This is a genomic window from Sphingobium jiangsuense (assembly GCF_014196495.1).
Lineage (GTDB): Bacteria > Pseudomonadota > Alphaproteobacteria > Sphingomonadales > Sphingomonadaceae > Sphingobium > Sphingobium jiangsuense.
This window is the reverse complement of sequence record NZ_JACIDT010000007.1, coordinates 169,731-224,878: the sequence shown is the minus strand read 5'-3', so window position 1 is coordinate 224,878 and position 55,148 is coordinate 169,731. Positions and strand designations below refer to the sequence as shown.

Genomic DNA, 55,148 nt, shown 5'->3' with positions numbered 1-55,148 from the left:
CCTCAGAAAAGCTGGCCATGGATCATCGCGAGATGATCGGCGACGGGACCAAGGGCGAGGCCGGGCAGGAAGGTGAGGCCGCCCAAAATCAGGATGATGCCGACGAGCAGGCCGGTCCACAGCGGCCCGGTGGTCGGGAAGCTGCCCGCCGTTTCCGGCGTATATTTCTTCGCGGCGAGGCTGCCCGCTATCGCCAGCATCGGCACGATGATGAAGAAGCGGCCGATCCACATCGCGACGCCCAGCAGCCCGTTGTAGAAGGGCGTGTTGGCGCTGAGGCCCGCAAAGGCCGAGCCGTTGTTCGCCACCGCGGAGGTGAAGGCGTAGAGGATTTCGGAAAATCCGTGCGGCCCCTTGTTGAGCGGCCCGGCAAGGCCAGCGGGCAGCACCGAGGCGAGCGCGGTGAAGCCGAGGATGACGAGCGGCAGCACCGCGATCGCCAGCACGGCGAGCTTCACCTCGCGGCTCTCGATCTTCTTGCCGACATATTCGGGCGTGCGCCCCACCATCAGCCCGGCGACGAACACGGCGAGGATCGCGAACAGCAGGAAGCCGTATATCCCCGCGCCGACCCCGCCGATCACCACCTCGCCAAGCTGCATGTTGAACAGCGGGACAAGCCCGCCGATCGCCGTGAAGCTGTCGTGCATCGCATTGACCCCGCCGCAGCTCGCCGCCGTGGTGACGACCGAGAACAGCGCGGAGGCGGCGATGCCGAAGCGCACCTCCTTGCCCTCCATATTGCCGCCCGCGACGCCCAGATCATGCAGCACGGGGTTGCCCGCCGCTTCCTGCCAATAGGTGATGGTGGCGCCCGCGAGGAAGAGGATCATCATCGCGGCCAGGATCGCCCAGCCCTGCCGGGAATTGCCGACCGCCTTGCCGAAGGTGAAGGTCAGGCCCGCGCCGATCAGGAGGATCGAGAGCATCTGCACGAAATTGGTCAGCGCCGTCGGATTTTCGAACGGATGGGCGCTGTTGGCGTTGAAGAAGCCGCCGCCATTGGTGCCCAGCATCTTGATCGCTTCCTGACCGGCGACCGGACCGAGCGCGAGCGTCTGCTTCACGCCTTCCAGCGTTGTCACGTCGACCGAGCCGGCCAGCGTCTGCGGCACGCCGCTCGCGATGTAGAACAGCGCGACGACGACGCAGAGCGGCAGCAGCAGATAGAGGGTGACGCGCGTGCAGTCCGCCCAGAAATTGCCGATGGTCGCCGCGCTCCGCCGCGCGAAGCCCCGGAACAGCGCGAAGGCGAGTGCGATGCCGGTCGCCGCCGACAGGAAATTGTGGATGGCAAGGCCCAGCATCTGGCTGAGGTTCGACAGGGTCGATTCCCCAGCATAGCTCTGCCAGTTGGTGTTGGTGGTGAAGCTGATCGCGGTGTTGAACGCCAGATGCGCGCTCGTCCCCTCATGGCCGGACGGATTGAGCGGCAAAACGCCCTGAAGCCGCAGCAGCGCATAGGTGAAGAGCATCAGCACCGCGTTGAAGATCAGCATATGCACCGCATAGCGGCGCCAGCCCTGTTCCTCCTCCGGATCGATGCCGGAAAGGCGGTAGAAACCCCGCTCTACCGGGCCGAGCAGCCGGTGCAACGGGGTGGATCGTCCTTCGTACAGCGCGAAGAGCCAGAGTCCCACCGGCTTTGCCAGCGCGATCAGAAGGCCGGTGAAGGCGAGAATGAGAAGCCATCCTTCCATCGTCATGACGGCCTCCCCCTAAAAGCGTTCGGGCCGCGCGAGCACGGCGACGAGATAGACGAGAAGGCCGATCGCGGTGACGCCCGCGAGCCATAGGTCGATTGTCATGGGCGCCGCTCTCCTCATGCCTCTTCGCACAGGCGGACATAGGCAAGGCCCGCCGCCAGCAGGGCGAGGGCGACGCCGATCCAGATAAGATCCTGCATGGTTCTGCTCCCGCAGGACGCCCGCCGCCACACCTGCGGCGCGAAACGTCTGCGGTTGTTCAATTAGGCGATATGGGCATTTGAATTCGAGACGCGGGAAAGGCGCCTCGCATAGTATTTGCATATGAATTTTACAGGACCGCCGAATTTAGCGGAAGCGCCTCTACGACATGACATTGCCGCAGGCGCCTTCTTCACGGCTGGCGCGCGCCTGGGTAGAGGCCTGTTTGGCAGACGGGCGCCGGCTATACCGGCGCGCTGAAGCCGCCGATCTTGTGCACCATCAGGGGGTCGAAAATGGCCGCGATGGTGCGCGCATAGGGCAGGGCGTCGGGGTCAAGGCGGATCCGCCCCGCGTCGATGCGTATCAGCCCGCGCTGCTCGAATTCCTCGAGCCTCTCGGTCTGGGCCGGGGAAAGGTCGTCCGGCAGGGCGCCGTCGCCGTGGCAGAGTATGTCGCTGATGAGCGCGCCGCAGCGACGGCTGGCCGCGCTGCGCACGATGCCGCGCTCGACCGGGAAGCGCCCGGCGGCGACGGCGGTGCGATAGACGCCCGCATTCTTCGCATTCTGCGCGTAAAGCCCAGGAAACTGGCTGATCGCCGAGGCGCCGAGGCCGATCAGATGCCCCGCGCTGTCATCGGTGAAGCCCTGGAAATTGCGGTGCAGCCGATGCTCCTGCGCGGCGATGGCGAGCGGATCGCCGGGCCGGGCGAAATGGTCGAAACCCACCGGCTGATAGCCATGGGCGACGAGGTAATCATGGCCCATCTCCGCCATTTCGAACCGTTCCTTCTCGTCCGGCAGGGCGGAGGCGTCGATCCGCCGCTGGCGCGCGATCAGATGGGGCACATGGGCATAGCCGAACAGCGCGACGCGATCGGGCGACAGGTCGATCGTGCGCTCCAGCGTTTCCATCAGGACGGCGCGGTCCTGGTGCGGCAGGCCGTACATCAGGTCGAAATTGAGCGACTGCACCCCCGCCTCGCGCAGCGAGCCGGTCAGGCTCTCGATATGGTGCCAGGGCTGCACCCGGCCGATCGCCGCCTGCACCTTCGGGTCGAAGGACTGCACGCCCATGCTGGCATAGCGCACCCTGGCGGCGCGCAGCACGTTCAGCCAGCCGGCGGAGACGTGGCGCGGGTCGATCTCTATCGACAGCAGGGGGTTTTCGGCGTGGAAGGCGACCATGATGTCGCCGAGCAGGCGGACGAAATCCAGCGGCTCTATCGCATTCGGGCTGCCCCCGCCGAAGGCGATGCGCGCCACCTGCCCCCGGCCGCCCAGATGCTCGGCGACCATCGCGATTTCCTCGTGCAGCGCGTCGAGATAGGCTTCGAGGCGCGAGCGCCGGTTGGACCGCGCGGTGTTGCAGCCGCAATACCAGCATATCTCCTCGCAAAAGGGGATGTGCACATAGAGGGAAACCGGCGTGCCGGGCGCCACCTCATCCAGCGCGGCGCGGAACTGGTCCTCCCCGACGCTTTCATCGAAATCCGCCGCCGTGGGATAGCTGGTGTAGCGCGGCACCGGCCGTCGCAGAAGCTCTGGATAATGGGTCCACATGCCCCCCGATGTGCCGCTTCTTCCCGCCCCCGTCCTTGAGGAAGATCAAAATCCGCGTTGCCGCCGGTCAAGGAAGCGCCGGCCGCCATTCCCTAGCTGGCGATCAGCGGCTCACGAGCCGCGAAGACGCCATAACGATAGGGAGATTTGGCATGGACAGAAAATTTGGATGGGCGGCCGGCGCCATGATGCTGGCGCTGGCAGGGGTGCCCGTCGGGGTCCGGGCGCAGGAAGGACAGGGGAAATGGCAGGTGAAGCTGCTCGGCACGGCGGTCCTGCCCGACGGCAAGATCAAGAGCGTCGAGAACAACGCGGCCGGGATTCCCGCCGCCACGCAGAGCAAGGCCAATGACAATGTGGTGCCGACGCTGGCGGTCGAATATTTCCTCACGCCCAATGTGTCGGTGGAGACCATCTGCTGCCTGACGCAGCATGATGTCGACGGCCGGGGCGCGCTGCCGGGCACGGAACTGGTCGCGGACGCGAAGATATTGCCCGCGACCGTCACGCTCAAATATCATCTGCCGCTCGGCGCGATCAAACCCTATGTCGGCGCGGGGCCGACCTATTTCATCTTCATCGACGAGAAATCCGGCGCGACAACGAAGGCGCTGGGCCTGCCGCGCGCGCGGCTGAACGACAAGGTCGGCGCGGTGGTGCAGGCGGGCGTCGATGTGGCGCTGGGCACCGGCGGCTTCGGCCTGTCGCTCGACGCCAAGCGCTATTTCGTGCGGCCGACCGCCCACTGGTTCACCGCCGCCGGAACGGAGGTGCTGGAAACGCGGCACAAGCTCGATCCGTGGGTGTTGAGCGCCGGGGTCAGCTATCGCTTTTAGGACGGCCGACATTGACCTACGGTCGCCTACGGCTTCAGCGCTGACGGGCTGCAAATAGCGGCTTTCTGCGTTTCCGGTGCTCACGACCCTTTAGGTCGCTGCGCGCCGGGTCGCAAAAACCCGCTATGTTGGCCTACGGCCGTCTGCGACTCCGCCACGTCATCATCTGAATGACGATCCGCCCCAGAGTCCGGACAGCGAGAAAAGGCCGCCTTGCCGTGGGGGAAGGCGGCCTTTTCCGTGCGCGCGGGGTCAGAGCCAGCCGGCGGTCTGCGCCAGCAGCCACAGGCCGATGAAGAGGAACAGCAGCGCGGCGACGATCCGCACGACCTTGAGCGGCACGCGCTTTATCAACTCGTTGCCGAGGAACACCGCCGGGACATTGGCGATCATCATGCCGATGGTCGTGCCCGCCATCACCGCCAGCACGTCGCGGAACTGGGCGCCCAGCGCGACGGTCGCGATCTGGGTCTTGTCGCCCATCTCCACCAGGAAGAAGGCGATCAGCGTGGTGAGGAACGCGCCGAAGCGCGGGGGCTTGCGGTCCTCATCCTCCTCGAACGTGTCGGGGATCAGCGTCCAGCCCGCCATCAGGATGAAGGAGAGGGCGATCAGATAGCGGAACCATTGCCCGTCGAGAATGGCGGCGGCCTGCTCGCCCACCAAGGCAGCGAGGAAATGATTGGCCAGCGTCGCGAAGAAGATGCCCGCGACGATGGGCAGCGGGCGCCTGAACCGGGTTGCGAGCAGGATCGCCAGCAATTGCGTCTTGTCGCCGATTTCGGCGAAGGCGACGATGGCGGTGGAGGTGAAGAGGGCTTCCAAAATCCAGTCTCCGGGCCGGGCGATCGACAAGACAACGGCACTGCATTTCCCGCCCGGCAAGGCGGAAATGCGGTGCCATTGGTCTCGCCCGAACGGTTGCCCGTCCCCTGTGCGCCATGGCCTCTCGACCAAGTATGTTGACGCGCAGGCCCGCGCTTTCCCGCGCGGCTGGCTACTCCCCAGATGACGGGGCTTTACCTAAGGGCGAGGAAGCGGAAAGGCAAGGGATTATGTCTGCCGACCGAGGTGGGTGGATAGCAGACCTCTCCCCTCCGTTCGCCCTGAGCTTGTCGAAGGGCTGCTTTTCTCTTGGGGCAAGAACAAGGACAGGGCTTCGACAGGCTCAGCCCGAACGGTTTCTTTATCACGCCGAAAGCGGCTATTCAGCCCCTGCGCCAAGGCGCAGGCGACGGCGCGCCCGCGCCCGTTCAGAGCGTGGCGTTCGCGGCGATGTCGCTGAGCGCGGTGCGGTCGAGGATTTCGATCCGGCGGCGGCTGGGGACGGCGATGATCTTCTGCGCCTTGAAATCGTTGAGGCGGCGGCTCACCGTCTCGATGGTGAGGCCTAGGATATCGGCGATCTGCTGGCGGCCGAAGGGCAGGTCGAAGCCGTCGGCCGGGCTGTTGCCGCAACTGCCGCCCGGCGTCAGCCGCTCCGACATGTCGAGCAGGAAATTGGCGAGCTTTTCCGACGCGGTCATGCGGCCGAGCAGCAGCAGCCAGCGGCGGGTGCGGTCCAGCTCGCCCAGCGTGCGCTCCAGCAGCTTGTGCTCCAGCTCCGGGTGCTCGCGCGCGAACCGCTCGAAATCGCTGCTGGAGAAGGTGCAGACATGCGCGTCGGTCAGTGCGGTCACATTATGCTGGACGCGCGTGCCGAACGGGCGTCCGATGAAGTCGGAAGGGTAGACCACGCCGACGATCTGCTCGCGCCCGTCGCTCAGCGAGGTGGAAAGCTTCAGCACGCCGTCGATCACATTGGCGACGAGCATCGAATCCTCGCCCTCCCAGATCAGCGTCTGTCCGGGGACGAGGCGATGGTGCCGTCCGATCCTGCCCAGCGCGGTGACCTCATCGACTTCCAGCGCGGAGCAGATGGCCCGGTTTCTTACATAGCATGTGGCGCAATGGTCCATGTGCGGCCTGTAGCAGCGCGACCTTTCCCTGACAATCGCCCACTAACGATTCGGTCCCGCGCGCGGCCGGCGAGGAAGGGCTTGCTTCCGGCCGGGGCGGCGGGGCATAGCGCGGACCCTGTTCGACAGTTTTTGAGCGGAGGACATGCGCATGGCGGACCGGCCCACCCTGTATGGAATACCCAATTGCGATACGATCAAGAAAGCGCGCAAATGGCTGGAGGACAAAGGAATCGTCTATGAGTTCCACGATTACAAGAAGGCCGGGATAGACGCGGACCGGCTGCGTGGATGGGTCGCGGAGTTGGGGTGGGAGACGGTGCTGAACCGCGCCGGGACGACGTTCCGCAAGCTGCCGGACGCGGACCGGGAAAATATCGACGCCGACAAGGCGGTCGCCCTGATGCTGGCCAATCCGTCGATGATCAAGCGGCCGGTGCTCGATCTGGGCGACCGGCGAATCGCCGGTTTCAAGGCGGAAAACTATGAGTCCGCCTTTTCCTGAGCGGAAAGGTTGAAATTTAGGATTTTTGCCGCGATGGTCGTTTCATGCTGTCGCAAAAAACCCGCTATGCCATCCGTGCCCTGCAACATCTGGCCGATCATTATGGCAAAGGCCCCATTCCGCTCGCGGATATCGCCGAGACGCAGAACATCCCCGCCAAATTCCTGACGGTGATCCTGTCCGAAATGTCGCGGGAAGGGCTAGTCGCCACGCAGCGGGGACGCGACGGCGGCTATTGGCTGGCGTTGGCGCCGGTGGACATCAGCTATGGCGACATCGTGCGCCTGACGCGCGGGTCGCTGGCGCTGGTGCCGTGCGCCAGCCGCTTCGCGCATGAAACCTGCAAGAACTGCCTGCCGGAAAGCGAATGTCGCCTGCACCGCGTGATGCTGCGCGTGCGGGACGAAACCGCCAAGGTGCTCGACGGCATCAGCCTCGCCGAAAGCTTCCCCTTCCATCAGGAAGACGAAGAGAAGATCGCCTGAAACGGCCGGTTTCCCCTCGTCCCTGCCGCTGCGGCGTCTCTCCGCTGGCCCTTTGCGGGCAAGGGCGCTAGAGAGAGGGCATGTCCACGACCTATACGCTCGATACATCGACCAGCCGCGCCAACCCGACCCCGGCGCCGCTCAAGCGCCTCACCATCCCTGCGATCCAGCAGCGCAAGAAGGGCGGAACGACGGCCGAGCCGCTGGTGATGCTCACCGCCTATACCGCGCGGCAGGCGCAACTGCTCGATCCGCATTGCGACATGCTGCTGGTGGGCGATTCGCTGGGGCAGGTGATCTACGGCCTGCCCTCGACGGTGCCGGTCAGCCTCGACATGATGTGCGCCCATGGCGCGGCGGTGGTGCGGGGCAGCTATCACAGCGCGGTGATCGTCGACATGCCGTTCGGCAGCTATGAAGCCTCGCCGCAGCAGGCGTTCGAGAGCGCGGCGCGCATCCTCAAGGAAACGGGCTGCGCGGCGGTGAAGCTGGAAGGCGGCGAGGCGATGGCGGAAACCATCTCCTTCCTGTCGCGGCGCGGCATTCCGGTGATGGCCCATGTCGGCCTGACGCCGCAGGCGGTCAACGCGCTGGGCGGCTATGGCGCGCGGGGCCGCAGCCAGGAGGAGCATGACAAGATCATCGCCGATGGCCGCGCCATCGCCGACGCGGGCGCCTTCTCCGTCGTGGTCGAGGGGGTGGTGGAGCCGATCGCCGTCGCGCTGACCGAGGCGCTGCCCATCCCGGTGATCGGCATCGGCGCGTCGGCGCGTTGCGACGGCCAGGTGCTGGTCGCCGAGGACATGCTCGGCCTGTTCGAGCGGGTGCCGCGCTTCGTCAAGCGCTATGCCAACATGGCGGAGCTGATTTCCGATGCGGCGGCGCGCTATGCGGTCGAGGTGAAGGACCGCGTCTTTCCCGGCGAGGAACAGCTCTATCCCCCGAAAAAGTGACTTGCGCGGGCCGGTGCCGCCGCTAAGGTCCGCGCCGATGTGGCCCGCTCAGGCGCCGGTTTTCGCGTCCTGTTTATTGGAGATATCCCTTGGCTGAAACGCCATCCCCCAGTGAAGCCTTTTTCCGCGAGGTGGACGATGCCGTCCGGCAGGACAGGCTGGCCGTTTTCGGCAAGCGCTACGGATTGTGGCTGGCCGGCATCATAGCGGCCGGTCTGCTGGCTTTCGGCGGCTGGCTCTATTGGGAGCATCACAGCCGCCAGTCCTCCGGCGAGGTGGCGGAACAGGCGCAGGACGTGCTGGAGGCGGCCGCCACGGGCGGCGAGCCGGACGCCAAGAAGCTCGCCGAACTGGCCGGGGCGGGCCAGCCCGGCTATCGCGCCATCGCGCTGCTGACGCAGGCCGCCGCAGCGGCGAAGAAAGGCGAAGTGAAGGGCGCGGCGAAGCTTTACGGCGACATCGCCGCCAACGACAAGCTCGACCAGCCCTATCGCGACCTCGGCACCGTGCGGCAGGTGGCGCTGACCTTCGACGAGCTTCAGCCACAGCAGGTCGTTGACCGGCTGAAGCCGCTGGCGGTCGAGGGCAATCCCTGGTTCGGCAGCGCGGGCGAGATGACCGCGATCGCCTATATGAAGATGGGCAAGAAGGAACTGGCGGGACCGCTGTTCGCCGCGATCGCGCGGGACGAGCAGGCGCCCGCTTCGCTGCGGTCGCGCGCGCGGCAGATGGCGGGCCTGATGGGCGTCGATGCGGTCGATACGGAAAAGGAAGGGGCCGCGCAGGCTCCCAATGCACGGAATGAGGGTGATGATGCTGGCGAATGACAGGATGGCCGCGCGGGGCGGCATGGCGCGCGGGGCACGGGCCGCGCTGCTCACGATTGCGCTGGTGTCGCTTTCCGCCTGCGGCGTGTTCGGCGGCGGCAAGGACAAGCGGCCCAAGACGCCGGTGCTGGGCGACCGCGTTTCGATCCTGTCGAACGAGCGGGACGCCGAGGCCGATCCGACGCTGGCCGTGGTGCCGGTTTCGCTGCCCGCGCCCGTCGCCAATGCCGACTGGGCGCAGCCGGGCGGCAACGCGGCCAAGCTGATGGGCCATGTCGCGCTGGGCGAGGCGCCCCGGCAGGTCTGGTCGGCCTCCATCGCGGGCAGCACCGCGCGCGCGCGTCTGGCCGCCGCGCCTGTCGTTTCCGGCGGGAAGCTCTATGTGATCGACGCCGACGCGCGGGTGATCGCGATGGACGCGCAGACCGGATCGCGCCTGTGGCAGACGGCGATGCCCGCCGAGGGCAATGGCCGCGCGCTGTTCGGCGGCGGCGTGTCGGTCGAGGGCGGGCGCGTGTTCGTGACCACGGGCGTGGGCGATGTCGCCGCCATCGATGCGGCGACCGGCGCCATCCAGTGGAAGGTCCGCCCCGGCGGCCCGCTGCGCGGCTCCCCGACGCTGGCGAACGGCCATGTCTATGTGATGAGCCAGGACAACCAGATCTACGCGCTCGACATGGCGGACGGCTCCACCGAATGGAGCGAATCGGGCACGGTCGAGGCGACCGGCGTGTTCGGCGTCGCGGCCCCGGCCGCCGCGCAGGGCACGGTGATCGCGGGCTTCAGCTCCGGCGAGCTCAACGCCTATCGCTATGAGAACGGGCGCAATCTCTGGGGTGACGCGCTGTCGCGCACCAGCATCTCCACCTCGGTGGCGTCGCTGGCCGATATCGACGCCGATCCGGTGGTCGACCGGGGCCGGGTGTTCGCCATCGGGCAGGGCGGGCGCATGGCCTCCTACGAACTGGTGTCGGGCCAGCGGCTGTGGGAGATCAACATCGCGGGCATCTCCACCCCGGCGGTGGTCGGCGAATGGGTGTTCGTCGTGACCGACGACGCGAAGCTGCTCTGCGTCGCGCGCGCTTCCGGCAAGATCCGCTGGATCAGCCAGCTCAAGCGCTGGCGCGACCCGAAGGACCGCAAGGGCGCGGTGCGCTGGACCGGGCCGATCGTCGCGGGCGGGCGCCTGATCCTGGTGTCGACCGACAAGGACCTGCTCTATGTCGACCCCGCCGACGGTTCGGTGAAGACCAGCGTCGATACCGGCCGGTCCATGTCGCTGGGCCCGGTCGTGGCGAACAACACGCTCTATATCCTCAGCGATGACGGGCGACTGACCGCCTATCGCTGAGGCGGGCGGGAACAAGGAAGGAAAAGGGCGACATGCTGCCCATAGTTGCGATTGTCGGGCGGCCCAATGTCGGCAAATCCACGCTGTTCAACCGGCTGGTGGGCAAGAAGCTGGCGCTGGTCGACGACCAGCCCGGCGTGACCCGCGACCGGCGGGAAGGGGACGCGCATCTGCTCGGCCTCGATTTCCGCATCGTCGACACCGCCGGTTATGAGGATGAGGACCCGCAGAGCCTGCCCGGCCGCATGCGCAAGCAGACCGAGGCGGCGGTGGCCAGCGCCGATGTCGCGCTGTTCCTGTTCGACGCGCGCGCGGGCGTGAATCCGCTGGACGAGGAAATCGCCCGCTGGTTGCGCGGCAGCGACACGCCGGTGGTGCTTGCGGGCAACAAGGCGGAGGGCAGGGCGGCCGAGGATGGGCTGATGGAAGCCTATGCGCTCGGCCTTGGCGAGCCCATCGCCCTTTCCGCGGAACATGGTCAAGGGCTGGCCGACCTGTTCCAGGCGCTGCTGCCGCATATCGAGCGCGCGCAGGCGGAGCTGGAAGAGGCGGGCCTCGCCGGGGGCGAGGAAGCGATCAACCCCGACGACGAAGATGCGCTCGACGCCGCGCCATTGAAGCTCGCCATTGTCGGGCGGCCCAATGCGGGCAAATCGACGCTGATCAACCGGATCATCGGCGAGGACCGGCTGATCACCGGGCCGGAGGCGGGGATCACCCGCGACAGCATCGCCATCGATCACAGGTGGACCGACAAGGACGGGCGCGAGCGGATCGTGCGCCTGATCGACACGGCGGGCATGCGCAAGCGCGCCAAGGTGCAGGACAAGCTGGAGAAGCTGGCCGTCGCCGATGGCCTGCACGCGGTCGATTTCGCCGAGGTCGTGGTGCTGCTGCTCGACGCGACCAAGGGGCTGGAGGCGCAGGATCTGCGCATCGCCGACAAGGTGTTGCAGGAAGGGCGCGCTCTCATCATCGGCCTCAACAAATGGGACGTGTCGGAAAACGGCTCGGCGCTCTATCAGGGCGTGCGCAAGGCGCTGGACGAAGGGCTGGCGCAGGTGAAGGGCGTGCCGCTGATCACCGTTTCCGGCGCGACCGGCAAGGGGCTGGACGACCTGATCGCCGCCGCCTTCGAGGTGCGCCGCGTCTGGTCGCATCGCGTCTCGACCGGCCTGCTCAACCGTTGGTTCGAGGCGGCGCTGGAAGCCAATCCGCCGCCCGCGCCGGGGGGCAAGCGCATCAAGCTGCGCTATCTGACGCAGGCCAAGACCCGCCCGCCGGGCTTCGTGCTGTTCGGCACCCGGCTCGACCTGCTGCCCGAAAGCTATCAGCGCTATCTGGTGAACGGCATCCGCCGCGAGCTGGGCTTCGGCGCGGTGCCGGTGCGGCTGATGCTGCGCTCGCCCAAAAACCCGTTCGGTAAATGAGCGCGGCGCCCGGCGCGGACGTGCAGCCGGTCGAAGTGGACGCGCGCGGCATGCGCTGCCCCTGGCCGGTGCTGCGCGCGGCGCGGGCGATGCGCGATCATGTGGCGGTGCTGATCCGCGCCGACGACCCGATCGCCGGAGGGGAATTGCAGGCGCTGGCCGGGGAACGCGGCTGGACCTTCGCGGCGGTCGGCGAACATGCGTTTTTGTTGCGCGCGGGTGGGGGTGGGCCTCTTCCCTAGGCCGTCACCCGGCGCAGGCTGGGGTCGCAGGTGATGGTGCGCGCCGCCTCCTGAGATGCCCGCCTGCGCTGGCATGACGTTCAGTTTTTCCGCATCATCGGCTGCGGCGCGAGCAGCGTCAGGCTGCGCCACAGCCATTCGAGCGGACCATAGCGGAAGCGCCCAAGCCACGGTTTCGACCAGAGCAGCATCGCGATCCAGACCAGCGGCACCACCCCGTAGACCTGCGCGCGCGAAAGCCAGCCGAACAGGCCCAGCCCCCAACCATAGAACAGCGCCGTCATCACCACGCTGGTGGCGAGATAGTTGGAGAGCGCCATGCGCCCGACCGCCTCCACGCGGGTGAGCAGCGCGCCGGGCGTCCGGTCGGCCAGCAGTGCGAAGATCAGCGCGGCGACCCCCACGGTCAGCGGGATGCGGAACGGGAAGGACCAGGCGAACACGATGCCGAAGGTCGTCACCGGCGCGAAGCCGCCCGCCCATGCCCAGACGCCCAGCGCGATCATCGGCGGCAGGCCGATCAGGAAGCAGTGGCGGGCGGTCGCGACATAGAGGTCGCGCGGCCAGTTGCCGGTGAGGAAGCCGCCCTTCAGCATCGCCATGCCCAGCAGCATGAAGCCCAGCACCTCCAGCGCCATATAGTGCAGCCCGCTCATCGCCCAGACCGGCAGGTTCGCGGCCTTGTCCGCCACCGTGCCGCCCCAGCCGCCGCGATAGAGCGCAAGTTCGCGTGCGACCTCGGCGCTGCCCGGTTCGCCGAGCTGGTCGAGCAGACGGGCCGCGCCCGCCGTGCCCGCAACCTGATAAAGGCTCGCCATCAGCAGGGCCAGCAGCAGGAATTGCAGCGCGAAGGCGAGGAAGGAGAGCTTGACGAGCTGCATCGGCTGCTTGCCCGCAAAGGCCAGCGCGACGAGGCCAACCAGCGCATAGAGCGCCAATATGTCCCCCCACCACAGCAGCAGATAATGGGCCAGCCCGATCAGCGCCAGCCAGAAGCAGCGGATGATGTGGCGCTGCCGCCCGTCGCCGCCCGCCATTTCGGTGCGGTCCATCAGCATCAGCATGCTCGCGCCGAACAGCAGCGCGAACAGGCCGCGCATCTTGCCGTCGACCAGCACGAAGGCGAGGAACCAGGCGATCCGGTCGGCTAGGCCGCTGCCGCCCCAGGCATCGGGGTTGATATAGGCGGCGTCCGGCATCGAGAAGGCGACGATGTTCATCAGCATGATGCCCATCACGGCGAAGCCGCGCGCGATGTCGATGGCGCGGTTGCGCTCCTGCCCGCTGGCGTCGGGAAAAGGGGTGGGGGCCGGCATGATCAGTGCTTCACCTTGGATGGAAATGGGAATAGGGGCCTTAGAATGATTTCGGATCGGAGAAAATCCCGTTGCGGGCCGAAAATGCCGGAAAGGCCGCGATGAGCGAGCCGCGCAGCCATCGCATCGGCCGGGCATTCGGAACCGCAGCCGTGCATTATGACGAGCATGCCGAGGTGCAGCGCCTTGTCGCCGCGACGCTGGCGGATCTGATCGCGCGGCAACCCCGGCCACCTCTGCCGCCCGGCGAAAGGCCACGCATATTGGAGATTGGCTGCGGCACCGGCGCGCTGACCCGCGCCACCCGCGCGCTGTTCCCCGATGCCGAGATCATCGCCACCGACCTCGCGCCGGAGATGGTGGCGCTGGCCGGGCGGGGCGGGGATACCGGCGCGCGCTTTCTGGTGATGGATGGCGAAGCGCCAGCTTTCGACGGGCCGTGGTTCGATCTCGTCATATCGAGCCTCGCCTTCCAGTGGTTCACCGACCTGCCGCGCGCGCTCGACCGGCTCCATGGCCTGCTGCGTCCGGGCGGCAGCCTGATGTTCGCGACGATGGCGCGCCGCAGCTTCGCCGAATGGCGCGCCGCGCATGAGGCGCAGGGGCTGGTCGCCGGGACGCCGCTCTACCCCGCCGTGGAGGATCTGCGCGCGATGCTGTCGCGCCATGACGACGCCTTTCTGTTCGAAGAGGACTATGTGCAGGATTTCGGCGGCGCGCGCGGCCTGCTCGCGCATCTGAAGGGCATCGGCGCGACCGTGCCGGTGGAAGGGCGCGCGCCGCTCACCGCCGGGCAGCTGCGCAAGGTGATGCGCGCCTATGACGAGGGCGGGGGGCGCTGCACCTATCATGTCGCCTATTGCCGGATCACCCGTTCGCGGTGAACCGAGGGAGCGAGGGGTTGACAGCCCGTCCGGTTGGGCGGCAGCGTGCGGCCCCGCACTATCCGCTGGAAAGGTTTCGATAGCATGATTGGTCGCGTCGGTGGGGCTGGTCCCTTCATCCGGGATGCTTCGCCGGACGATGCGTGGCAGCTGGCGGCGCTGAAACGGCGCACCTTCCGCGAAACCTTCGTCGAAGGCGCGATGGCCGTCAGCTATGCGGAGGAAGATCTCGCCATTTTCGAGGAGGAGAGCTACAGCCCCGAAGCCGTCCGGGCGGAACTGGCCGACCCGGCGCGCCATCAATGGGTCGCGGAGGACGAGGCGGGGGAACTGGTCGCCTATGCCCATGTCGGCCCGTGCAAATTGCCGCATGAAGAGGCGCGGCCGGATCATGGCGAGGTCTACCAGCTCTATATCGTCGCCGAATGGCAGGGCGCGGGGCTGGGGCGGCAGCTGCTGGACCGGGCGATCGGCTGGCTGGAGGAGCGCAGGCCGGGGCCGATCTGGATCGGCGTCTTTTCCGGCAACCTGCGTGCGCAGGCGATCTATGTGTCGCGCGGCTTCGTCAAGGTCGGCGACTATGAGTTCCGCGTCGGCGCTCATCGCGACCGGGAGTTCATCATGCGCCGCGACCCGCGCTGAGCGGGGCGGGCGGGCTCAGGCCCGATCCGGCCGGACCGGGCCTGACGCGGAAAGCGGGGTTTAGACCTCGCCGTCCATCAGCGCCGGGAAAAACCCCTCATGCGCGGCGCGCAGCGTGTCGAGCGGGATCGCATAGTCGCTGTCGGCCAGCTCGAAGATCAGGCGGTTGGCGCAGGTGCGGCCGATGGGCTGGACCTGCACGCCCGCCTTGTCCGCCTCGGCGAGGAACATCGAAAGCGAGGCGTCGCTGACGGTAACGACATAGACGCCCTGATCCTCGGCGAAGAAGGCGCGGGCGTCGGCGAAGGGCTCGTCCGGCTCATGCGCCTGGATCATCGCGCCGATATTCCCGGCGAGCGCCATTTCCGCGACCGTCACCGCGATGCCGCCGTCCGACACGTCGTGGCAGGCGGTGATCGCGCCGTTTTCGATATGCGCGCGGATGAAATCGCCGGTGCGGCGCTCGGCGGCGAGGTCGACCGGCGGCGGCGGGCCGTCCTCGCGGCCATGGACCTCGCGCAGCCAGATCGACTGGCCCAGATGCCCCCTCCATTCGCCGACGGCGAGGATGATGTCGCCCGTGCCCTTGAAGGCGATGGTTGCGTTCTTCGTCCAGTCCTTCAGCAGGCCGATGCCGCCGATCGCCGGGGTCGGCAGGATCGCCGAGCCGCCGCCGGTGGCCTTGGACTCGTTATAGAGCGAGACATTGCCCGACACGATCGGGAAATCGAGCGCGCGGCAGGCGTCGCCCATGCCTTCGAGGCAGCCCACGAATTGCCCCATGATTTCCGGGCGCTGCGGGTTGGCGAAGTTGAGGCAGTTGGTGATGGCGAGCGGTGTCGCGCCGACCGAAGTGATGTTGCGCCAGCATTCGGCGACCGCCTGCTTGCCGCCCTCGACCGGGTCGGCGAAGCAATAGCGGGGCGTGCAGTCGGTGCTGATGGCCAGCGCCTTCTGCGTGCCGTGGACGCGGACGATCGCCGCATCGCCACCCGGCGCCTGCACCGTGTCGGCGCCGACCTTGTGGTCGTACTGTTCCCAGATCCAGCGGCGCGACGCGATGTCCGGGCTGCCCATCAGCTTCACGAGGTCGGCGCCGAGGTCCGCGCATTCGGGCACGTTCGCCAGCGGCGCGGGTTTTGGCGTCGGCACATGGGGCCGGTCGTAGAGCGGCGCATCGTCGGCCAGCGGGGCGAGGGGGATATCGCACACCGTCTCGCCATGATGGACGAGCACCATGCGGCCGGTATCGGTCACTTCGCCGATCACCGCGAAATCCAGCTCCCACTTGCGGAAGATCGCCTCGGCAAAGGCTTCCTTGCCGGGCTTCAGCACCATCAGCATGCGCTCCTGGCTTTCGGAGAGCATCATCTCATAGGCGGTCATGCCGGTTTCGCGCTGCGGCACCTTGTCCATGTCGAGCCGGATGCCGACGCCGCCCTTCGACGCCATCTCGACGCTGGAGGAGGTGAGGCCCGCCGCGCCCATATCCTGGATGGCGACAATGGCGTCCGACGCCATCAGCTCAAGGCACGCCTCGATCAGCAGCTTTTCGGTGAACGGGTCCCCGACCTGCACGGTCGGGCGCTTTTCCTCGCTGTCCTCACCGAAATCGGCGCTCGCCATGGTCGCGCCATGGATGCCGTCGCGGCCGGTCTTGGAACCGACATAGACGATCGGGTTGCCGATGCCGCTGGCGGCGCTGTAGAAAATCTTGTCCGTGTCGGCGACGCCCACGGTCATCGCGTTGACGAGGATATTGCCGTCATAGGCGGGGTGGAAATTCACCTCGCCGCCCACGGTCGGCACGCCGACGCAATTGCCATAGCCGCCGATGCCGCGCACCACGCCGCTGATCAGATGCTTCATCTTCGGGTGGTCCGGCCGGCCGAAGCGCAGCGCGTTCATGTTCGCCACCGGGCGCGCGCCCATGGTGAAGACGTCGCGCAAGATGCCGCCCACGCCGGTCGCCGCGCCCTGATAGGGCTCGATATAGCTGGGATGGTTGTGGCTCTCCATCTTGAAGATCGCCGCCTGCGGCTTTCCGTCGGGGCCGGGGCCGATATCGACGACGCCCGCATTCTCGCCCGGCCCGCAAATGACCTGCGGTCCCTCGGTCGGCAGCTTCTTCAGGTGGATGCGGCTGGATTTATAGGAGCAATGCTCCGACCACATGACGGAGAAGATGCCCAGTTCCGTCAGATTCGGCTCGCGGCCCAGCGCATTCAATGCGCGCTCATATTCCTCAGGGGAAAGGCCGTGTTCGGCGACGATTTCCGGGGTGATGGCGGGGGTGATGGCTGTGTCGGTCATGCGACCGCCCATAGGAAATTTGCGCGCGGGTTGAAACAGCTTTTCATGCGCCGGTTCCAATTAATGGAACGCGGACATGAAATGGGCCGGATGATCGCTCATCCGGCCCGGCAGGAGATAAAAGGGTTGAAAGGGGATAGGAGGTCAGGCCTTGCAGCTCTGCGAGCCCTTGCCGGGCATTTCGACCGTCACTTCGGCTTCCGGGCCGGTCAGCGACCAGCCGCCGTCGGCCTTGAAGGTGGTGCCGGTTTCGTCCGCGGTCAGCTTGGTGGCGACGCCTTCCTTCTCGGTGCGCAGCATCACGGTCTTGTCGTCGGACATATAGTCGACATAGACCAGTGAACTGTCCTTGCAGCGATAGGTCTTGCTCTTCTTCACCATCGGCGGGAGTTCCACCGGCGCGGCGTTGTTGAGCTGGTCCGCCATCGGGTCGGCAGGGCCGCCGCCGACGACTTCGGGTTCATTGTTGCCGCAAGCCGCAAGGGCGAGCAGCGTGGGGAGGGCGATCAACGATAGGTAAGGTTTCATAGCGGTCCCCCTTATGTGCAGTCGCAGCATCGGCCGTCAATGCTTAAACTGCCCCTTGCCAACGAATTTTTACAATATTCGGACGGGCCGGCGCCGGGGTGGGCGAGAGCGGTTTTTTGCGCCCCGCCGGGCCGGGGCACTTGACCCACGGGCGGTCGGAGGCCAAAGCTGCATCCATGATCGAGCAACAAAATCCTTCCACGGCCCCGGCGCTGGACAGCCTTTCTTTCGAGGATGCGCTGCGCGAGCTGGAGATGATCGTGCAGAAGCTGGAACGCGGGGACGTGCCGCTCGATGATTCCATCGCCCTTTATACGCGCGGCGAGCAGTTGCGCGCCCAGTGCCAGAAAAGGCTGGCCGATGCCGAGGCGCGGATCGAGAAGCTGACCGTCGATGCGTCGGGCGCGCCGTCCGGCGTGCAGCCTTTCAGGGCCGATTGAACCCGCGATGACCGTGCGGGACGCCGCCATGACCGGCAACGCGATGCTTCGCGACGCGATGCAGGCGATCGCCGAGGATATCGACGCGGCGTTCGACATATTGCTCACCGTGCCCGACGACCCGCGCAGGCGCCTGTTCGAGGCGATGCGCCATGCGGCGATGGGCGGCGGCAAGCGGCTGCGCCCGCTGCTGGTCCGGGCGACCGGCAAGCTCTTCTCGCTCGACCGGGAACAGATGATCCGCGTCGGGCTGGCGGTCGAATGCATCCATGTCTATTCGCTGGTGCATGACGACCTGCCCGCGATGGACGACGACGACCTGCGCCACGGCAAGCCCACCGTGCACCTCGCCTTCGACGAGGCGACGGCGATCCTGGCGGGCGACGGGCTGCACGATCTGGCGTTCGAGATACTGGCGGACGAGCGCACCCACCCGGACCCGTTCGTGCGCTGCGAACTGCTGCGCCTGATGGCGCGGGCGAGCGGGCCGCACGGCATGGCGGGCGGGCAGATGATGGACATCGCCGCCGAAACCGCCGCCTTCGATCTTTCCACCGTCACCCGGCTGCAACAGCTCAAGACCGGCGCGATCATCGGCTTCTGCGTGGAGGCCGCCGCCGTCATGGGGCGCCTGCCGCCGGAGGGGCGCACGGGCCTGCACGGCTATGCGCGCGACATCGGCCTTGCCTTCCAGATCGCCGACGACCTGCTCGACGTGGAAGGCGATGCCGGGCTCGCGGGCAAGGCGCTGGGCAAGGATGCGGCGGCGGGCAAGCAGACCTTCGTGTCGCTGCTCGGCGTCGAACAGGCGCGGCGGCAGGCGCGCATGCTGGTCGATCAGGCGAAGGCGCATCTGCGCGGCTATGACGCGCGGGCCGACCTGCTGCGCGCGATCGCCGATTATGTCATCGAAAGGGATCGCTGAAATCATGAGCGGACCACGCATAGGCGTTTACCCCGGCACCTTCGACCCGATCACGCTGGGCCATATGGATATCATCCGGCGCGGCGCGAAGCTGGTCGATCGCCTCATCATCGGGGTGACGACCAACCCCAGCAAATCGCCGATGTTCTCGCTGGAGGAGCGGCTTGCCAGCGTGCGGCGCGAATGCGAGGATCTGGGCGATGCGATCGGCGTGGTCGCATTCGATTCCCTGCTGATGGATTTCGCCGCCGCGCAGGGGGCCAGCGTCATCGTCCGGGGCCTGCGGGCCGTCGCGGACTTCGAATATGAATATCAGATGGCGGGGATGAACCAGCAGATCAACGACAAGGTGGAGACGGTTTTCCTGATGGCCGACGTGTCGCTGCAACCGATCGCGTCGCGGCTGGTCAAGGAAATCGCGCTCTATGGCGGGCCGATCCACCGCTTCGTCAGCCCCCGCGTGCGCGAGGAAGTGGAGCATCGCGTGAACAGCATCGGCCGCAAGGGAACGCGCACCGGAACGGGGGCATAAGCGATGATGCTCATTTTCGGTTCAGCCGCGGGCTTTTATCGCGCATAAGCGCGCAAGATTCGTTTCGGAGAACGCCAGACCATGAAGCTCAGCCTGTTATTCCGTTCCCTGATGGCCTTGCTGCTGTTGGCGGCGGCATCGGTCGTGAATGTCGCCCATGCGCAGGGGCAGGGGCAGGCCGACGAGATGGCGAAGGCGGAACGCTCCGCCCGCGCCCGCGAGCAGGCGAAGGAGCTGGAAAAGGCCGGGCCGACCAAGACCCCGCCCGCGATGGTTCCGCGCGATCCCGCCAATGTCTGGGTGCTGCAACTGAGCAACGGCGGCACGGTGAAGATCCAGCTGCGCCCGGATGTCGCGCCCAACCATGTCGCGCGCATCAAGGAGCTGACGGCGCGAGGTTTCTATAACGGCCTCCTCTTCCACCGCGTGATCGACGGCTTCATGGCGCAGGGCGGCGACCCGCAGGGCGACGGCACCGGCGGATCCGACCTGCCGGACCTGAAGGCCGAGTTCAACGACCTGCCGCATGTGCGCGGCGCGGTTTCCATGGCCCGCGCCGCCAGCGAGGACAGCGCCAACAGCCAGTTCTTCATCATGCTGATGCCGCGCCTGCAGCTCGACCGCAAATATACGGTGTTCGGCCGGGTGATCGAGGGCATGAACTATGTCGACCTGATCGACAAGGGCGAGCCGCCGGCCAACCCCACCCGCATCGTGAGCGCGACGATGGAGGCGGTCGGGGGCGGCTGAGTGCGCCCGCGCGGTTGACCGGCCTTTCCTGGCTATGGACGTAGATCTTTTCGATTTCGATCTTCCGCCGGAGCGGATCGCGCTGCGCCCTGCCGTGCCGCGCGATGCCGCGCGCCTGCTGGTGCTGGAAGGCGCGGGGCCGAAAGAGGGGCAGGGGGTGATGCGCGACCTCCATGTCGCCGACCTGCCCGGCGTGCTGCGGCCGGGCGATTGCCTCGTCTTCAACGACACGCGCGTGATCCCGGCGCAGCTCGAAGGGCGGCGGGGCGAGGCGCGGGTCGGCGCGACGCTGCACAAGCGGATCGACCTGCGGCGCTGGCAGGCGTTCGTCCGCAACGCCAAGCGGGTGCGGCCCGGCGACCGCATCGATTTCGGCGCGGGCGTGATCGCGCTGGCCGAGGCGCGCGACGAGGAAGGCGGCTACACCCTGTTCTTCGAAGGCGAGGAGCCGGTCGAACTGCTGCTCGACCGGGCGGGCACCATGCCGCTGCCCCCCTATATCGCGGGCAAGCGCGCGGTCGATGCGCGCGACCGCGAGGATTATCAGACGATGTTCGCGCAGAAGGACGGCGCCGTCGCCGCGCCGACCGCCGCGCTGCATTTCACGCCGGACCTGATCGCCCGGCTGGAGGCGGCGGGCGTGGCGGTGGAGAAGGTGACGCTGCATGTCGGCGCCGGGACCTTCCTGCCGGTCAAGGCCAGCGACACGAAGGACCATCGCATGCATGCCGAATGGGGCAGCATCGACGCGGCGGTCGCGGACCGGCTGAACGCGGTGCGCGAATCCGGCGGCCGGGTGATCGCGGTCGGCACCACCTCGCTGCGGGTGCTGGAAAGCGCGGCCGATGCGGAGAGCGCGCGGGTGCGCGGCTGGACCGGCGAGACGCGCATCTTCATCACGCCCGGCTATGCGTTCCGCGTGGTCGACGGGCTGATGACCAATTTCCACCTGCCGCGCTCCACCCTGTTCATGCTGGTCAGCGCGATGATGGGGCTGGAGCGGATGCAGGCGGCCTATGCCCATGCGATCGCGCAGGGCTATCGCTTCTACAGCTATGGCGACGCGAGCTTGCTGCTGCCGGGCGGCTGAACCTCGCGCCTCCGGCCTTCCTGTATGGCGGATTGCCGGAATGTTTCATTATGTTGAAGCGGATATAATTCCCTGTTTTCAGCCTGTTGCATGCCCCGTCCCGCAGGTGACAGAAAGGCGGCCTTCCTCTATGGATATTGGCTCGCTTTAAAGAGAAAACCAACTTGGGGGAAAGCGGTTGGGGGCGGAACCGGGGCGGACGGCCCGATATGATCCGGCGCAACCTGTTGCCGACACGGCCTCGCAGGCGCATCGGGAATTCGAGGCGCTGGCGCGCAAGGCGGGCATGGAGCCGTCCGATCTGTGGGTGGGCGGCTATGCCGATTATGAATGGCGGCATTTGCGGCTGCTGCTCCAGGCCTATGATCTCCACCCCGGCGGGCGGGACATATTGGAGTTCGGGTGCAATGTCGGCGCGTCCTCGGTGGTGCTCGCGGCGCTCGGCGGGCGGGTGACGGCGGTGGATATCAGCGCGGACGCCGCCGCCATCGCCCGCGCCAACCTGCGCAGGCACGGGCTGGATGCCGCCGCCACCGTGCTGCACGTCGCCGATACGCGCGGCCTGCCTTTCCCGTCCGCGTCCTTCGACATGGTGCTGGCCAACAGCGTGCTGGAATATGTCGAGCCGGAACAGCTCGATGCCGTGCTGGCGGAGCTGCACCGTCTTTTGCGCCCCGGCGGCAGAATGCTGATCTGCGGCACGGCGAGCCGCACCGCGATACGGGAGGTTCATTCGCGGCGCTGGCTGGTCAACTATCTGCCGCGCGGGGTGGACAGGCTGCTGGGCCGGTCGCTCCAGCGCGGCATCTGCCCTTTCCAGCTGGCACACGGCCTGTCCGGCCGGTTCGAGGCCATCGGGCGCGACCGCTGGCTGGAGGCGCGGGCAGCCGTGCATGGGCGGCCCTCCTTCGCAATGCGTGCGGTAAGCCGGGTGGCGGCGCTGCTCGGCATCAGCCCCGGCTGGTTCGCGCCCAATATCGAATTGCTGCTGGAAAAACGGGTGGAAGCCGGCCCGGATTCGGGGAGGCGATCGGGCTGAAGCCCCTATTGCGGTGACGCCCGTGCCGTGCGGATATCCTCCGGCTTTCGTTCGAAAAACAATCTTAAGGAAATTTAAAGGCAATTGCGCCAGTTTCGCAGCCGAATGGGGAGGACCGTTTGCGCAAGCTGGGCAGAAAAGTGCTGGAGGCCATAGTCGGCGAAGAGGTGCGTCAAGCCGACCTCCGCCGCGCGCTGGTCGAAAGCCTTTATGCGTCGCCCACCTCGCTTGCCATCGGCGCGCTCGCCGGGCTGCTGCTGAGCCTCGCCATCGCGCATATTTCCCGCGATCCGGTGATGATCCTCTTCACCGTCGTCATCTCGCTGATCGCGGTCGCGCGCACCACCTCCGCCATCTTCTATTATCGCAAGCTCAAAAGCGGACGCGGCGGCACCTATCGGCTGTGGGAAATGGCCTATGAGCTGGGCGCCTGGGCCTATGCGGGCATGCTGGGCGCGCTGGCGTTCATCACGCTGGTGCGGTTCGACGATCCGGCGATCCACATCCTGTCGGTCGCGCTGGCGACGGGCTATGCCGCCGGCATATCCGGCCGCAATGCGGGGCGGATCAAGATCGCGGTGGGGCAGACCTGCCTCGCGCTGCTGCCCACTGCGCTGGGATTGTGGCTGGACGGCAATTTCGGCTATCGCATCCTCGCCATCGTGCTGGCGACCATGGTGATCGCCATGGCGGAGATCACCCGCACCACCCACCATATCGTTGTCGAGGCGTTGCGGGGCAAGAAGGAGAAATCCCTGCTCGCCGCCAAATATGAGCGGCTGGCCCGCTATGACAGCCTGACCGGGGTGGAGAACCGCATGGCGATGCAGATGCGCCTGCGCGAGCTGTTCGACGACAACCGCGAGGGGCGGGACGGGCAGGACGCGCTGGCGATCCTGTGGATGGACCTCGACCGCTTCAAGGAGATCAACGATTCGCTCGGCCATATGGTCGGCGACGCGTTGCTGGTGACGGTGGTGGAGCGGCTCTCGGCGCTGCTGGAAGGGCGGGGGCATATCGCCCGCTTCGGCGGCGACGAGTTCGTCATCCTGTGCCCCGGCGCGGGCCGGGACGAGGCGCAGGCGATGGCGGAGGAAGTCCGCATCTGTTTCGAGCAGGGCGTCGACGTGGGCGCGCATCATCTCGCCATTTCCGCGTCGATCGGCTTTGCCGTCGGCCCGCAGGACGGCCGCGACGCCGACGAGCTGATGCAGCATGCCGACCTCGCCCTCTACGAGGCCAAGGCGCAGGGCCGCAACCGCGTCATGGGGTTCGCCTGGTCGATGAAGGAGCGGTTCCACCGCATCCACGAGATAGAGCGCGGCCTGCGCAGCGCCATCGCCGAAGGGCAGATGGAGCTGCATTTCCAGCCGATCTTCGACGTGAAGTCGGGGCGCATCCATATTTGCGAGGGGCTGTTGCGCTGGAACCATCCGGCGCTGGGCGCGGTGTCCCCGGCCGAGTTCATCCCGATCGCGGAGAGCATCGGGATGATCGAGCCGCTGACCCAATGGGTGCTGCGGCAGGCCTGTTTCGCGGCGGTGCAATGGCCGGAGGAGATACGGGTGGCGATCAACATCTCGCCCGCCTCGCTGCGCTTCGGGGAGCTGCCGCGCGCCGTCATCGAGACGCTGATGGAAAGCGGCCTGTCCGCCCGGCGGCTGGAGCTGGAGGTGACCGAATCGATCTTCCTCCACGACGACGGCCAGACCCACCAGATGCTGCGCGCGCTCCAGCAGATCGGCCTGCGGCTGGTGCTCGACGATTTCGGCACCGGCTATTCCTCACTCAGCTATCTGCGCTCCTACCGCTTCGACGGGATCAAGATCGACCGCAGCTTCATGCGCTGCATCACCGAGAGCAAGGAGGATCAGGCGATCGTCAGCGCGGTCGGCCATCTGGCCGAGGCGCTGGGCATGGAGATCGTCGCCGAGGGCATCGAAACCGCCGAGCAGCTGCAATATGCGCGCGATGCGCATATCCATAATGTGCAGGGCTTCCTGATGTCGATGGCCCAGCCCCGGCCGGTCATCGACGCGATGATCGCGCGCAGGATGACGATCGGCGATGCGATGGCGTCGGAGTTGCGGCAAGCCCGCGCGCGCCGCGCCTAGGATCGTCCGAAATGCGGCCCATGCGGGCCTGCGAACCGCGCTATTCTGCGCTTCGGTGCTCACGACCCTTTAGGTCGCTGCGCTCCGATGCTCGAATATCACGCTTCTCGGCTCCACCTGAACCACATTTCGGGCGATCCTGCGGTGGAATCTGCGCTTCCCGCGCCCGTTTCAGCGCTGATGCAGGCGGGTTTGGGCGGTGGCGAGGCGGCGCATCATGCGCAGGTCCTTGTCGGTCAGCTTCATCGCGGCATCGACCCAGCCGTCGACAATGTCCTTCAATTCGTCGAGCTGCATCGGCGCGACCCGGCGGCCCGCGCGGTAAATGCCCACATGGCCGCTGTGCCGCCCGCTATTGGCGCGGATATAGTCGCGCGCGACCTCCTCGCCGCAGCCCGGATCGGCGAGCACGGTGATGAGGCCCATGTCGTACATCTCCTCGGCGGTATAGATCTTGCCGGAGAGCAGCATGCGCTCGGCCACCGCATGGCCCAGCTTGCGCGCGAGGATCGAATAGGCGCCCATGCCGGGAAACAGGCCGAACAGCACCTCCGGCAGGCCGAAGCGCGCCTGCCGTTCCGCGATGATGACGTCGAAGCACATCATCGCCTCGAACCCGCCGCCCAGCGCGTCGCCCTGCGCCAGCGCGATGTTGATGACGGGCATGTCGTTGCAATGCCAGACGCGGTCGACGATCTCCACGCACAGATGGCTGTACTGCCGCAGCGTCTCATGATCCTGATTTTCGATGCAGCGGGCGAACATCTCCAGATCGCCGCCCAGATTGAACACGCCGGGGAAGCGGGAGCCGAGCACCATATATTTCAGCTCGCTGTCGCCGGTGCCGAACACCTTGCGCGTTTCCATCTGCCACGCCATCGTGTCGCGCAGCAGGCCGAGATTGTAGTTGGGGCGGTCGAGCGGGGTGATGAACGCCCACAGCGTTCCGAGGTCGGCATCCCATTGCACGTCGATCTGGCCGAGGTCGAACAGCTTGGAGCGGCCCAGCCGGCTTTCCACCTCGTCTTCGGGGGAGAGGTCCTCGACCTGGGCTATGCGGCCGGAATCGCGGGAAAGATCGGTGATGCCGCGGGCCACGGCCCGGCCGGCCGGAGCCGCTTCGTCCGCCATGGTGCGAGCTTCAAGGTCTACCTTGTTCATTTCACCCCCGATTTTCGAAATCCGACCCGGCGCCGAAGGGAGCATGGGAGCCCGCCGCAGCGCAATGGTAGACAAGCCTTAACCAGTTTCCTTAACTATTTTCACCGCGCGATGTGGCTCTTTTGTTACGGAAAAGAGCCGATTTTTCAAATCCTATGGTAAATGGGCAACAGATGCGGCCGGCGATCGGGGCGGCGAACTGTCCCGAAAGGGGGCAAACCATTTGCTAACCCTTGGCCGCTAGAAACGAAGTCCATGATTCGGCGGCGTAAAGACAAGGTGGTCGTAACCCTCGTGTTGCAGACGGACAGCGGCGAGAGCTGGCCGCTGCGGCTGTCGGAAGATTGCATCTGCTTCATCGGCCGCTATCGCCGGGTCGAGAATTTCGGTCCCCGGTCGGGGCTGTTGCATTTCCTGCCCGGCCACATCGCTTAGGGCATGCGGCTATTCCGCCCATGACGGGCTGCAAATGGCGGTTTTCCGCGCTTCCGGTGCTCACGACCCTTTAGGTCGCTGCGCGCCGGTTCTCGATCCAGCATGTTGGCCTGTGGCCGTCTGCGACTCCCCCTCGCCCTGAACGGAATAGCCGCACGCCCTAAAACGGATCGCCGTTGACCTGCGGTCGTCTGCGACTGCCGCCGAAGGCGCGGGGCTGACAGGCGGGGCGGGACGCCGTAAAGGCGGGGCATGACTCGACCCCGTTTCTCCTTCTCCATCGCCGCCACCGACGGCAAGGCGCGCACCGGCACCATCGCGATGCGGCGCGGCGACATCCGCACCCCCGCCTTCATGCCGGTGGGCACCGCCGCCACGGTGAAGGCGATGCGCCCGGCGGAGGTCCGCGCGGCGGGCGCCGACATCATCCTGGGCAACACCTATCATCTGATGCTGCGCCCCGGCGCGGAGCGCGTGGCGCGGCTCGGCGGCCTGCACGGCTTCATGGGCTGGGACCGGCCGATCCTGACCGACAGCGGCGGCTATCAGGTGATGAGCCTTTCCGCGCTGACGAAGATGAGCGAGGACGGCGTCGCCTTCGCCAGCCATATCGACGGGTCGAAGCATATGCTGACGCCGGAGCGGTCGATGGAGATCCAGCGCCTGCTCGGCAGCGATATCGTGATGGCGTTCGACGAATGCACGAGGAACGGCGTGACCCATGACGAGGCGGCGCGGTCGATGGAGCGCTCGATGCGCTGGGCGAAGCGGTCGCGCGATGCGTTCGACGCCGGGGTCGATCATGCGGCGGGCGCGGCGCTGTTCGGCATCCAGCAGGGCTCACTCGACGAAGGGCTGCGCAAGGCGTCGGGGCAGGCGCTGGTCGAGATCGGCTTCGACGGCTATGCGGTCGGCGGCCTTGCCGTGGGCGAGGGGCAGGAAGCGATGTTCGCCTGCCTCGACTATGCGCCGGGCCAGTTGCCGGAGGACAGGCCGCGCTATCTGATGGGCGTCGGCAAGCCGGACGATATCGTCGGCGCGGTGGAGCGCGGGATCGACATGTTCGACTGCGTGCTGCCGACGCGGTCGGGCCGCAACGGACAGGCGTTCACATGGACCGGCCCGCTCAACATCCGCAACGCGCGCTTCGCCGAGGATATGGGACCGCTCGATCCCGAATGCGGCTGCCCCGTCTGCACCGGGTGGAGCCGCGCCTATCTCCACCATCTGGTCAAGGCGAAGGAGATATTGGGCGCGATGCTGATGACGCAGCACAATATCCATTTCTACCAGAGCCTGATGCAGCATCTGCGCGACGCTATCGCGGAAAAGCGCCTTTCCGCCTTCGCCCAGGCTTTCCGGACGCGCTACGGAAAGGGGCGGCAGGCGGATTAGGATAGGGGCGGGGTGCCTCATGCCCCATCGTCATGCTGAACTTGTTTCAGCATCCATCAAGCCCACAGTCCGCTGGCTGATCCGGCGGCATGGACCCTGAGCCGAAGGCCAGCGCAGCTAAACAAGTTCGGGGTGACGGTAAAGGCTATGCCTGATTTCAGGCTGGCACCGGCCCGTTGCTCCGGCCTGTCCGCGTCGCCAAGACTGCGCCTTCACCCCGTCACCGGGATGGTGATGTGATATTCGCCCGCTTCGGCGTCATGGCCCAGTGGGGTGCGCAGCTGGCGGGCGAGGCCGGCCAGCACCCGCTCATAGAGCCGCATCGTTGCCGGCTCACTGCCTTCGGCCTGGCGGAAGATCGGGGAAACCAGCGAGAAGCGGGCCTGCCCCTCGGTCCCGTCCAGCCGCAGCAGCGATATGGTGAAGCGTTGGTCGGGCGCATAGGCGATCACCAGATCGGCCAGCTCCGCCGTCATGAAGGCGATGGCGGTCGCGACGTCCTGGTGCAGCATCACGTCGTCGCAATCGACGGCGATGTCGATGTTGCGCCCGCTCTGCACCTTGGCCGATATCTTGAGGGCGGAGGCGATCTCGTTCATCATCGGCCGCGCGCGCAGGCCCAGCTCCTCGTCCAGTTCCGCATAATGGTTGCGCTGCACGACGGCAAGCGCGTCCACCCGGCGCTGGATCGAAAGATAGGCGTCGCCCTCATTGGCATCCTCGGCCGCGCGCCAGTGCAGGCTGATGAGGCTGGAGATGATCTGGAGGTTGTTCTTCACCCGGTGGTGCACCTCGCGCGTCAGGCGGGTCTGCCGCTCCAGCGCGGCGCGCATGCCTTCCTCGTGCCGGGCGACCTCCTGGCTCATCCGGTGGAACGTCTCGCCCAGCTCCTCGATCTCGCTGGAGGCGAGGCGGGAAAGATGCGGCGGGCGGATGATCTTGCCGGGGGTATAGGCGGCGATTTCCCGGCGCAGGGTCGTCAGCGGCTTGATCAGCAGCCAGTGGACGACCAGCCAGCCCAGGAACACGGCGGCCACCCAGAGCAGCAGCGGCATCAGCAGCGAGATCATCCTGGCGTTGCTCGTCAGCGTGTCGATCACTTCATTGTCGAGCACCAGCTGGTGCCTGTCGGCCTGATCGCCGGTGAGGGCGGGGGTGCGATCCGGCGTGACCGGCGCATGCGCGCTCAGCCGCGCGCGGGACCGGCTCTGGTCCCCCGTGCTGGAGGCGAGGACCAGCCGGACGTCGCCCTGATGCAGGGTGATCGTCTGGTCCGCGCCGTTGCCCACGTCGCTGGTCAGCTTGGCCAGCGCGGGCCGCAGATAGAGCGCCAGCGCGGTGACCGACCCGTCCCGGCTGGCCGACCGGATCAGCAGCCCGTCCAGATCGGGCACGAGCAGCACCTCGGGCGCATCCTGCCCCGCCTGCCGCAGCGCGCCGGCCAGCCGCGCGGCATTCTCCGAGCGGCAGCGGATTTCGCCCCGCCGGTCGAAGATCGCGACCAGCAGGCCGTCATCGTCGGTCATCGCGTTGAACAGATGCTGGAGGCGGTCGCAGATATGGGTGTCGGCGGGATTGTCGGCCAGCACATTGGCGGTCAGCGACTGGGCGGTCTGTATCGCGGTCACGGTCGCGGCGAGTTGCGCCGCGTTCTGGCGGGTGGCCGCGATCAGCAGCTCCTGCTTTTCCTGCTCGGTGGTCCGGATGGAATGCCAGTTGACGATGATGGTCGAGATGGCGAGCGGCAACAGCGCCAGCATCATGATGAGGAACGCCTTGCCCGCGGTTCCCTTCATCCACGCGGCCGCCCGTGCGGGGGGAGGAGGGGAGAAGGGCGGGGTCGGGTCCATGATGCGGCGGGCGAACGCGGAAAGGAGGCTGCGGCCGGACGCCGCCCTCAGTCGAGATGCCTGAGCAGGTTCAGCATCTCGTCCGGTATCGCTTCCTCCACGGTCTGCTGATAGATGGCGCGCAGGGCATGGCCCAGATTGGCGTCTTCCTCGGTCAGCCCCTTGGGTGGGGAGGCCGGATGCTCTCCGCCGGTGGCCGTCGTGGAGCAGGATGGGGCGGCAGGGGTGGCGCCGGGACGAGTTTGCAGGCCTGTCAGCGGCTTGTCGTCATTATCCGTCATTCCTTATTCCCTAATACCGCCATTAGCATTCCCCCAAATTGCCTTTTGCCGCGACGTCCCGCGACCGGCGCCGCCGCCGGTCCCTTTGCGACGCAAGGGCGATGGCGGACGGTCCATCCTATCCAGCACTTGTGGGACGATGCAATAAGAATAGGCGTTTCCCACGACCCGATCCGCGTTCCCGGAAGAATATTGGACCTGATCTGGAAACCTATTTCCGCGTCGTTTGTTCCAACATTTCTGTGCAACCATCACGGCTGGCACGGCTTTGGGTGGGATTGCCCCGGCAGGGCGGCTTTGCGGGCCGGTTTTGCAAGGGCGATCTTGTCGCGGGAATGGCGGGGATATAGGCTGGACCGATCCGTTTCATTCCCGTCCCCCAGGCGGCGGCGGGCATGGCGGCACGTTGGAACTATCGGGCGGAAATGTCGGGCAGGGATGCCGACACAGGCAGGGAGCAATAATCACATGTCACTGGGCCAGCAGCTATATTCGCATCTTCCGTTCCTGCGCCGCTACGCCCGCGCGCTGACGGGCAGCCAGATGCAGGGGGACGCCTATGTCCGCGCGACGCTGGAGGCGATCGTCGCGGCGCCGGACGAGTTCCCCACCGATGTCGATGCCCGGCTCGGCCTCTACCGCACCTTCCATGCGATCTGGTCGTCGGCGCGCCTCGATGGCGAGGGCGTGGACGAAAGCGACGAAACCGGGCGTCAGGCGATCGCGCGCGCGCGGCTGGCCCGCGTCGCGCCCTATCCCCGGCAGGCGCTGCTGCTGACCGCGATGGAGGGATTCGGCGAGCGGGAGGTGGCCTATCTGATGGATGTTTCCTCCGCCGAGGTGGACACGCTGGTCGCGCAGGCGCTGAACGAGATCGAGCGGCAGACCCGCGCCGACGTGCTCATCATCGAGGACGAGCCGATCATCGCGATGGATATCGAGATGATCGTGCGCGACATGGGCCATGACGTCACCGGCATCGCCGTCACCCGCGACGAGGCGGTGCAGATGGCGCGGGCGCATCGCCCCGGCCTGGTGCTGGCGGACATCCAGCTGGCCGACAATTCGAGCGGCATCGACGCGGTGAAGGACATATTGGCGGAATTTTCCGTGCCGGTGATTTTCATCACCGCTTTCCCGGAGCGCCTGCTGACCGGCGAGCGGCCGGAGCCGACCTTCCTCATCACCAAGCCGTTCCAGCATTCCACGGTCAAGGCGGCGATCGCGCAGGCGCTGTTCTTCGACGCGGCGACCAGCCCGGCGGCGTGAGCGGGGCGGCGTGATTTGCAGGTGCCGGACGCCTCGCCGGATTTCGCGACGGACCGAGGCGGGAACCGGCTTGCGAATGAGGCGTTGGTCGGTGATAATGGGGACAATCGGCCGGACCGGCGCCAGTGGCGTTCGTTGGCGGACCTTGCGTCCATTTGATGTGGCGTGTCCGTTTCGCCATCAGTCGGGGGATTTGCATGAGAGAAACAGTGGATAATCCCGACACCAATGCGACACTGAGCGATGAGCAGTTCAAGCAGGAATTGACGGCGGTTATCCCCCATCTTCGCGCTTTCGGCCGCTCGCTTTCCGGCTCGCGCGATCTTGCCGACGATCTGGTGCAGGAAACGCTGATGAAGGCCTGGGCCGCCCGGTCGCGCTTTCAGGCGGGCACCAACATGCGCGCCTGGACCTTCATCATTCTGCGCAACCATTTCCTTTCCCAGATGCGCCGCGCGCGCTTCAAGGGCGAATGGGACGAACTGGTCGCCGACCGCCTGCTGTCGGCCGCGGCCGGGCAGGACAAGCAGATCGAGCTCGGCGACCTGCAACGCGCGCTGATGCAATTGCCCCAGTCGCAGCGCGAGGCGCTGATCCTCGTCGGCGCGGGCGGCTTCGCCTATGAGGAAGCGGCCGAGATCTGCGGCGTCGCCGTCGGCACGATCAAGAGCCGCGTCGCGCGCGGACGGGCGGCGCTGGAGCAGATCATGGACGAGGGCGCCCTTCCTTCGCGCCGGGGGCAGGAGCCTTCGGGCGACGGCCCGCTCGCCGAGATCATGTCCGACGTCGACCGGCTGAGCGCGGATTATTCTTCCTGATTCAAGGCGGTTGTGGGCTGGCCCGTAGTGCGGGCGAAGCCCAACGGCTGATTTTCTCCTGGGCAAGAAGAAGGACAGGGCTTCGACAGGCTCAGCCCGAACGGTCACTCATAGGAGGATCGGTCGTTATCGCCCCGGCGCATAGCGGCTTGGGCGCGGTCTTATCCCTGCGCGGCTCCGTTCGTTCCGGTGGCGCTGTCCAACTGGTGCAGCAGGTCTATCATATCCTCCGGCAAATCCGCCTGATCGACCGCCGAATAGGCCGACGCAAGGGCGCGGCCCATGCCTTCATAATGCCTGAAGCCAGTCACCGTGACGAAATGGGCGGCCCGTGTACGTCCTTTCGATGCAGCAGAGATGTTATTCCGGTCATTCATGCTAGGAAAGACGCGGAGGCTGCGGCATGGTTCCCCCGGAATCGATGAAATGCAAGCGGTAACGAAAGCGAACGTGGCTTGATTGCAACAGATATAATGGACGGGAGTGGAATGGACTGGGACGGGGCACTGGCAAGGGCGGAACGCTTCTCGCCATTTCTGGAAATGATGTCAGGGCGGTATCCCGATATCGCCGCCCGCCTTCGCGCCGGGGAGGATGAGGCCGCCTGGTCGCTTGCCGCGCGGGCCGGGGAGGGGGCGTCCGGCCCGGCGCAGGCGTTGCGGCGCAGGCGCGGCGCGGTCGCGCTGGTGACGGCGGTGGCGGATCTGGCGGGCGCCTGGGATTTCGAGCGAGTCACGCGCACCCTGTCCGACTTCGCCGACGAGGCGGTGGAAGCCGCGCTGATGGCGGCCTTCGCCGAGCGCTATCCCGGCGAGGAACCGCGCGGCTTCGCGGTGATCGCGCTGGGCAAGCACGGCAGCCGCGAGCTCAATTACAGCTCCGATATCGACCCGATCCTGATCTTCGACCCCGAAACGCTGCCGCGCCGCGCGCGCGAGGAGCCGGTCGAGGCGGCGGTGCGGCTGGGGCGGCGGATGAGCGAGATACTCTCCGCCCGCGACGGCGACGGCTATGTGTTCCGCGTCGACCTGCGCCTGCGCCCCTCGCCGGAGGCGACGCCGATTGCGCTGCCGGTCGAGGCCGCGATCTCCTATTATGAGAGCATGGCGCTGGGCTGGGAGCAGGCGGCGTTCATCCGCTCGCGCGTGTGCGGGGGCGACCGGAGGTTGGGCGATTACTTCCTTCAGGCGATCCGCCCGTTCGTGTGGCGGCGCTCGCTCGATTTCGGGGCGATCGACGCGATCCTCGACATCAGCCGCCGCATCCGCGACCATTATGCCAGCGGCCAGGCCTTCGGCCCCGGCTACGACCTGAAGCGCGGGCGGGGCGGCATTCGCGAGGTGGAATTCTTCGCGCAGGTGCATCAGCTGATCCATGGCGGCCGCCAGCCGGATCTGCGTGCGGGCGCGACCCGCGACGCGCTGCGGGGGCTGGGCGAGGCGGGCGTGATCGGCGGCGACGTCGCGCGGCGGCTGGACGAGGCCTATGTGCTGTTCCGCACCATCGAGCACCGCCTGCAAATGGTCGACGACCGGCAGACGCACGAGCTGCCCGCTGACGACGCGGCGCTGGCCAATGTCGCGCGGCTCCACGGGCTGGAGACGAGTGGGGCGCTGCTCGATCTGTTGCATCCGCATGTGACGTGGGTGGGCAATAATTACGACCGGCTCGCCCCGGAAAAGGAGGACGGGCGCCTGTCCGTCGAGCCGGACGGGCTGGTCGGGCAACTGGCCGCGATGGGCTTTGCGGAGGCGGAGGCCGCCGCCACGCGCATCGGCCGCTGGCGGGCGGGATCGGCGCGGGCATTGCGCAGCGCCTCGGCGCGGGAGGCGCTGGAGGAACTGCTGCCCGGCCTCTTCGCGGGCCTCGCCAAGGCGCCGGACCCGATGGCCGCGCTCAACCGCCTCGACCATATGATCGATCGCCTGCCCAGCGCGATCAACTTCTTCAAGCTGCTGGCGGCCCGCCCCGCGCTGGTGACGATGCTGGTGACGATATTGAGCCATGCGCCGGTGCTGGCCGATGCGCTCGCGCGCCGGGCGGAGCTGCTCGACGGGCTGATCGACGCCAGCGCGCTGGAGCCGATACCGGATCTCGACACGCTGGTCGCCTGGCTGAAGCGCGGCGAGCAGGGCGACGATTATCAGCTGCTGCTCGATCGGGTGCGGCAGAAGGTGGGCGAGCGCCGCTTCGCGCTGGGCGCGCAGATCGTCTGCGGCGCGGCCGATCCGCTGGAGGTCGGGCGCGGCTATGGTCGGCTTGCCTATGGCGCGGTCGAGGTGCTGGGGCAGGCGACGGTCGAGGAGTTCGAGAAGATCCACGGCACGGTCGCCGGTGGCGAGCTGGTGATCGTCGCGCTGGGCCGTCTGGGCGGCGGGGTGCTGACCCATGCGTCGGACCTCGACCTGATCTACCTGTTCACCGGCCATTATGAGACGGAATCCGACGGCGCCAAGCCGCTGGGCGCGACGCAATATTTCAACCGCCTGTCGCAGCGGGTCGGCAATGCGCTGTCCGTCTCCACCGCGTCGGGCCCGCTCTACGAGGTGGACACGCGGCTGCGGCCCTTCGGCGCGCAGGGGCTGCTGGCGGCCAGCCTCGACAGCTTCTCCCGCTATCAGCAGGACAATGCGTGGACGTGGGAGCATCTGGCGCTGACGCGGGCGCGGCCGATCTTCGGCTCGGCGGCCGGGCGGGCGGCAGTGCAGCAGGTGATCGACCGGGTGCTCGCCATTCCGCGCGATCCGCTGGACCTCGCCCGGCAGGCGGTGAAGATGCGGGCGATGATCGCCACCCACAAGCCCGCCGCCGGGGCGCTCGACGTGAAGCTGGCGAGCGGCGGGCTGGTCGATCTGGAATTTCTGGTGCAGGTGACGCAACTGGCCAACCAGACGGCGGTGGACCCCGATCTGGGCCGGTCGATCGACGTTCTGGCCGGTGCGGGGCTGCTGGATGCTGGCCTGAAGGCGGCGCATGATCTGCTGACGCGCTATCTGGTGGTGTCGCGGCTCGTTTCGCCCGGCTCGGCCGAGCCGCCGGAGGCGACGCGCGCGCTAGTGGCGGCGCGATGCGGCGCGCGGGACTGGCACGGCCTGCTTGCCATGCTGGACGAAGCGCGGCAAAGCGTCGCGGCAAGCTGGGGCGCGGTCGCCGCCAGCGTTCCGACCGAGGAGGCATGAATATGCTCGATACAGGCGACGCGATGCCCGAAGCGACGCTGGTGGATGCCGATGGCGTGTCCTTCCCCCTGTCCCGCTATCGGGGGCGGCCGCTGGTCGTCTATTTCTATCCCAAGGCCGACACGCCCGGCTGCACCAATGAGGCGAAGGATTTCACCGAACTGGCGAACCAGTTCGACGCGGCGGGCGTGGCGGTGGTCGGCGTGTCGCGGGACAAGCCCGCCAGGCTCGCCAAATTCCGCGACAAATATGGGCTGAAGCTGCTGCTCGCCTCCGACGAGGATGGCGCGGTGTGCGAGGCGTTCGGCACATGGGTGGAAAAATCCCTCTATGGCCGCACCTATATGGGCATCGCCCGCGCGACCTTCCTGTTCGACGGCGAGGGAAAGGCCGTGCGCGTCTGGCCGAAGGTCAAGGTGAAGGGCCACGCCGCCGAGGTGCTGGAGGCCGCTAAGGCGCTTGGCTGAAGGCATGATCGAGAGGGACGATCCGGCGCGGGAGAGCGTTGGCGCGGCGTGCCGCCGGGTGCTGCTGACCGCGCAGCCGCAGGCGAAGCTGATGGCGGCGCGGCAGGTCGCGCGCGACTGGCGGCTGGGCCGTCTGGCGCATCGCTTCGACGCGGCGATGCCGGACCGGCCCGCCTGGCCGGAAAGGCCGGAGCTGCTGCCGCCCAACCGCATGCCCAAGCGCGGCAAGGCCGGGTCGGAGCGGGCGCGGATCGCGATGCTGCACGCGCTCGCCCATATCGAATTCATCGCCATCGACCTCGCCTTCGACATGGTGGGGCGCTTCGGCGGCCGATTTCCGCGCGCATTCACCGACGACTGGCTGCGCGTGGGCGCGGACGAGGCGATGCATTTCGCCTTGCTCGACCGGCGGTTGCGGCAATTGGGCAGCCATTATGGCGCCTTGCCCGCCCATGGCGGATTGTGGGAGGCGGCGGAGGAAACCGCGCATGACGCGCTCGCCCGGCTCGCCATCGTGCCGATGGTGCTGGAGGCGCGGGCGCTCGACATCACCCCGACGACGATCGAGCGCTTTACCGAGGCAGGCGATTTGCCTTCCGCGAAGATGTTGGAAAGAATCATGACGGACGAAATCCGCCATGTGCATTTCGGGACGAAATGGTTTGAGGAAGGGACGAAACGATTGGGCGTATCAGCCCCAAATCATTACCAAAACCTTGTAAATCGGCACTTTCGGGGCCGTCTGAAGCCTCCGTTCAACGACTCGGCGCGCGATCAGGCCGGTTTAACGCGCGAATATTATCTGCCGCTTGCTTATTAACGCGCGTCTGTCAGACAGGGTTCCCACGGGGCAGGGACGGTTTCTGCTGACACAAAGCTTCAATCCGCCAGAAACATGGTTTCGGCGTACAGGTAGGGTCGCAATGTCGAAAACTGAACGCAACACCAACGGCTGCGGCCTCGATCGGTTCCAGTTCCTGTCCGGTTCACGAAAGATTTTTTTGGTCCTGACCGCGGCGGGCCTCTCGATCGCGGCGGCGCCCGCCCATGCCGACACCGTGAAGACCGCCACGGCGGCGTCGATCGACAATGACGACGACCCCTATAGCGACGATCTGAGCCTCGCCGACAAGAAGGTGTTCCAGGGAGAGGATGCCACCTTCGCCAACCTGTTTTCCAGCTGGAAGCGGCTGGACAATGGCGGCATGCCCGCCGCGCGCGCGAGCGTCTACATCCCGACCGGCCGCCCGGTGGACAATCTGGCGCTGACCAGCAATTACGGCGCGCGCAACGATCCGTTCAACGGCCGCACCCGCATGCACAAGGGCATCGACATTCCGGGCCCGGTGGGCACCCCGATCTATGCAACCGCCGACGGCATCGTCAGCCGCTCGCAATGGGTGAATGGCTACGGCAATCTGGTCGAAATCGCCCATGGCAACGACACTGAAACCCGTTACGGCCACCTGTCCAAGCTGATCGTGCAGCCCAACCAGCGGGTGCGCCGGGGCCAGCTCATCGGCCTGATGGGCTCGACCGGCCGTTCGACCGGCAGCCATCTGCATTATGAAATCCGCATTTCGGGCAACGCGATCAACCCGCTGCCCTTCGTCACCGGCTCGGAACGCGCCATGGCCTTCAACAGCCGGGGCGACGTCGCGGTCGGCGGCCCGACCAGCCAGGAAGAAAAGCTGGCCTCGAAATAAGAGGCCGCGGCAACGGAACCGCGACAGAGGCGCCCTTGGTGGCGCCTTTTTCTTTTGGGGATTGGATGACGGGTTGCGGTCAATTCCTGCCCTTCCCGACGCGTCATGCCAGCGCAGGCTGGCATCTCGCGATACGGCGCACAGCATGGCCTGCGACCCCAGCCTTCGCTGGGGTGACGGTAACCACCCAAACAGCCTTCCCGAAGCAGGGCGATGCCAGCCATCGCCCCCTGAACAGGGACGGGCTTGCCACCCCCTGGCGCCATCCCTATCTAAGCAGCCATGACCGACATCATCCTTACCCCTTCCGCCGCCGCGCGTGTCGCCTGGATCGCGCAGAGGCAGTCGAAGCCCGCGATATTGCGGCTGGCCGTCGAGGGCGGGGGGTGTTCCGGCTTCCAATATCGCTTCGGCCTTGCCGACGGGGTGGAGGCGGATGACCTCTCCGTGGAAACCGACGGCGTGATGCTGGTGGTCGACCCGATGAGCCTCGATCTGGTGCGCGGCGCGGCGGTCGATTATGTCGAGGATCTGGGCGGCGCCGCGTTCAAGGTGACCAATCCCAATGCGACCGCCGGTTGCGGTTGCGGCTCCAGCTTTTCCATTTAGGCCATTTAAGCGCGGCCGGGCCTTGACGCGGGACGTCATTTCCGCTCCCTGAGGCGCATGCGTATCGCCAGCTTCAACATCAACGGCATCAAGGCCCGTCTGCCGCGTCTCCTCGAATGGCTGGAGGAGACCCGGCCCGATATCGCCTGCCTGCAGGAACTCAAGACCTCCGACGAAACCTTCCCCGCGCAGGAGATCGAGGCGGCGGGCTATGGCGCGGTCTGGCACGGGCAGAAGGGCTTCAATGGCGTCGCCATCCTGGCGCGCGGCGCGCAGCCGCAGGAGGTCGCACGCGGCCTCGACGGCGAGCCGGAGGACGAGCATAGCCGCTATCTGGAGGCCGAGGTGAACGGCCTGCGCGTCGCGACCATCTATCTGCCCAACGGCAATCCCTGTCCGGGGCCGAAATTCGACTACAAGCTGCGCTGGATGAAGCGCCTGCGCGCGCGGGCGGCGGAAATCTGGGCGGAAGAGGTGCCCGCGATCCTCGCCGGGGACTATAACGTCATCCCCTATGACCGCGACGTCTGGTCGGTGGGGGCGATGGCGGATGATGCGCTGATGCAGCCGGAGAGCCGTTCCGCCTATCGCGCGCTCACCGGCGACGGCTGGACGGACGCGCTCGCCGCCATCCATCCGGCGGGCGGGGTATGGACCTATTGGGATTATCAGGCGGGCGCATGGCAGCGGGACGCCGGGTTCCGCATCGATCATCTGCTGCTCTCCCCGATTGCGGCGGACCGCCTCGTCACCGCGCAGGTCGACAAGGCCTATCGCGGCCGCGAAAAAGCGAGCGATCACGCGCCGGTCTGGGTGGAATTGCGCGACTGAACGCGCAGGGCGCTGGAATAATGGGGCGGGGCGAGGCTGCTTTTCCGCCCTTTTTGAGGCGGTCCTGTACCGATTTAACACCCGTTCGCCCTTCGACAAGTTCAGGGCGAACGAGTGTAGAGAAGGGCGGCTAACCACCCAAAGCGGTTATCTCGCGCAGATGTTTGCAAGCTCCCATGATAGCGCAACGCTCCCTCTCGCATATATATACCCGGATCATATTGATATAATTATATCCGGGTATATATTAATGCCGAAGGAGCGAGACATGACGACATATCTGACGGCATTCGATGGCGAAAAGCGGGTCGCGGGCGGCACGGAGGAGGAGATGCGCGTGGTGTTGCGCGCTATGGGGCCGAAGGCGGCGCAGGTGCTGCTGTTCGACGATGACACCGGCCGTCAGACCGATATCGACCTGCGGGAAGAGGCGGACAGGGCGTCGCAGGCGCGGATGCGCGGCAGGCCCGCCCTCGGCGTGAAGGCGCGGGAGGTCACCTTGCTGCCCCGGCATTGGGAATGGCTCGCGCGGCAGCCCGGCGGCGCGTCGGTCACGTTGCGCAAGCTGGTCGAGGCGGCGAGCCGCGCCGACGATGCGGGCGCGGCGGCGCGGCGGGCGATGGATGCGGCCTATGCCTTTTCCACCGCCATGGCGGGCAATTGCCCGGATTATGAAGAGGCGATGCGCGCGCTCTATGCGGGCAGGGGCGGGGATTTCGCGAGGATCACCGCCCGCTGGCCCGCCGACATAGGCGAGCATGCCCGCACGCTGGCGGCCCCCGCTTTCACCACGGAGTGAAGGCGGGAGAGGCCGGATCGCTGAACTGGGCTATAGCGGTTTTTCGTAGACGGTGTAGATCTTGTTCACCCGGCTTTCGATCGCGTCGGCGATGGCGTTCATTCCCTGATTGTCGTCGAGCACCCAGCCGATCTCACCGCGCGTGGCGCCGAATTTGGTGACCGCGTCGCGGCGGATATATTCGATCATCATGAAGGCGAGCTGGCTCGCCATGCGCGAGGCCTGAAGCCGCTTCACCACGCCCATCAGCGGCACCCGCATCGTGCGCACCTGCGGCTTGCGCAGCCACCAGAGCAGCTTCGCCCAGCCGAACGGCCAGAGTGAGCCGCCCAGCGGCGCGATCGCCTCGTTGAGGTCGGGCAGGGTCATCATGAAGGCGACCGGCTCCCCGTCCAGCTCGGCGATGCGGATCAGGTCCTCGAACACGATGGGTTTCAGCTGCTTGCCGAAATGGGCGACCTCCGCATCGGTGATCGGCACGAAGCCCCAATTGTCGCCCCAGGCGTCGTTGAGGATGCTGAGGATGATCGCGGCTTCCGCATCGAACTTGCGCTTGTCGACGCGGCGGATGCGGATGCGGTCGCTCTTCTCGCCGGACTGGACGATGCGCTGGATCAGCGGCGGGAATTGCTGCGTGATGTCGAGTTCATAGGTGCGCAATTCCTTGACCGGCGTGTAGCCCGCCGCCTTCACCCAGCCTTCATATTCGGGCCGGTGGTGGCCCATCATCACCGTGGGCTTATGGTCGTGGCCCTGCGTCAGCAGGCCCGGCTCTTCCCAGATGGAGAGCGAGATCGGGCCGAGCACGCGGGTCATGCCCTTGCCGCGCAGCCAGTTTTCCGCCGCCTCGATCAGCGCGAGGCCGGCTTCCTCGTCCAGCGCCTCGAAAAAGCCGAAATTGCCGGTGCCCGGACCCATGCCCTGCTCGGCGGGCATGGCGAGCGCCAGCCGGTCGAAATGGGCGGAGATGCGCCCCACCACCTTGCCGTCGCGACGGGCGAGGAAATATTGCGCCTCGCCATGTTCGAACCATGGATTCTTTTCGGGCAGGATGATGCCGTAGACTTCGTCCTTCAGCGGCGGCACCCAGTTCGGATCGTCCCGATACACGTCCCACGCGAAATCCACGAAGGCGCGAAGGTCGGTCTTGCCGGAAACGGGGGAAATCACCAGATGGGAATGTGCCACGATCATGCCTTATGCTGAGAGGCGGTTAGCACTGCGTGTCCCTGATGCTTTTTGTCAAGTCGCCCGCACAGGTCCGATTGGTTTATGTCACGGTGCTGCCATGATCTGCGCGCAATTGGCTTTTAGGACGGCACCATGACTGCTTTGAAGAAGATTGAGGTTCGGCACGCGGAAGCGGCGCGGGAAAAGGATATGGACGCCGCGCCGAAAGCCGGAATCGCGGACGATGTCGCGATGCTGCGCGCGGCGGCCGAGCTGACGCGCGATATCGCGAAGGCGCGGCCGGGCATCTACTGGCCGGACCTGCTGGCGTCGGCCGTGCTGGGGTATGCCGCGCTCGCGGGCGCGATCCTGATCGGCAGCTGGCCGGTCGCGCTGCTGTGCGGCGTGGTCGCGGTGATCGCGCTCTATCGCGCGCTGGGCTTCATCCATGAGCTGACCCATGTGCGCGAGGGGGCGCTGCCGGGCTTCCGCTTCGGCTGGAACCTGCTGGTCGGCGTTCCGCTGCTGATCCCGTCCTTCCTCTACGAGGGCGTGCACACGCTGCACCATCAGCGCATCCGCTACGGCACGGTGGAAGATCCCGAATATCTGCCGCTGGCGCTGATGAAGCCGTGGTCGCTGCCGCTGTTCATCATCGTGGCGCTGCTGGCCCCGGTCGGCGTGCTGCTGCGCTTCGGCGTGCTGACGCCGCTGGGCCTGCTCTTTCCGCCGCTGCGCCGGCTGGTGGCGGAGAAATATTCCGCGCTGTCGATCAACCCGGCCTTCCGCCGCCGTCCGGCCGAGGGCGAGTTGCGGCGGCAATGGTTCTGGCAGGAGGCGGGTGCGATGCTCTGGGCGTTCGCGCTGATGGCAAGCGTGCCGGTGCTCGGCTGGAAGCCGCTGCTGGTGTGGGCGGCGGTGCTGTCGGGCGTCGCGGTGCTCAACCAGCTGCGCACGCTGGTCGCCCATTTGTGGGAGAATGACGGCGCGGCGATGACGGTGACCGCGCAATATCTGGATTCGGTCAACGTGCCGCCGCCCGCGCTGCTCGCGCCGCTCTGGGCGCCGGTGGGGCTGCGCTATCACGCGCTGCACCATCTGCTGCCGAGCCTGCCCTATCATTCGCTGGGCGAGGCGCATCGCCGTCTGGTCGCGAAGCTGGGCGCGCAGTCCACTTATGGGCAGGCGAGCTATTCCGGCCTGTTCCTGCTGGTCGGCCGTCTGGCGCGGGCGACGATGGGCGGGCGGGCCTGAAGCCTCCCCTTTGTCATGCCGGCGCAGGCTGGCATCGTTCTCGATGGTGCTGGTGGTTGGCCGTTATTCCTCAGTACGAATAAGCACCGCCTCGCCCAGCAGCAGGAACAGCAGAAACGGCGCCCAGGCGGCGAGGAAGGGCGGATAGGCACCCAGATTGCCCATCGCCAGCGCGAAATTGTCGGCGACGAAATAGGCGAAGCCCAGCGCCATGCCGATCACCGCGCGCACGAACAGCTGCCCCGACCGCGCGAGGCCGAAGGCCGCGACGGAGCCGAGCAGCGGCATCAATATCGCCGAAAGCGGTCCCGAAATCTTGTGCCAGAGGCTCGCCTCCAGCGAGGCGACCGGGCGCCCGGCATCGCGCAGGTCGGCGATCGCGCGGCGCAGTTCGGCAAAGGGCAGGCCGTCGGGATCGACCTTGGCCAGCGTGAACTGTTCCGGGCGGATGTCCGCCCCGGCGCGGAAAGCCCCCAGATCGCGCACCGTGCCCCGGTTCACGTCGAACATCCGGGCATTTTGCAGCACCCAGTCCTTCGTTGCGGGGTCGTAGCGGCCGATATCCGCCTTCACGATGTTGACGAGCTGGTTGTTGAGCCGGTTGAACAGTTCGACATGGCGCAGCGTCACGTCATTGCCGCGCCCGGAGATGATGCCGGCGGTGATGAGGTTGTTGCCGTCGCGTACCCACACATCGGTCTTGACCCCGCTGTCGCGCGGGATGGTGCCGTAGCCGACCGCCTGCCACGCGTCGAGCGCTGCGCTGGCGCGGGTGACGATGCGTTCGTTGAAGGCGAAGCTGGCCCCCGCGATGCCCAGCGAGGCGAGGATCAGCGGCGCGAGGATCTGGTGTGCGGAAAGCCCCGCCGCCTTCATCGAGATGATCTCGCTGTGCTGGTTCATCGTCGCCAGCGTGATGAGCGTGCCGAGCAGCACCGAGAAGGGCAGGAAGCGGGCGATGATCTGCGGGATGCGCAGACCGATATAGCGCCACAATTCCTCCTCGCCATTGCCCGGAGCGGCCAGGATGCTGCCGCTTTCGCCCAGCAGGTCGAGCGTCATCAGCACGATGACCAGCATCGCCAGCACCGCGAGGCTGCGGACGAGGAAGCTGCGCGCCATGTACCAGGCCATGCGGCGGGACGGAAAAAACTGAAGCAGCATGGGGGGCTTCTTTCCTATACCAGATGGCCGAAGCGGTTGCGGATGGCGCGAAAGCCCTTGAGGAAGAGGCGCGTGCCCTTGGCGAACACCGCCTCCAGCGCACCGATCGGCTGGCCGCCGGGGCGATGGGCGACGACATGATACATCCACAGGATCAGCGCGGCGAAGGCGAGGAAGGGCACCCAGAGCGCGATCAGCGGATCGATGCGCCCGCTCGCCCCCATCGCCTCGGCATATTGGTTGACCTTGTGATAGGTGACGATGAACACGATGGAGAGGAACACGCCGAGCGCCGATGTCGACCGCTTGGGCGGTATGGCGAAGGCCAGCGCGGCCAGCGGCAGCAACAGCATCATCGCCACCTCGGCCATGCGGAAATGGAAATTGGCGCGCACCTCGTTGCGGGTCTCGATATCGGTGTCTGAGGCATGGCCGACGCGCACCAGTTCGGGCAGGGTCAGCTCCCGGTCGGCGTCGCCGCGGCCGCGGAAATTCTCTATCTTCGGCAGGTCGATCGGCAGGTCGTGGCCGGAGAAGCTCAATATGCGCGGGGTGGCGAGCTTCGGCGCGCTCTGCACCAGCACGCCGTCGGTCAGGCGCAGGATGATGGTGTCCGGGTCGTCGGTGGCGAGGAACGTCCCGCGCGAGGCGGTGACGGCGAGCGCCTGCCCGTCCTTCTGCTCCGCCCGCACGAAGATGCCGTGCAGGTCGCGGCCCTTGTCGCGGCTCTCCTCGATTCGCAGGGTCATGCCCTTGCCGAGACTGGTGAACTCGCCGACCTTGATCGACGCCCCCAGCGCGCCGGAGCGCAGCTCATATTGCAGGCCCTCATAGGCGTAGCGGGCATAGGGCTGGATGAAGCCGACGATGGCGAAATTGATGAGCGCGAAGGCGATGGCGAACATATAGGGCACGCGCATCAGCCGGGCGGGGGAGAGGCCGACGCCGCGCAGCACGTCCAGCTCCGAGGACAGGGCGAGGCGGCGGAAGCCGAGCAATATGCCCAGCATCACGCCGATCGGTATGCCCAGCGACAGATATTCCGGGATCATGTTGGCCAGCATGCGCCAGACGACGCTGACCGGCCCGCCCTGCGCGGCGACGAAATCGAACAGCCGCAGCATCTTGTCGAGGATGAGCAGCATCGCGGCGACGACCAGCGTACCGGCGAGCGGCATGGCGATCAGCCTGGCGATATAGCGGTCGGTTGCGTTCAGCAGTTTCAACTTGTCGTCGTCCCGTCACCATGTTTTGGCCGCAAAGCCGGAGCATATCAACCATGGGGCGAACAGGGAGCAGCCCGCCTGCCGCGTGAATATCTCGGCCGGGCTATAGCTTCGAGGAGAGAATTGGTCATGTTGAAATTTTCGGGTGCAGGGATCGGGGTGGCCGTGGCCTTGGCCGCGACGTCGCTGACCGCGCCTGCCTCCGCCGCCCCCATCGGACCGGATGCGAATGTCTGCGTGCGCGGCGATGCGCCCTCGGTGCTCGTTCGCGTGCCCGCGTTCAAGAACCGCTCGGGTAAATTGCGCGTTCAGATTTATGGCAACAATCCGGCAGACTTCCTTGCCAAGGGTCAATATCTCAAGCGCATCGACCTGCCCGTCACCTCCAGCGGATCGATGGACGTCTGCGTCGCCCTGCCGCATGCCGGGGATTTCGCCGTGGCCGTGCGCCACGATCTCGACGGCAACGGCAAGTCGAGCTGGAACGACGGCGGCGGCTTTTCGCGCAATCCGAACATTTCGCTCTTCAAGCTGAAACCGGAATACAAGGATGTCGTGATTTCGGTCGGCAAGGAGACGAAGGTGCTCGATGTGTTCATCAACTATCGCCAGGGTCTGGCGATCAAGCCGTTGAAGTCATAAAGCCATGGTCGCCGTTGCCCTTCTGTCCAATCCCCGATCGACGGGCAACCGTCAGCTGCTGCCGCGCGTCCGCAGCTATTGCGCCAATCATCCCGACATTTTCCATTATGAGGTGGAAAGCGTCGAGCAGATCGGCCGCGCGATGCGGATGATCGCGCATGTGAAGCCGACCGTCATCGTCATCAACGGCGGCGACGGCACGGTGCAGACCACGCTGACCGAACTCTACCAGGGCAATCATTTCGACGGGCAGGTGCCGCCGGTGGCGGTGCTGCCCAACGGCAAGACGAACCTGATCGCGCTCGACCTCGGCATCCGGGGAGATCCGATCAAGGCGCTGGAGCGCATCGTCGACATCGCCAAGAACGGCGTGGAAAGCCATGTCGTCGCGCGCGAGCTGATCGCGCTGTCGGACGGCGAGGCGACCAGCCGCCCGGTGCTGGGCATGTTCCTGGGCGGGGCCGGCCTTGCCGATTCCATCCTCTATTGCCGCAACCGCATCTATCCGCTGGGCCTGTCCAACGGCATTTCCCACCTGCTGACCGCAATCGCGGTGCTGCTGTCGGTGGTGTTCGGCATCCGGGGCAAATATATGCCGCCCGCCGCGCGCCCGGTGTCGATCTCTCTGCTGCGCGAGGGGCAGCTGGCCGGGCGATTCTCGGTGCTGATCGTCACCACGCTGGAGCGGCTGCTGCTCGGCGCCAAGCCCGCCGGCGGCGGCCTCAAGCTGATGGCGGTGGACAACAGCGCGTCGGCCGTGCTGCGCATGCTGTTCATGAGCCTGATCGGCCGCTTCGGCTCGCGGGAGATGGACGGCATCCATCTGGAGCATGGCGACGTGATCCGCATCGAGGGCGAGCATAGCAGCGTGATCCTCGACGGCGAGATTTTCGAGGCGGACAATGGCCGCCCGATCGTGCTGAAATCCACGCCCCCGGTGCCGTTCCTGCGTCTGGCCGCGTGAGCGCTTCCCTCGAAAGCCTTGTCGGCGCCGAACTGGCGCTGCCCGTCGATCCGCGCGTGGCGGAGATGGCGGCGGCGGTCGCGGCGCGCCATCCGCGTGCGGCCCGCGCGGTGCTGTTCTACGGCTCCTGCCTGCGCGAAAGCCAGCTCGACGGGCTGATGCTCGATTTCTACCTGATCGTGTCCGATTATGCCGAGGCTTATGACCGGCGCTGGCTGGCGGCCGCCAACCGGTTGATCCCGCCCAATGTCTTTCCGATGGAACATGGGGGTCTGAGCGCCAAATATGCGGTGCTGAGCGAGGCGGATTTCCATCGCCTGTGCGGGCCGGGGGCGGACAATGTGTCGGTCTGGGCGCGCTTTGCCCAGCCGACCCGGCTGGTCTGGACGGCCGACGATGCTGCGCGCGGCCGCATGACCGCAGCCGTCGCGCAGGCGGTGCCGACCTTCCTCGCCCTCGCTCTGCCCGCCGTCGCGGCGGACCGGCGGGGCGACTGGCGCGCGGTGTTCGAGGCGGGCTTCGCCAAGACCTATGGCGCCGAACTGCGCGCCGAGCGCAAGGGGCGGGGCGTCTCGATCCTCGACAGTGCGCCCGATTATTACCGCGCCGCCTTCGCCGCCGCGCGGGAGGACGGCGCGATCGACCCGGCCCGGCCCATGGATGCGCGCGAAGAGGCCGACAATGCGCGCACGTGGCGGCGGCTCCAGCGGCGGGGCAAATGGCTGAGCATCGCGCGGCTGGCCAAGGCCAGCTTCACCTTCGCGGGCGGGATCGACTATCTGGCGTGGAAGATCAACCGCCATGCGGGCACGCGGATCGTCATCACCCCGTGGCAGCGGCGGCACCCGCTGCTGGCGGCGGTCATGCTGTTGCCGCGTCTGGTTGCGAATCGGACAGTCGGCTAGACGCTATCTCCAGGATCGCCTGCAACGCCTTGAGCGTATAGGGCTTGCGCAGCAGCAGATGCCCTTCGAACATGCTGTTGTCGGTGACGTCCCCGGCATAGCCGGTGACGAAGATCACCGGGATGGACCGATAGGGCGAGGGCAGCGCAGCGATCATCTCCGGCCCGGTCATGTCGGGCATCAGCACGTCGCTGATGATCAACTGGATGCCGCCATGCTCGCGCAGCATCTCCTCGGCCTTGCCCGGCTGGGGGCAGCAGGTCACGGCATGGCCCAGTTCGGTGAGGGCGGAGCGGGTCTGCGCCAGCACACGGGGGTCGTCCTCCACCACCAATATATTGAGACCCGTGCGCGCGGCCGAGGGTTCGGGCGCCATCGCTTCCGCGGCCACCGCTTCCGCCGGGGCCTCCATCGGCGGCGCGGCGGGCGCATCGGCGGCGCGGGCGGGCTTTTCCGCCTCGGTTGCGGTGACATGGTGGCGGGGCAGGTAGAGCTGCACCTCGGTGCCCTCGTTCGGCTTGGAGAGGATGCGGATCTGGCCGCCCGCCTGCCCGACGAAGCCGAAAATCTGGCTGAGGCCGAGGCCCGTTCCCTTGCCGACCGCCCTGGTGGTGAAGAAGGGCTCGAACACGCGCTCCAGCACTTCGGGCGCCATGCCGCAGCCATTGTCGATCACCGAAAGGCAGAGATATTCGCCCGCCGGGCAATCCTCTATCTCCTGCGCGCGCAGGCGGGCCTGGCGGGTGCGCAGGATCAGCGTGCCGCGCCCGTCCATCGCATCGCGCGCGTTGACGGCGAGGTTGAGCAGCGCATTCTCCAGCTGATGCCGGTCGGCATGGATGCGCCAGTCCCCGGCGTCGAGGTCCAGCTCGACGCGGATCTGGTCGCCGATCGAGCGGTCGAGCAACTCGATCATGTCGCGGATCAGCTCGTCGGGTTTCAATATGTCAGGCAGATTGGGCTCGGCGCGGGCGAAGGCGAGCAGGCGGCGGGTGAGGGCGGAGGCGCGGTTGGCGCCCTCCATCGCATTGTCGATATGGCGGATGATCTCCGGCTGCCCATCGGCGCGCAGCCGGGCCAGTTCCAGCCCGCCGACAACGATGGCCAGCATATTGTTGAAATCATGGGCGATGCCGCCGGTCAGCTGGCCGACCGCCTCCATCTTCTGCATCTGGCGCAGGCTCTGCTCTATCTTCGCGCGGTCGGCCGATTCCTGTTTCAGCTTCGCATAGGCGAGTTGCAGTTCCTCGGTGCGCGCGGCGACCGCCGCCTCCAGCATCTGCGCGCGATAATATTCATCGTCGATCAGCCGCTGTTCCTGCCGCCGTTCATGGATGACCGTGCGCGCGAACCAGATCAGCAGCAGCAGCGCGACGACGAGAATCAGGCCGACCAGCCTGTAGGTGGTGGTGATCTGCTGCACCGAATAGCCCGCGCGGGCGACATCCAGATTATGCCGTTGCAGGCGGTCGTTTTCCGTCTTGATCACCTGTTCCAGCAGCGAGGTGATGCGGACCAGATTGTCCGCCTTGCTGGCCTGGTAGAATTTGCCCAGCGATCCGCTCTTCTGGTCATAGGTGGTGCGCAGCGCGATGTCGTTCAGCGTTTCGCCGCGCTCGCGATAGGCGAGGGCGAGCTGCGCGACCAGTTCATGCTGCGCCGGATCGGTGCGGGTGACGCGGCGCAGCGCCGTCAGTTCCTTGCCCGCGCGGGACCATTGGTCCTGATATTGGCGGCCGATATCCTTGTCCATGCTGATGACGTAGCGGGCGAGCGAGGATTCCGCCTTGGCGATCTGCGCGTCGAGGCTGCGGGCCAGCGCCACGACCTGATAGCTGCGCTGCTGCTGATAGAGGGCGTTGCTCTGGTCGCGGGCGACGATGCTGGCGAAATAGAGCAGGGTCGTCATCGCGAGAACCAGCGCCCCGCCGATCAGCCAGGGCAGGGCGCGGTCTATCTTCTGGTCCCAGAAGGAGGCGGCCTCTTCATCCATCAAGGCGATTTAGACCAATTTGCCGGCGGAAGGAAGCAGGGGCGGTTTTGCCGCGCCTCGCCCTTGCTGCGGCGGCCGGTTCAGGAGAGGACGCCCACGGCCTTGCCCGCCGCCTCGAACATGGCGAGGATCTGCCCCACCTGCTCGTTGCTGTGCTCCGCGCAGAGCGAGCAGCGCAGCAGGAAGGTGCCTGCCGGGGTCGCGGGCGGGCGGGCCATGTTGACGTAGAGGCCCAGTTCCAGCAGGGCCTGCCACATCGCGACGGCCTGCGCCTGGTCGGTCAGGATCACCGCGATGATCGCCGATTGCGGCGTGTCGGTGCCGAGCGTGAAGCCGAGGCTCTTGAGGCCGCCGTGCAGCCGCTTGCTGTTTTCCCACAGATGCGCGCGCTTGTCGCCCGCATGCATCAGCTTGCGGATCGAGGTCGCGGCGGTGGCGACCACGCTGGGCGGCAGCGAGGCGGTGAACACATAGGGACGGCAGACGAGGCGCAGCACCTCGAACTTCGGGTGGTTGGAAACGCAGAAGCCGCCCACGGTGCCGACCGACTTGGAGAAGGTGCCGACGACGAAATCGACGTCCTTCTCTACGCCCTGCTCCTCATAGACGCCGCGCCCGTTGGGGCCGAAAAAGCCCATGCCGTGCGCCTCGTCGACCAGGATCATGCAATTGGGATGTTTGCGCACGGCCGCGACCATTTCGGGCAGCGGCGCGACGTCGCCCAGCATCGAATAGACGCCTTCCAGCACGACCAGCTTCTGCGCGTCGGCGGGCAGGCGGCCCAGGCGCTTGTCGAGATCCGCGACGCTGTTGTGGCGGAAGCGGACGATTTCCGCGTCGCCGAGGAAGCAGCCGTCATAGATCGACGCATGGCTGTCGGCGTCGAGCACGACATAGTCGCCTTTGCCCGCCAGCGTCGAGATCATGCCCAGATTGGCCTGATAGCCGGTCGAGAACACCATCGCCGACGAGGTGCCGTAGAAGTCCTTCAGCGCGTCCTCGACCTCCTTGTGGCCCTGATAGGTGCCGTTGAGGACGCGGCTGCCGGTCGTGCCCGCGCCGAATTCGTCGAGCGCCTTCTTGCCCGCCGCGATCACGTCCGGGTCGAAGGTCATGCCCATATAGTTGTAGGTGCCGAGCAGGATGGTTTCCTTGCCCTTGATGACGGCGAGCGTCGGCGATTTCACCTCGTCCATCACGATCGCGAAGGGATCGCGCACGCCGGTGGCGAGCAGCGCTTCCCGCTCCGCGATGAGGGGATCGAACTTGGTAAAGAGGTCGGCCATTCTAGGGTCTTTCAGCGACTGAAACGGGGGAGGAGGGCAGGATGGCGGAAGAGACGCGGGTCAGGCCGCGCTCAGCTTCGCGACGGCATCGACCAGCTGGCCGACCGTTTCGATTTCCGCCTGCATGTTCATCGTGATGATGATGTCGAACTCGTCCTCGATCGCGGCGACGAAATCCATCACCGTCAGGCTGTCCCACTCCAGATCGCCGGCGAAGGTGGTCGCTTCGCTCAGCGGCACGCCCTTCTTGTTGAACGGGCCGATCTGGGCGGCAACCTGATCGAAAATCTGCTGGCGGTCGGTCATGATGAGGGTCTTTCTGATGATATGGGCGGTGCATGCCCGTGCTGCGTCCCCTTTGGCAAGGGAATAAGGCGTCAATCGGGCACGATCTTGCCAGAATATGCGGCCGGTCCCGGTGGCGCGAGCCGGATCAGCGGCGGAATTCCACGGCAATTTCGGCAAGGCCCCTATCATGGGCGATGGCGGGCGTCCACAGCGACGGGGGTGGCTTCTTGTCCGGGCTGGCCACCCAGTCGGGGTGGCACATATAGGTGACGCGATCGGGCGTCAGCTTGGCCCGTGGGCCGCGCATCGCCCGGTCGAGCCGCGCTATGCCCATCAGCAGGCGGCGCGGCAGCGGCAGCGGGCGCACCCGGCGCCCCAGCGCGAGGCCGAACGCTGCCGCCAGCTCCGGGTGGGACAGGCCGCCGGGGCGGTCGTCGTCCACCTCCCAGATGGTGCCGCCATAGGCGTCGCCCGCCTCTCCGCACAGCAGCACCAGCAGCCGGGCAAGATCGCCGACATGGATGAGCGAGGCGCGCCCCTGCGGCGGCACCGGCAGCAGGCCGAGGCGCGCGACGCGCAGCAGTTCGCGGAATTCGGTGTCGCGCGGGCCGTAGATGGCGGGCGGGCGCACGATCGTCCAGTCGAGCGCGGAGGCGCGGACATGATCCTCCGCCAGCGCCTTCGACCAGCAATAGAGCGAAAGGTCGCGTTCCCGCGCCGCGAGCGAGGAGACATGGACGAGGCGGCGTATCCCTGCACGCTCCATCGCCGCGATGACATTGGCGGTGCCCTGTCCGTTGCCTGCCTCGAACCCGGCGCGGTCGGGCGCGTTCACCACGCCCGCGATGTGCAGCACGACATCGGCGCCGCGCACCAGATCGTCCAGCGCATCGGGCCGGTCCAGCGCGCCCGCGACCCATGCGACGCCCGCGCGCTCCGGCTGCGGCCTGCGGGCGAGCGCGCGCACTTCAAATCCGGCGGCGAGCAACTGCTCCAGCGTTTCCGCGCCGACGAAGCCGGTCGCGCCGGTCATGGCGATGATCCTCGTCACAGCATCACCAGATGATCGCGGTGGATCAGCGCCGGGCGCACCGGCTGGCCGAGCAGCTCGACGATCTCGCTCTTGCGCTTGCCGATGATGCGGATGGCGTCGGGCGCGTCATATTCGATCAGGCCGCGCGCGAGGACGCGCCCCTCCGGCCCGGCGATATCGACCACGTCGCCGCGCGAGAAGCTGCCGCTGATCGACACGACCCCGGCGGGCAGCAGGCTGTTGCCCGCCAGCAGCGCCTTTTCCGCGCCCGCGTCGATATGGACATGCCCCTTGATGGCAAGCCGCCCGGCGAGCCAGTTCTGCCGCGCCCGCTTGCCGTGCTGGGCGAGGAAGATCGTGCCGTTGGCGCCGTTCTCCCATGCCGAAAGCGGGCGCTGCGGCGTGCCGGAGATGATCGCGAGATGCGCGCCCGCGCCGGTGGCGATGCGCGCCGCCGCGATCTTCGAGGCCATGCCGCCCGACCCCATGCCGGAGCCGGAGCCGCCATCGGCCATCGCCGCGATATCGGCATCGATGCGCTTCACCAGCGGCACCAGCTTCGCGTCGGGGTTGCTGTGCGGATTGGCGGTGTAGAGGCCGTCCACGTCGGACAGCAGCGCCACCGCATCCGCCCGCGCCGCCTGGCCGATGCGCGCGGCGAGCCGGTCATTGTCGCCGAAGCGGATCTCGGTGGTCGCCACGCTGTCATTCTCGTTGATCACCGGCACCACGCCGAGCGACAGCAGCCGTTCCAGCGTCGCGGCGGCGTTGAGATAGCGGCGGCGATGCTCCAGATCGTCCAGCGTCAGCAGCATCTGCGCCGCTGTCAGCCCCTTCTGGTGCAGCAGGCCCGTCCAGTGATGGGAAAGCGCGATCTGCCCGACGGCGGCGGCGGCCTGCGCATCGTCCAGCGACCCGCGCCCGCCCTTGGGCAGGCCGAGGCGGCGCGCGCCCAGCGCGATCGCGCCCGAGGACACGACGATGATCTGCTGGCCCGCCGCATGACGCGCGGCGATATCCTCCACCACGCCCTTCAACCAGCCGAGGCGGATTTCGCCCGCCGGATCGACCAGCAGGGCCGAGCCGATCTTGACGACGAGGCGCCTGACGCTGCCGGCGGGAAATCCGGCCTGGGGGAGGGGATGGGGCATGGGCTTCATTCGGATGCTGTAGGAAAAGCCTTGGGCTGCGGTCCTGTGATCGGGATCAGATGGGCGACCATGGGGTGTCGCCTTCCTCCTCGCCGCCTGCGCCGCCGCCCAGCGCATCGACCGCGCCACGGCTTTCGTCGAGCAGCGGCAGGATCGCGTCGAGCAGGTCCGGCACGCCTTCGCCGGTCGCGCCGGAAATGAGGAAGATATCCTCTATCCCGGTCGCCTCGCGCAGCTGAGCGGCGATGTCCTCCATCAGCTCGGGGCCGAGCAGGTCGCCCTTGTTGAGCGCGAGCAATTGCGGCTTGTCCTCCAGCCCGGCGCCATAGGCCTCCAGCTCGCCCTGCACGATATGCCAGGCGGCGACGGGGTCGTCCGCGCTGGCGTCGATCAGGTGGATGAGCACGCGGCACCGCTCGATATGGCCGAGGAAGCGGTCGCCGATCCCGGCGCCTTCGGCCGCGCCCTCGATCAGCCCCGGAATGTCGGCCAGCACGAATTCGCGGTCGCGGTGCGACACCACGCCGAGCTGCGGCCGGGTGGTGGTGAAGGGGTAGGCGCCGACCTTGGCCTTGGTGTTGGTGACCTGATTGATGAAGGTCGACTTGCCTGCATTGGGCAGGCCCACCAGCCCTACGTCGGCCAGCAGCTTCAGCCGCAGCCAGACCCACATTTCCTGCCCCGGCCAGCCGGTGCCGTGCTGGCGCGGCGCGCGGTTGGTGCTGGTCTTGTAACTGAGATTGCCGCGCCCGCCGTCGCCGCCGCGCAGGAACACCTGCCGCTGCCCGACCTTGACGAAATCGGCGAGCACCTCGCCATCCTCGTCGGAGATGATCTGGGTGCCGACCGGCACCTTGATGACCAGATCCTCCCCGCCCGCGCCGAAACGATTCTTGCCCGCGCCGGGCTGGCCGCGCTGCGCCTTGAAATGCTGGGTGTAGCGGAAGTCGATCAGCGTGTTGAGGCCCGCCACCGCCTCGAAGATGATGTCGCCGCCCTTGCCGCCGTTGCCGCCGTCCGGACCGCCATATTCGATATATTTTTCGCGGCGAAAACTGACGGCGCCGGGGCCGCCGGAACCGGAACGGATGTAAATCTTGGCCTGATCGAGAAAATGCATGAGGCGCGTTTATCGCGACTTGCGCGCTTTAGCCAGCAAAGATGCGGCCGGAGGGCATGCAGGCGGGGGATATGCGCCCAAAGATGCGGACGGGCCGGGAGCCTGGCCCATCCGCAGTTTGGGGGGTGACGGTTCAGGCCGCGATCGGCGCGCGGTCCATATAGAGTTCGTGCGACGAATCGACCGGTACGGGGGCGGCGCCGCTGTCCTCGAACAGCATATGGGCGATCGCGCCGCTGCCCGCCGCGCCGTCACGGCGCCCGGTGGAACGGAAGCCGATCTTGCGCAGGACATTGCCCGCTGCGCCATTGCCCGCCGCCGGGCGCGCGACGAGCGGGCCGATGCCCGCAGCGCGCGCCATGCGGACGACCGCGCCCGCCGCTTCGGTGGCGAAGCCCAGCCCCCAGAAGGGGCGGGCGATCCAGAAGGCGAGTTCCGGCCGTCCGCCAAGGCCGCCGGGGCTGCCGCCGTCGATGCCGCAGCCGCCGACCAGGCGGGGCGCGCCGCCGGTGCGCGCGAACAGCAGGAACCAGGGCGACAGCGCGCCCCGCTCCCGCGTCAGGAAGCGCAGCGCGTCCTCCCGCGTGGCGGCGGCGAGGTGCCCCGGCAGGGCGCGGGCGATCGCCTCGTCGCTCCAGGCGCGGTGAAGCGCCGGGGCGTCCTCGGCCCAGCCGGGCCGCAACAGCAATCTTTCGGTGCGTGCAAACATTATCCGATCCTCTCTGGGTCGCGCTTTGGCCGACAAGGATGACAGCTTCGCGACAGGGGTTGGGGAAAAGGGCATTCCCGCTGCGGATCGTGCGACGCTTGGGACGGGAAGAAGTTTCCTCATCGCCCGGCGGTACGACGCAAAAACGGGGCTGACCCGAATCGGGCGCCCCGTTTTTGCGAATCGGTGGACTGTTCGTCTCACATCATCGGGGCGTCCTGTGGACGACCCTGATGCATGATCGTCCTGTTATTCGGCGGCTTCGGCCATCATGTCGACCGACACATATTTGCGGCCGAGCTTGCCGTCGTGGAATACCACGCGGCCTTCGGAGAGCGCGAAAAGGGTGTGGTCCTTGCCCATGCCGACATTGCGGCCGGGATAGACGCGGGTGCCGCGCTGGCGGATGATGATGTTGCCGCCGATCACATGCTGACCGCCGAACTTCTTCACGCCAAGGCGCTTGCTTTCCGAATCGCGACCGTTGCGCGACGAACCGCCAGCTTTCTTATGTGCCATTGCCTAGACTCCTTGGATTCTTGTGCGATCAGGCGCCGATCGACACGATCTTCAGGATCGTGTGATTCTGGCGGTGACCGTTGCGACGACGGTAGTTGTGGCGACGGCGCTTCTTGAACACGATCACCTTTTCGCCCTTGGCCTGGGCGACGATTTCGGCGGCGACGGTCAGGCCGTTGACGTCCTTGAGCTCGCTGCCTTCGCCAGCCAGCAGGACATCGTCCAGCGTGATCTTGTCACCGGCGTCACCCGCCAGCTTCTCGACGACTATCTTGTCTCCTGCGGCAACGCGA

56 protein-coding genes and 1 riboswitch (1 of these 57 only partly in view) are annotated in these 55,148 nt (G+C 66.9%); of the genes, 32 read left to right on the top strand and 24 right to left on the bottom strand.

Translation table 11 applies throughout. The features are described from left to right. Positions 1-2 precede the first annotated feature (2 nt). From kdpA to hemN, 3 genes are all read right to left on the bottom strand, one after another. A complete protein-coding gene (gene kdpA / locus GGR43_RS11895) occupies positions 3-1,706 on the bottom strand; it encodes a potassium-transporting ATPase subunit KdpA (protein ID WP_188072171.1) in 1,704 nt (567 codons plus the stop codon). Between the two features lie 12 nt (positions 1,707-1,718). After that, complete coding sequence (kdpF, locus tag GGR43_RS11890; protein WP_188072170.1) at positions 1,719-1,808, bottom strand: K(+)-transporting ATPase subunit F; 90 nt, start codon at positions 1,806-1,808, stop codon at positions 1,719-1,721. Between the two features lie 343 nt (positions 1,809-2,151). Further along, on the bottom strand, positions 2,152-3,471 hold the full coding sequence (gene hemN, locus GGR43_RS11880) for an oxygen-independent coproporphyrinogen III oxidase (protein ID WP_188072168.1): 1,320 nt from the start codon (positions 3,469-3,471) through the stop codon (positions 2,152-2,154). A gap of 152 nt (positions 3,472-3,623) precedes the next feature. Between hemN and GGR43_RS11875 the strand changes: the two genes are divergently transcribed. Beyond that, on the top strand, positions 3,624-4,307 hold the full coding sequence (locus GGR43_RS11875) for an OmpW/AlkL family protein (RefSeq protein WP_188072166.1): 684 nt from the start codon (positions 3,624-3,626) through the stop codon (positions 4,305-4,307). Positions 4,308-4,559: 252 nt separating this feature from the next. Here GGR43_RS11875 and GGR43_RS11870 read toward each other — a convergent pair whose 3' ends face one another. Together GGR43_RS11870 and GGR43_RS11865 are read right to left on the bottom strand one after the other, a co-directional pair. Further along, on the bottom strand, positions 4,560-5,132 hold the full coding sequence (locus GGR43_RS11870; RefSeq protein WP_188072165.1) for a TMEM165/GDT1 family protein: 573 nt from the start codon (positions 5,130-5,132) through the stop codon (positions 4,560-4,562). An 11-nt stretch (positions 5,133-5,143) separates the two neighbouring features. Continuing rightward, positions 5,144-5,336: riboswitch (yybP-ykoY riboswitch) on the bottom strand. Between the two features lie 224 nt (positions 5,337-5,560). After that, complete coding sequence (locus GGR43_RS11865) at positions 5,561-6,265, bottom strand: Crp/Fnr family transcriptional regulator (RefSeq protein ID WP_188072164.1); 705 nt, start codon at positions 6,263-6,265, stop codon at positions 5,561-5,563. A gap of 151 nt (positions 6,266-6,416) precedes the next feature. Here GGR43_RS11865 and GGR43_RS11860 point away from each other — a divergent pair, with 151 nt between their 5' ends. The 7 genes from GGR43_RS11860 to GGR43_RS11830 all read left to right on the top strand — a co-directional run bounded on the left by GGR43_RS11860 (position 6,417) and on the right by GGR43_RS11830 (position 12,058). Then, positions 6,417-6,770 (top strand): ArsC family reductase, encoded by a 354-nt coding sequence (locus GGR43_RS11860; protein WP_188072163.1) that lies wholly within the window; start codon positions 6,417-6,419, stop codon positions 6,768-6,770. Positions 6,771-6,814: 44 nt separating this feature from the next. Beyond that, a complete protein-coding gene (locus GGR43_RS11855) occupies positions 6,815-7,255 on the top strand; it encodes an RrF2 family transcriptional regulator (RefSeq protein ID WP_188072162.1) in 441 nt (146 codons plus the stop codon). An 80-nt stretch (positions 7,256-7,335) separates the two neighbouring features. Continuing rightward, complete coding sequence (gene panB / locus GGR43_RS11850; protein ID WP_188072161.1) at positions 7,336-8,208, top strand: 3-methyl-2-oxobutanoate hydroxymethyltransferase; 873 nt, start codon at positions 7,336-7,338, stop codon at positions 8,206-8,208. Positions 8,209-8,297: 89 nt separating this feature from the next. Continuing rightward, positions 8,298-9,035 carry a tetratricopeptide repeat protein gene (locus GGR43_RS11845; protein ID WP_188072160.1) on the top strand — a complete coding sequence of 246 codons (738 nt, stop codon included), beginning with the start codon at positions 8,298-8,300 and terminating at the stop codon, positions 9,033-9,035. Positions 9,036-9,057: 22 nt separating this feature from the next. Continuing rightward, entirely contained in the window at positions 9,058-10,386 is a 1,329-nt protein-coding gene (locus GGR43_RS11840) for an outer membrane protein assembly factor BamB family protein (RefSeq protein ID WP_425502208.1), read from the top strand. Positions 10,387-10,418: 32 nt separating this feature from the next. Next, on the top strand, positions 10,419-11,816 hold the full coding sequence (der, locus tag GGR43_RS11835; protein ID WP_188072159.1) for a ribosome biogenesis GTPase Der: 1,398 nt from the start codon (positions 10,419-10,421) through the stop codon (positions 11,814-11,816). Beyond that, a complete protein-coding gene (locus GGR43_RS11830) occupies positions 11,813-12,058 on the top strand; it encodes a sulfurtransferase TusA family protein (protein ID WP_188072158.1) in 246 nt (81 codons plus the stop codon). The genes der and GGR43_RS11830 overlap by 4 nt, the downstream gene beginning before the upstream one ends. Before the next feature lie 80 nt (positions 12,059-12,138). Here GGR43_RS11830 and GGR43_RS11825 read toward each other — a convergent pair whose 3' ends face one another. Next, complete coding sequence (locus GGR43_RS11825) at positions 12,139-13,374, bottom strand: DUF418 domain-containing protein (RefSeq protein WP_188072157.1); 1,236 nt, start codon at positions 13,372-13,374, stop codon at positions 12,139-12,141. A gap of 101 nt (positions 13,375-13,475) precedes the next feature. On the opposite strand from GGR43_RS11825, the gene GGR43_RS11820 reads away from it, so the two are divergent. Both GGR43_RS11820 and GGR43_RS11815 read left to right on the top strand, forming a co-directional pair. After that, positions 13,476-14,258 (top strand): methyltransferase domain-containing protein, encoded by a 783-nt coding sequence (locus GGR43_RS11820; protein WP_188072156.1) that lies wholly within the window; start codon positions 13,476-13,478, stop codon positions 14,256-14,258. A gap of 84 nt (positions 14,259-14,342) precedes the next feature. Beyond that, entirely contained in the window at positions 14,343-14,900 is a 558-nt protein-coding gene (locus GGR43_RS11815; protein ID WP_188072155.1) for a GNAT family N-acetyltransferase, read from the top strand. A gap of 60 nt (positions 14,901-14,960) precedes the next feature. Here GGR43_RS11815 and purL read toward each other — a convergent pair whose 3' ends face one another. Continuing rightward, the gene (gene purL / locus GGR43_RS11810; RefSeq protein WP_188072154.1) at positions 14,961-17,213 is read right to left on the bottom strand and encodes a phosphoribosylformylglycinamidine synthase subunit PurL; all 2,253 of its coding nucleotides are present in this window, start codon (positions 17,211-17,213) and stop codon (positions 14,961-14,963) included. A 144-nt stretch (positions 17,214-17,357) separates the two neighbouring features. Further along, entirely contained in the window at positions 17,358-17,741 is a 384-nt protein-coding gene (locus GGR43_RS11805) for a hypothetical protein (protein WP_188072153.1), read from the bottom strand. A gap of 176 nt (positions 17,742-17,917) precedes the next feature. Here GGR43_RS11805 and GGR43_RS11800 point away from each other — a divergent pair, with 176 nt between their 5' ends. The 7 genes from GGR43_RS11800 (at position 17,918) to GGR43_RS11770 (ending at position 24,631) form a co-directional block, all read left to right on the top strand. After that, the gene (locus GGR43_RS11800) at positions 17,918-18,181 is read left to right on the top strand and encodes an exodeoxyribonuclease VII small subunit (protein ID WP_188072152.1); all 264 of its coding nucleotides are present in this window, start codon (positions 17,918-17,920) and stop codon (positions 18,179-18,181) included. 28 nt (positions 18,182-18,209) lie between these two features. After that, on the top strand, positions 18,210-19,106 hold the full coding sequence (locus GGR43_RS11795) for a polyprenyl synthetase family protein (protein WP_188072202.1): 897 nt from the start codon (positions 18,210-18,212) through the stop codon (positions 19,104-19,106). Between the two features lie 4 nt (positions 19,107-19,110). Next, positions 19,111-19,638, top strand: coding sequence for a pantetheine-phosphate adenylyltransferase (gene coaD / locus GGR43_RS11790; protein WP_188072151.1), 528 nt, complete (start codon positions 19,111-19,113; stop codon positions 19,636-19,638). A gap of 81 nt (positions 19,639-19,719) precedes the next feature. Continuing rightward, positions 19,720-20,388, top strand: a complete 669-nt coding sequence (locus GGR43_RS11785) for a peptidylprolyl isomerase (RefSeq protein WP_188072150.1) — start codon at positions 19,720-19,722, stop codon at positions 20,386-20,388. A 34-nt stretch (positions 20,389-20,422) separates the two neighbouring features. After that, positions 20,423-21,478 carry a tRNA preQ1(34) S-adenosylmethionine ribosyltransferase-isomerase QueA gene (gene queA, locus GGR43_RS11780; protein ID WP_188072149.1) on the top strand — a complete coding sequence of 352 codons (1,056 nt, stop codon included), beginning with the start codon at positions 20,423-20,425 and terminating at the stop codon, positions 21,476-21,478. Positions 21,479-21,656: 178 nt separating this feature from the next. Continuing rightward, a complete protein-coding gene (locus GGR43_RS11775; protein ID WP_188072148.1) occupies positions 21,657-22,517 on the top strand; it encodes a class I SAM-dependent methyltransferase in 861 nt (286 codons plus the stop codon). Between the two features lie 140 nt (positions 22,518-22,657). After that, positions 22,658-24,631: a putative bifunctional diguanylate cyclase/phosphodiesterase gene (locus GGR43_RS11770; protein ID WP_284277684.1), complete on the top strand. Its 1,974-nt coding sequence runs from the start codon at positions 22,658-22,660 to the stop codon at positions 24,629-24,631. A gap of 171 nt (positions 24,632-24,802) precedes the next feature. Here GGR43_RS11770 and GGR43_RS11765 read toward each other — a convergent pair whose 3' ends face one another. Then, positions 24,803-25,792: a crotonase/enoyl-CoA hydratase family protein gene (locus tag GGR43_RS11765; protein ID WP_246343632.1), complete on the bottom strand. Its 990-nt coding sequence runs from the start codon at positions 25,790-25,792 to the stop codon at positions 24,803-24,805. 279 nt (positions 25,793-26,071) lie between these two features. Between GGR43_RS11765 and GGR43_RS11760 the strand changes: the two genes are divergently transcribed. Both GGR43_RS11760 and tgt read left to right on the top strand, forming a co-directional pair. Next, positions 26,072-26,227 carry a hypothetical protein gene (locus GGR43_RS11760; RefSeq protein WP_425502200.1) on the top strand — a complete coding sequence of 52 codons (156 nt, stop codon included), beginning with the start codon at positions 26,072-26,074 and terminating at the stop codon, positions 26,225-26,227. Positions 26,228-26,479: 252 nt separating this feature from the next. Continuing rightward, a complete protein-coding gene (gene tgt, locus GGR43_RS11755; RefSeq protein ID WP_188072146.1) occupies positions 26,480-27,622 on the top strand; it encodes a tRNA guanosine(34) transglycosylase Tgt in 1,143 nt (380 codons plus the stop codon). Between the two features lie 212 nt (positions 27,623-27,834). Here tgt and GGR43_RS11750 read toward each other — a convergent pair whose 3' ends face one another. Both GGR43_RS11750 and GGR43_RS11745 read right to left on the bottom strand, forming a co-directional pair. Next, the gene (locus GGR43_RS11750; protein WP_188072145.1) at positions 27,835-29,418 is read right to left on the bottom strand and encodes a sensor histidine kinase; all 1,584 of its coding nucleotides are present in this window, start codon (positions 29,416-29,418) and stop codon (positions 27,835-27,837) included. A gap of 101 nt (positions 29,419-29,519) precedes the next feature. After that, positions 29,520-29,753: a NepR family anti-sigma factor gene (locus GGR43_RS11745; protein ID WP_188072144.1), complete on the bottom strand. Its 234-nt coding sequence runs from the start codon at positions 29,751-29,753 to the stop codon at positions 29,520-29,522. 468 nt (positions 29,754-30,221) lie between these two features. Between GGR43_RS11745 and GGR43_RS11740 the strand changes: the two genes are divergently transcribed. Both GGR43_RS11740 and GGR43_RS11735 read left to right on the top strand, forming a co-directional pair. Then, positions 30,222-31,022: a response regulator gene (locus GGR43_RS11740; RefSeq protein WP_188072143.1), complete on the top strand. Its 801-nt coding sequence runs from the start codon at positions 30,222-30,224 to the stop codon at positions 31,020-31,022. A 197-nt stretch (positions 31,023-31,219) separates the two neighbouring features. Beyond that, entirely contained in the window at positions 31,220-31,840 is a 621-nt protein-coding gene (locus GGR43_RS11735; RefSeq protein ID WP_188072142.1) for a sigma-70 family RNA polymerase sigma factor, read from the top strand. Positions 31,841-32,001: 161 nt separating this feature from the next. Here the strand turns inward: GGR43_RS11735 and GGR43_RS23755 are convergent, their stop codons facing one another. Further along, positions 32,002-32,124 (bottom strand): hypothetical protein, encoded by a 123-nt coding sequence (locus tag GGR43_RS23755; protein WP_281392480.1) that lies wholly within the window; start codon positions 32,122-32,124, stop codon positions 32,002-32,004. A 204-nt stretch (positions 32,125-32,328) separates the two neighbouring features. Here GGR43_RS23755 and GGR43_RS11725 point away from each other — a divergent pair, with 204 nt between their 5' ends. The 7 genes from GGR43_RS11725 (at position 32,329) to GGR43_RS11695 (ending at position 39,431) form a co-directional block, all read left to right on the top strand. Continuing rightward, complete coding sequence (locus GGR43_RS11725) at positions 32,329-35,019, top strand: bifunctional [glutamine synthetase] adenylyltransferase/[glutamine synthetase]-adenylyl-L-tyrosine phosphorylase (RefSeq protein WP_188072199.1); 2,691 nt, start codon at positions 32,329-32,331, stop codon at positions 35,017-35,019. 2 nt (positions 35,020-35,021) lie between these two features. Further along, a complete protein-coding gene (bcp, locus tag GGR43_RS11720; RefSeq protein ID WP_188072140.1) occupies positions 35,022-35,486 on the top strand; it encodes a thioredoxin-dependent thiol peroxidase in 465 nt (154 codons plus the stop codon). Between the two features lie 4 nt (positions 35,487-35,490). Then, the gene (locus tag GGR43_RS11715; RefSeq protein WP_188072139.1) at positions 35,491-36,306 is read left to right on the top strand and encodes a ferritin-like domain-containing protein; all 816 of its coding nucleotides are present in this window, start codon (positions 35,491-35,493) and stop codon (positions 36,304-36,306) included. 103 nt (positions 36,307-36,409) lie between these two features. Beyond that, complete coding sequence (locus GGR43_RS11710; RefSeq protein ID WP_188072138.1) at positions 36,410-37,192, top strand: M23 family metallopeptidase; 783 nt, start codon at positions 36,410-36,412, stop codon at positions 37,190-37,192. 282 nt (positions 37,193-37,474) lie between these two features. Then, entirely contained in the window at positions 37,475-37,801 is a 327-nt protein-coding gene (gene erpA / locus GGR43_RS11705) for an iron-sulfur cluster insertion protein ErpA (protein ID WP_188072137.1), read from the top strand. Positions 37,802-37,858: 57 nt separating this feature from the next. Next, a complete protein-coding gene (gene xth, locus GGR43_RS11700) occupies positions 37,859-38,632 on the top strand; it encodes an exodeoxyribonuclease III (RefSeq protein ID WP_188072136.1) in 774 nt (257 codons plus the stop codon). Positions 38,633-38,900: 268 nt separating this feature from the next. Then, the gene (locus tag GGR43_RS11695) at positions 38,901-39,431 is read left to right on the top strand and encodes a DUF2239 family protein (RefSeq protein ID WP_188072135.1); all 531 of its coding nucleotides are present in this window, start codon (positions 38,901-38,903) and stop codon (positions 39,429-39,431) included. A gap of 30 nt (positions 39,432-39,461) precedes the next feature. Here the strand turns inward: GGR43_RS11695 and GGR43_RS11690 are convergent, their stop codons facing one another. Beyond that, a complete protein-coding gene (locus GGR43_RS11690; RefSeq protein ID WP_188072134.1) occupies positions 39,462-40,619 on the bottom strand; it encodes a GNAT family protein in 1,158 nt (385 codons plus the stop codon). Positions 40,620-40,811: 192 nt separating this feature from the next. Here GGR43_RS11690 and GGR43_RS11685 point away from each other — a divergent pair, with 192 nt between their 5' ends. Beyond that, complete coding sequence (locus GGR43_RS11685; protein WP_246343664.1) at positions 40,812-41,855, top strand: fatty acid desaturase family protein; 1,044 nt, start codon at positions 40,812-40,814, stop codon at positions 41,853-41,855. Positions 41,856-41,918: 63 nt separating this feature from the next. Here GGR43_RS11685 and lptG read toward each other — a convergent pair whose 3' ends face one another. Beyond that, entirely contained in the window at positions 41,919-43,019 is a 1,101-nt protein-coding gene (gene lptG, locus GGR43_RS11680; RefSeq protein ID WP_188072132.1) for an LPS export ABC transporter permease LptG, read from the bottom strand. Positions 43,020-43,033: 14 nt separating this feature from the next. Continuing rightward, positions 43,034-44,239 (bottom strand): LPS export ABC transporter permease LptF, encoded by a 1,206-nt coding sequence (lptF, locus tag GGR43_RS11675; RefSeq protein WP_188072198.1) that lies wholly within the window; start codon positions 44,237-44,239, stop codon positions 43,034-43,036. Positions 44,240-44,374: 135 nt separating this feature from the next. On the opposite strand from lptF, the gene GGR43_RS11670 reads away from it, so the two are divergent. From GGR43_RS11670 to GGR43_RS11660, 3 genes are read left to right on the top strand one after another with little or no spacing between them, the layout of a single operon-like run. Further along, positions 44,375-44,887 (top strand): DUF2141 domain-containing protein, encoded by a 513-nt coding sequence (locus GGR43_RS11670; RefSeq protein WP_188072131.1) that lies wholly within the window; start codon positions 44,375-44,377, stop codon positions 44,885-44,887. Positions 44,888-44,891: 4 nt separating this feature from the next. Next, the gene (locus GGR43_RS11665) at positions 44,892-45,851 is read left to right on the top strand and encodes a diacylglycerol/lipid kinase family protein (RefSeq protein WP_188072130.1); all 960 of its coding nucleotides are present in this window, start codon (positions 44,892-44,894) and stop codon (positions 45,849-45,851) included. After that, positions 45,848-46,756 carry a hypothetical protein gene (locus GGR43_RS11660; RefSeq protein WP_188072129.1) on the top strand — a complete coding sequence of 303 codons (909 nt, stop codon included), beginning with the start codon at positions 45,848-45,850 and terminating at the stop codon, positions 46,754-46,756. The genes GGR43_RS11665 and GGR43_RS11660 overlap by 4 nt, the downstream gene beginning before the upstream one ends. Here the strand turns inward: GGR43_RS11660 and GGR43_RS11655 are convergent. The 9 genes from GGR43_RS11655 to rplU form a co-directional block, all read right to left on the bottom strand. Then, positions 46,713-48,749 carry an ATP-binding protein gene (locus tag GGR43_RS11655; RefSeq protein WP_188072128.1) on the bottom strand — a complete coding sequence of 679 codons (2,037 nt, stop codon included), beginning with the start codon at positions 48,747-48,749 and terminating at the stop codon, positions 46,713-46,715. The two genes, GGR43_RS11660 and GGR43_RS11655, sit on opposite strands and share 44 nt — an antisense overlap. 80 nt (positions 48,750-48,829) lie before the next feature. Then, on the bottom strand, positions 48,830-50,035 hold the full coding sequence (gene spt, locus GGR43_RS11650; protein ID WP_188072127.1) for a serine palmitoyltransferase: 1,206 nt from the start codon (positions 50,033-50,035) through the stop codon (positions 48,830-48,832). A 60-nt stretch (positions 50,036-50,095) separates the two neighbouring features. After that, positions 50,096-50,341 (bottom strand): acyl carrier protein, encoded by a 246-nt coding sequence (locus GGR43_RS11645; RefSeq protein WP_188072126.1) that lies wholly within the window; start codon positions 50,339-50,341, stop codon positions 50,096-50,098. Between the two features lie 127 nt (positions 50,342-50,468). Then, positions 50,469-51,356 carry an SDR family oxidoreductase gene (locus GGR43_RS11640; protein WP_188072125.1) on the bottom strand — a complete coding sequence of 296 codons (888 nt, stop codon included), beginning with the start codon at positions 51,354-51,356 and terminating at the stop codon, positions 50,469-50,471. A 14-nt stretch (positions 51,357-51,370) separates the two neighbouring features. Further along, on the bottom strand, positions 51,371-52,507 hold the full coding sequence (gene proB, locus GGR43_RS11635) for a glutamate 5-kinase (protein WP_188072124.1): 1,137 nt from the start codon (positions 52,505-52,507) through the stop codon (positions 51,371-51,373). Between the two features lie 55 nt (positions 52,508-52,562). After that, positions 52,563-53,627, bottom strand: a complete 1,065-nt coding sequence (obgE, locus tag GGR43_RS11630; protein WP_188072123.1) for a GTPase ObgE — start codon at positions 53,625-53,627, stop codon at positions 52,563-52,565. 133 nt (positions 53,628-53,760) lie between these two features. Further along, positions 53,761-54,336: a GNAT family N-acetyltransferase gene (locus tag GGR43_RS11625; RefSeq protein ID WP_188072122.1), complete on the bottom strand. Its 576-nt coding sequence runs from the start codon at positions 54,334-54,336 to the stop codon at positions 53,761-53,763. Between the two features lie 249 nt (positions 54,337-54,585). Next, positions 54,586-54,855, bottom strand: coding sequence for a 50S ribosomal protein L27 (rpmA, locus tag GGR43_RS11620; protein ID WP_188072121.1), 270 nt, complete (start codon positions 54,853-54,855; stop codon positions 54,586-54,588). A 28-nt stretch (positions 54,856-54,883) separates the two neighbouring features. Further along, positions 54,884-55,148, bottom strand: partial view of a 50S ribosomal protein L21 gene (gene rplU, locus GGR43_RS11615; RefSeq protein WP_188072120.1) — the 3' portion only. The gene runs 35 nt beyond the window's last position; only the last 265 of its 300 coding nucleotides appear in the window; its start codon lies off the right edge, out of view; its stop codon occupies positions 54,884-54,886.

Excerpts from the sequence above, each read along its gene's own strand:
- proB (WP_188072124.1), bottom strand. The coding sequence starts at position 52,507 with ATGCCCCATCCCCTCCCCCAGGCCGGATTTCCCGCCGGCAGCGTCAGG.
- GGR43_RS11625 (WP_188072122.1), bottom strand. The coding sequence starts at position 54,336 with ATGTTTGCACGCACCGAAAGATTGCTGTTGCGGCCCGGCTGGGCCGAG.
- coaD (WP_188072151.1), top strand. The coding sequence starts at position 19,111 with ATGAGCGGACCACGCATAGGCGTTTACCCCGGCACCTTCGACCCGATC.
- purL (WP_188072154.1), bottom strand. The coding sequence starts at position 17,213 with ATGACCGACACAGCCATCACCCCCGCCATCACCCCGGAAATCGTCGCC.
- der (WP_188072159.1), top strand. The coding sequence starts at position 10,419 with ATGCTGCCCATAGTTGCGATTGTCGGGCGGCCCAATGTCGGCAAATCC.
- rpmA (WP_188072121.1), bottom strand. The coding sequence starts at position 54,855 with ATGGCACATAAGAAAGCTGGCGGTTCGTCGCGCAACGGTCGCGATTCG.
- GGR43_RS11685 (WP_246343664.1), top strand. The coding sequence starts at position 40,812 with ATGGACGCCGCGCCGAAAGCCGGAATCGCGGACGATGTCGCGATGCTG.
- GGR43_RS11825 (WP_188072157.1), bottom strand. The coding sequence starts at position 13,374 with ATGCCGGCCCCCACCCCTTTTCCCGACGCCAGCGGGCAGGAGCGCAAC.
- GGR43_RS11735 (WP_188072142.1), top strand. The coding sequence starts at position 31,220 with ATGAGAGAAACAGTGGATAATCCCGACACCAATGCGACACTGAGCGAT.
- GGR43_RS11745 (WP_188072144.1), bottom strand. The coding sequence starts at position 29,753 with ATGACGGATAATGACGACAAGCCGCTGACAGGCCTGCAAACTCGTCCC.
- GGR43_RS11830 (WP_188072158.1), top strand. The coding sequence starts at position 11,813 with ATGAGCGCGGCGCCCGGCGCGGACGTGCAGCCGGTCGAAGTGGACGCG.
- GGR43_RS11750 (WP_188072145.1), bottom strand. The coding sequence starts at position 29,418 with ATGAAGGGAACCGCGGGCAAGGCGTTCCTCATCATGATGCTGGCGCTG.
- bcp (WP_188072140.1), top strand. The coding sequence starts at position 35,022 with ATGCTCGATACAGGCGACGCGATGCCCGAAGCGACGCTGGTGGATGCC.
- GGR43_RS11860 (WP_188072163.1), top strand. The coding sequence starts at position 6,417 with ATGGCGGACCGGCCCACCCTGTATGGAATACCCAATTGCGATACGATC.
- GGR43_RS11695 (WP_188072135.1), top strand. The coding sequence starts at position 38,901 with ATGACGACATATCTGACGGCATTCGATGGCGAAAAGCGGGTCGCGGGC.
- kdpF (WP_188072170.1), bottom strand. The coding sequence starts at position 1,808 with ATGACAATCGACCTATGGCTCGCGGGCGTCACCGCGATCGGCCTTCTC.
- GGR43_RS11665 (WP_188072130.1), top strand. The coding sequence starts at position 44,892 with ATGGTCGCCGTTGCCCTTCTGTCCAATCCCCGATCGACGGGCAACCGT.
- GGR43_RS11805 (WP_188072153.1), bottom strand. The coding sequence starts at position 17,741 with ATGAAACCTTACCTATCGTTGATCGCCCTCCCCACGCTGCTCGCCCTT.
- GGR43_RS11725 (WP_188072199.1), top strand. The coding sequence starts at position 32,329 with ATGGACTGGGACGGGGCACTGGCAAGGGCGGAACGCTTCTCGCCATTT.
- GGR43_RS11840 (WP_425502208.1), top strand. The coding sequence starts at position 9,058 with ATGGCGCGCGGGGCACGGGCCGCGCTGCTCACGATTGCGCTGGTGTCG.
- GGR43_RS11670 (WP_188072131.1), top strand. The coding sequence starts at position 44,375 with ATGTTGAAATTTTCGGGTGCAGGGATCGGGGTGGCCGTGGCCTTGGCC.
- GGR43_RS11715 (WP_188072139.1), top strand. The coding sequence starts at position 35,491 with ATGATCGAGAGGGACGATCCGGCGCGGGAGAGCGTTGGCGCGGCGTGC.
- xth (WP_188072136.1), top strand. The coding sequence starts at position 37,859 with ATGCGTATCGCCAGCTTCAACATCAACGGCATCAAGGCCCGTCTGCCG.
- GGR43_RS11765 (WP_246343632.1), bottom strand. The coding sequence starts at position 25,792 with ATGAACAAGGTAGACCTTGAAGCTCGCACCATGGCGGACGAAGCGGCT.
- GGR43_RS11820 (WP_188072156.1), top strand. The coding sequence starts at position 13,476 with ATGAGCGAGCCGCGCAGCCATCGCATCGGCCGGGCATTCGGAACCGCA.
- GGR43_RS11795 (WP_188072202.1), top strand. The coding sequence starts at position 18,210 with ATGACCGGCAACGCGATGCTTCGCGACGCGATGCAGGCGATCGCCGAG.
- GGR43_RS11785 (WP_188072150.1), top strand. The coding sequence starts at position 19,720 with ATGAAGCTCAGCCTGTTATTCCGTTCCCTGATGGCCTTGCTGCTGTTG.
- GGR43_RS11855 (WP_188072162.1), top strand. The coding sequence starts at position 6,815 with ATGCTGTCGCAAAAAACCCGCTATGCCATCCGTGCCCTGCAACATCTG.
- GGR43_RS11865 (WP_188072164.1), bottom strand. The coding sequence starts at position 6,265 with ATGGACCATTGCGCCACATGCTATGTAAGAAACCGGGCCATCTGCTCC.
- hemN (WP_188072168.1), bottom strand. The coding sequence starts at position 3,471 with ATGTGGACCCATTATCCAGAGCTTCTGCGACGGCCGGTGCCGCGCTAC.
- panB (WP_188072161.1), top strand. The coding sequence starts at position 7,336 with ATGTCCACGACCTATACGCTCGATACATCGACCAGCCGCGCCAACCCG.
- lptG (WP_188072132.1), bottom strand. The coding sequence starts at position 43,019 with ATGCTGCTTCAGTTTTTTCCGTCCCGCCGCATGGCCTGGTACATGGCG.
- erpA (WP_188072137.1), top strand. The coding sequence starts at position 37,475 with ATGACCGACATCATCCTTACCCCTTCCGCCGCCGCGCGTGTCGCCTGG.
- GGR43_RS11800 (WP_188072152.1), top strand. The coding sequence starts at position 17,918 with ATGATCGAGCAACAAAATCCTTCCACGGCCCCGGCGCTGGACAGCCTT.
- GGR43_RS11875 (WP_188072166.1), top strand. The coding sequence starts at position 3,624 with ATGGACAGAAAATTTGGATGGGCGGCCGGCGCCATGATGCTGGCGCTG.
- GGR43_RS11645 (WP_188072126.1), bottom strand. The coding sequence starts at position 50,341 with ATGACCGACCGCCAGCAGATTTTCGATCAGGTTGCCGCCCAGATCGGC.
- GGR43_RS11740 (WP_188072143.1), top strand. The coding sequence starts at position 30,222 with ATGTCACTGGGCCAGCAGCTATATTCGCATCTTCCGTTCCTGCGCCGC.
- queA (WP_188072149.1), top strand. The coding sequence starts at position 20,423 with ATGGACGTAGATCTTTTCGATTTCGATCTTCCGCCGGAGCGGATCGCG.
- obgE (WP_188072123.1), bottom strand. The coding sequence starts at position 53,627 with ATGCATTTTCTCGATCAGGCCAAGATTTACATCCGTTCCGGTTCCGGC.
- GGR43_RS11710 (WP_188072138.1), top strand. The coding sequence starts at position 36,410 with ATGTCGAAAACTGAACGCAACACCAACGGCTGCGGCCTCGATCGGTTC.
- tgt (WP_188072146.1), top strand. The coding sequence starts at position 26,480 with ATGACTCGACCCCGTTTCTCCTTCTCCATCGCCGCCACCGACGGCAAG.
- kdpA (WP_188072171.1), bottom strand. The coding sequence starts at position 1,706 with ATGACGATGGAAGGATGGCTTCTCATTCTCGCCTTCACCGGCCTTCTG.
- GGR43_RS11815 (WP_188072155.1), top strand. The coding sequence starts at position 14,343 with ATGATTGGTCGCGTCGGTGGGGCTGGTCCCTTCATCCGGGATGCTTCG.
- GGR43_RS23755 (WP_281392480.1), bottom strand. The coding sequence starts at position 32,124 with ATGGGCCGCGCCCTTGCGTCGGCCTATTCGGCGGTCGATCAGGCGGAT.
- GGR43_RS11655 (WP_188072128.1), bottom strand. The coding sequence starts at position 48,749 with ATGGATGAAGAGGCCGCCTCCTTCTGGGACCAGAAGATAGACCGCGCC.
- GGR43_RS11640 (WP_188072125.1), bottom strand. The coding sequence starts at position 51,356 with ATGACCGGCGCGACCGGCTTCGTCGGCGCGGAAACGCTGGAGCAGTTG.
- spt (WP_188072127.1), bottom strand. The coding sequence starts at position 50,035 with ATGGCCGACCTCTTTACCAAGTTCGATCCCCTCATCGCGGAGCGGGAA.